Genomic DNA, 57,671 nt, shown 5'->3' with positions numbered 1-57,671 from the left:
CGCGGCATTGACCAAGGTTTGCGCGGCACTGTGCAGATCCGGTTGATCGCGCAGAATCCCGGCGATGGCGGTATCGCCGAGCGCTGCCCACACGCCATCACTGAGCAGCACGAAACATTCGCCGTCACGCAGTTCGCCATCGAGAAAGTCCAGCACCAGATGCTGATCCAGTCCCAATGCCCGCTTGAGCACATGCTGCATGCCCGGTTGATCCCAGACATGGTCTTCGGTGATCCGTTGCAAGGTCTCGGCGTGCCAGCGATAGACCCGGCAATCGCCTACGTGGGCCAAGGTAAATCGCCGGCCGCGCAGTACCAGCACACTGACCGTGGTGAGCAGCGGCTGACCGCCACCATTGGCCTGCAACCAGCGGTTTTGTGCGAGCAGCAGACGATCGAGGGCCTGGGCCACGCTCCAGGTTTCCGGGGTGGCGTAGTAGTCCAGTGCCAGCGCCTGCAAGGTCGAACGCGCGGCCAGCCCGCCATCGGCGCACTGGCTCACGCCGTCGGCGATGGCGAACAGAAACCCTTTGCTGGCCGCCAGCGCCGGAGCCGGCGTGACCAGGCGCAAGGCGTCCTGGTTTTCCGCGCGGGGGCCGGTGGCGCTGGCTTCGGCAAAGCTCAGTTGCAGAGCCATTCGGGCTTCAGACCCGGGCAGCGGTCACGGCCGCCGAACCCCAAGTGGTTCTCCAGCGACGTTTGACCCCGTGCAGGCCAAACCACGCCAGCACGCCAAGGCTGGCGAACAACCACAGCGCCAGTTGATAGCTGCCGGTGCTCTGTTTGATCGCGCCCATGCCTGCCGCCAGGGCAAAGCCGCCGATGCCGCCGGCCATCCCGATCAGCCCGGTCATCACGCCGATTTCGCGCCGAAAGCGCTGAGGCACCAATTGGAACACCGCGCCGTTACCGGCACCGAGACCAAGCATGGTGCAGACGAAAAGTGCCAGCGCCGCGTAGGAACTCGGCAGGTTGAAGCCGACCGCCGCGATGCAGACTACGGCCACTGTGTACATCGCCAGCAGGGTGCGAATCCCGCCGAACCGGTCCGCCAGCGCGCCACCCAGCGGACGCATCAGGCTGCCGCCGAACACGCAGGCGGCGGTGTAGTAACCGGCGGTCACCGGGCTCAGACCGTATTGATCGTTGAAGTAGCCGGGCAGGGCGCTGGCCAGACCGATGAAGCCGCCGAAGGTGACGCTGTAGAAAAACATGAACCACCAGCTGTCGCGATCGCCCAGGGCCTTGAAGTAGTCGGCCATGGATTTGGCTTTTGGTCGCTCCGGCGCGTTTTTCGCCAGCCAGGCAAACAGCACAAGGGTCAGGATCAGCGGAATCAGGGCGAACCCGAACACATTGCTCCAGCCAAACGCCGCCGCCAGCACCGGGGCGATCAGCGCGGCGAACACGGTCCCGGAATTGCCGGCCCCGGCGATGCCCATCGCCTTGCCCTGATGCTCCGGCGGATACCACTGCGAGGCCAGCGGCAGGGCGACGGCGAATGAGGCGCCGGCCATGCCGAGGAACAGGCCGAGCAGCAGAGCCTGTTCGTAACTGTGGATGCCGAGTTTCCAGGCACCGAACAATGCGCAGATCACGATCACCTGGCCGATCAGCCCGGCAGTCTTGGGTGACAGGCGATCGGCAAGCATGCCCATCGCAAAGCGCAGCACCGCGCCGGCCAGAATCGGCGTGGCCACCACGAGGCCGCGCTGTTGAGTGGTCAGGTGCAGGTCGCCAGCAATCTGCACCGCCAGCGGGCCGAGCAGGTACCAGACCATGAAGCTCAGGTCGAAATACAGGAAGGCTGCGAACAGGGTCGGGGTGTGGCCGGATTTCCAGAAGCTTTTATTCATCGCGCACCTCAGCTGTTAAGAATCTCGAGAAGGAGTCACAAGCCAGCAAGTGGAGCGCCGCCACGGCCGCACCACCGGCCCCGGGCTGTGGGGCCAAAACGCAAAAACGCCGCTACCCGGATCGCCGAAAGGGGCGAAAAGGGTGAGCGACGTCTTTGTCGTAGGTGGGGCAACCGCCGTTGGTTACCTGTAGGGATTGCTTAGCGAGATTTGTGCCAAGTCAAAATCAAAAGCCCCTCACCCTAACCCTCTCCCGGAGGGAGAGGGAACTGATCGGGGGATATTCGAGAGATACGCCGACGTGAGCGATCGGCTTTGAATCCATAATCGACTGGGTTTTTCAGGTCGATGTATGACGCAGGACACTGCGGTCGGTTCCCTCTCCCTCCGGGAGAGGGCTAGGGTGAGGGCGCTTTTGATTTTTCGCTGCAAAAGTAGCGCAGAATTTCAGCCAAGCAGCTCGCTCATGGCAATGATCTGCTCCGCCACCTGAATCAGTTTCTGCTGGCGGCTCATGGCCTGGCGGCGCATCAGGGTGTAGGCCTCATCTTCGTTGCAGTCCTTCATTTTCATCAGCAGTCCTTTGGCCAGTTCGATGCGCTTGCGCTCGGCCAGTTGCTGGTCGCGGGCCTGTAGCTGGGCGCGCAAGGCCTGATCGCTTTCGAAGCGGGCCATGGCCACGTCGAGAATCGGCTGCAGGCGTTGTGCGTGAATGCCCTCGACGATGTAGGCACTGACCCCGGACTTGATCGCCTGGCGCATCACGCCGGGGTCATGCTCGTCGGTGAACATCACGATCGGCCGGGGCTGGTCGCGGCTGACCAGCACCACTTGTTCCATCACATCGCGGCTCGGTGACTCGGTATCGATCAGGATCACGTCCGGACGCACCGTTTCGACGCGCGCCGGCAGGTCGATGGTCAGGCCCGACTCGTCGATCACTTCGAAACCGGCCTCGGTCAACGCGGCTTTCAGGCGCCCGACTTTTTTCGCGGTGTCATTGATCAGCAGAATGCGCAGCATGTTCGCGGTCTCCTGTCAGCGGCGGGCAAGAAGTGGCGCGCTGTCGCTCAGCGCGTGGAGCTTGAAGCTCCGGGCGAAGGCGGCCGGGTCGCTGCCGTCCCAGATTTTGCCGTCGATCAACTGGCTGCTGCGCATGTCCTTGCCCCAGGCCGCAACGCCCACAGCAGTCGCTGCGTCGCGATAGATCTCCAGTTGCTGCACCTGACGGGCGACGGCGAGGTAGTCCGGGTCATCGCGCAGCAAACCCCAACGGCGGAACTGAGTCATGAACCACATGCCGTCCGACAGGTACGGCAGGTTCACCGCGCCATCGCCGTGAAAGCGCAGGGCGTGAGGGTCTTGCCAGCGATTGCCGAGGCCATCGTCGTAGTCGCCGAGAAAGCGCGGTTCGATGCAGGAGACCGGGGCGTCGAGGTACTCGGCGGCGCTGAGAAGTTGCGCGGTGCTGCGGCGGTTTTCCGGGCTCTCTTCGATGAAACGGCTGGCCTCGAGGATCGCCATCACCAGCGCGCGCGCGGTGTTGGGGTATTGCTCGACGAAGGCGCGGGTGCAGCCGAGGACTTTTTCCGGGTGATCGGGCCAGATGGTCTGGCTGGTGGCCAGGGTGAAACCGAGATTTTGCTGCACGGCGCTGGCCGCCCACGGCTCGCCAACGCAGAGACCATCGATGCGTCCGGCCTGCAAGTGCGCGACCATTTGCGGCGGCGGCATCACCACGCTGTCGACATCCTGCAACGGATGAATGCCCTGGCTCGCCAGCCAGTAATAAAGCCACATGGCATGGGTGCCGGTCGGGAAGGTCTGGGCGAAGGTCAGTTTTGCGCGGGTTTGGTGCACATGATGGTGCAGCGCTTCAGGACCGGTCACGCCCAGGCCCTGCAAACCGTGGGACAGGTTGAGGCTCTGGCCGTTCTGGTTCAGGCCCATCAGCACCGCCATGTCGGTCGGCGCGACACCGCCGATGCCCAGATGCACCGCGTAGATCAGCCCGTAAAGGCTGTGGGCGGCATCGAGTTCGCCGCTGACCAGATTGTCCCGCAGGTTGGCCCAGGAACTCTGGCGCTTGAGGTTCAGGGTCAGGCCGTAAGGCTGGGCAAAGTCCTGAGTGGCGGCGACCACCAGCGAGGCGCAGTCGCTCAGGGCCATGAAGCCGAGGTTGATCGCGCTTTTTTCCGGGGCATCGCTGCCGTTGACCCAGGCCAGCGGCCCGGCGGAGGTTTGAGTCATGAAAGCTACCCTCAAAAAAAACGTCGTCCCAGGCTTTGCCCGCGCAAAACCGAGAGACGACGCCATTGTCTTTGCCTGCGCGCCACCATTGGCCTGCGGGCTGATGCCGAGGAGGGTGCAAGGCATATGCCATGCGCACCGATTTAACCGTGCGCCTCGCGCGGCGGGGGGATGCCCGGCTATAATCGCCGCCTCTTTTCGCCGCCCGAGTCATAGCCGCCCATGTACACCCTGGCCCGTCAGCTGTTGTTCAAACTTTCCCCGGAAACCTCCCACGATCTGTCGCTGGATCTGATCGGCGCGGGCGGGCGTTTGGGCCTCAACGGCTTGCTGTGCAAGGCTCCGGCGTCGCTGCCGGTGACTGTCATGGGCCTGACGTTCCCGAACCCTGTGGGTCTGGCGGCCGGTCTGGACAAGAACGGCGCGGCCATCGACGGCTTCGCCCAGCTGGGTTTCGGGTTTGTCGAAATCGGCACCGTGACCCCGCGTCCGCAGCCGGGCAACCCGAAACCACGAATTTTCCGCCTGCCGGAAGCCGAGGCGATCATCAACCGCATGGGTTTCAACAACCTCGGTGTGGATAACCTGCTGGCGCGGGTGGCAGCGGCCAAATACAAGGGCGTGCTGGGGATCAACATCGGCAAGAACTTCGACACCCCGGTCGAGCGTGCGGTGGATGACTACCTGATCTGCCTGGACAAGGTCTACGCCCACGCCAGCTACGTCACGGTCAACGTCAGTTCGCCGAACACCCCGGGCCTGCGCAGCCTGCAATTCGGCGACTCGCTCAAGCAATTGCTGGCGGATCTGGCCACGCGCCGCGCCGAACTGGCCCTGCGCCATGGCAAACATGTACCGCTGGCGATCAAGATCGCGCCGGACATGACCGACGAAGAAACCGCGCAAGTCGCCCAGGCATTGATCGAAACCGGGATGGACGCGGTGATTGCCACCAACACCACCCTCAGCCGCGTGGGCGTCGAGGGCATGGAGCACGGTGACGAGGCGGGCGGTCTGTCCGGCGCGCCGGTTCGCGAGAAGAGCACCCACACCGTGAAAGTGCTGGCGTCCGAGCTGGGCGGCAAGCTGCCGATCATTGCGGCTGGCGGCATCACCGAAGGCAAGCATGCGGCCGAGAAGATCGCGGCTGGCGCGAGCCTGGTGCAGATCTACTCCGGCTTCATCTATAAGGGCCCGGCGCTGATCCGCGAATCCGTGGACGCGATCGCCGCCAAGCGCTGATTGGCCGGCATAAAAAGGCAGGCATAAAAAAGGGCTCCTCGAAGGAGCCCCTGGGCCGTAGCCCGCCGTCCGGGAAGGACGTGCATGGTGATCAGGTCGTTACGAAATCAGATTGTCGTGTCGCAATAAGTGCCCTGTGTCAGCCGACGGCGTGAAGTTCGTTGAGTCTGTGGATTCCCGCAGTGCCGGTCATACCGTCCCAGTTGTCGCCGCGTCCTTCTCGCCAGCCGTTGATCCAGGCTTGACGTACCGACGGTAGAGTAAATGGGCAAAGCTCACGGGATTTGCCACCAACGCCATATTGATATCCGCGCAAAAATGCTCTTTCCAACGGATCACGCTTAAGTCTTCTCATAGGGTGTTTCCCTCACTTGTTGACTGTTTTTGTCGCGTCGACCTCAACTGAGGTCTGGCAGAAAAACTCTGCCGTTGGCGGCTCGCTGCCGGCGTGGCGAGCCAAGGTGTTGACGCCGTTGCGACGTCAACCTGTGTCCAGTTCTAACCAATGAGTCACATCGATGGAATGACCGTTTTGTCATAAGGACGTAACGAAAAAGATGCTATGGCCATAAGTAACCGCGTATTTATCCAGCGTTTGTTGGCCAAACCCCGGTATGATCGGCCCCGCGCTGGATGATGAGGTTAATCCTTTAGTGAGAATGACCCACGTTTGCGCTGGGGTACTATTCGACGAAGGGTTGCTTTGAGTCATTTTGTTGCTTCAACTTTTTTATCTGTCCCGGCATCTAAGCTCTTTTAACCCGAGCAGCGGGGATGGAACGGCACACCTTCGTGCCACGCGGGCGCTCTTGTAGAAAAGCGCCTGATTGAAAACCGGACCGGCAATGCGTTGCCGGTTCATCAGCCAAAGGCTCTGGAAAAACCATGTCCGACCGTTTCGAACTCTTCCTCACTTGCCCCAAAGGCCTTGAAGGCCTGCTCATCGAGGAAGCCGTCGGGCTTGGCCTTGAAGAGGCCCGCGAACACACCTCCGCCGTGCGTGGCATGGCGACCATGGAAACCGCTTATCGCCTGTGCCTCTGGTCGCGTCTGGCCAACCGGGTGCTGCTGGTGCTCAAGCGCTTCCCGATGAAAAACGCCGAAGACCTGTACCACGGCGTACTCGACGTCGACTGGCAGGACCACATGCTGGCCGACGGCACCCTGGCCGTGGAATTCAGCGGTCATGGCTCGGGCATCGACAACACTCACTTCGGCGCCCTGAAGGTCAAGGACGCCATCGTCGACAAACTGCGCACACCGCAGGGCGACCGTCCAAGCATCGACAAGCTCAACCCGGACCTGCGCATTCACCTGCGCCTGGATCGTGGCGAAGCGATTCTGTCCCTCGATCTCTCCGGCCACAGCCTGCACCAGCGCGGCTATCGCTTGCAGCAGGGCGCCGCGCCGCTGAAGGAAAACCTCGCAGCGGCCATCCTGATCCGTTCCGGCTGGCCGCGCATCGCCGCCGAAGGTGGCGCGCTGGCGGACCCGATGTGCGGTGTCGGCACGTTCCTGGTCGAAGCCGGCATGATCGCCGCCGACATGGCACCGAATCTGCGTCGCGAACAGTGGGGCTTCACCGCCTGGCTGGGCCACGTGCCGGCGCTGTGGAAAAAATTGCATGAAGAAGCGGTCGAGCGCGCCGCTGCCGGTCTGGCCAAGCCGCCGCTGTGGATTCGTGGTTATGAAGCCGACCCACGGCTGATCCAGCCGGGCCGCAACAACGTCGAGCGCGCCGGCCTGAGCGAGTGGATCAAGATCTATCAGGGTGAAGTCGCGACCTTCGAACCGCGTCCGGACCAGAACCAGAAAGGTCTGGTCATCTGCAACCCGCCGTACGGCGAGCGTCTGGGTGATGAAGCCAGTCTGTTGTACCTCTACCAGAACCTCGGCGAGCGTCTGCGTCAGGCCTGCCTGAACTGGGAAGCGGCGGTGTTCACCGGCGCGCCGGACCTGGGCAAGCGCATGGGCATCCGCAGCCATAAACAGTATTCGTTCTGGAACGGCGCGCTGCCGTGCAAGCTGCTGTTGATCAAGGTCCTGCCGGATCAGTTCGTCACCGGCGAGCGCCGCACCCCGGAGCAGCGTCAGGCCGAGCGCGAGCAAGCGGCTTACGACCAGACGCCGAACGAGCCGCAAGAGCGCAAGTTCAACAAGAACGGTAACCCGATCAAACCGACGCCGGCCCCGGCGCCAGTGATCGAGCAACCGCGCCTGAGCGAAGGCGGGCAGATGTTTGCCAACCGCCTGCAGAAGAACCTCAAGGCCATGAGCAAGTGGGTCAAGCGCGAAGGCATCGACTGCTACCGCGTCTACGATGCGGACATGCCGGAATACGCCATGGCCATCGACCTCTACCACGACTGGGTACACGTTCAGGAATATGCCGCGCCGAAGTCTATTGACCCGGAAAAAGCCTCGATCCGCATGTTCGACGCGCTGGCGGCCATCCCGCAGGCGCTGAACATCGACAAGAGCCGCGTGGTGGTCAAGCGCCGCGAGCGTCAGAGCGGCACCAAGCAGTACGAGCGTCAGGCTGCCCAAGGCAAGTTCAATGAAGTGACCGAAGGCGGCGTGAAGTTGCTGGTCAACCTCACCGATTACCTCGATACCGGGCTGTTCCTCGACCACCGGCCGATGCGCATGCGGATCCAGAAAGAGGCGGCCGGCAAGCGCTTCCTCAACCTGTTCTGCTACACCGCGACCGCCAGTGTGCACGCTGCCAAGGGTGGCGCGCGCAGCACCACCAGCGTCGACCTGTCGAAAACCTACCTCGACTGGGCGCGCCGCAACCTGTCGCTCAACGGGTTCTCGGACAAGAACCGTCTGGAGCAGGGCGATGTGATGGCGTGGCTGGAAAATTGCCGCGAAGAGTACGACCTGATCTTCATCGATCCGCCGACGTTCTCCAACTCCAAGCGCATGGAAGGCATCTTCGACGTGCAGCGAGATCAGGTGCAGTTGATCGACCTGGCCATGGCGCGTCTGGCCAGCGGCGGGGTGTTGTATTTCTCCAACAACTTCCGCAAGTTCCAGCTCGAAGACACCCTGGCCGAGCGTTACGCGGTCGAGGAAATCACCGCCAGCACCATCGACCCGGATTTCGCCCGTAACGGCAAGATCCACCGCGCCTGGAAAATCACGGCTCGTTGACACTCTGCAACATTGGATCCACAGAGCCTTGATTTTTAAAGGCTCTTGGATCCGTTCAGAACTAGCCAAATTAGTGGCTAATAGCTATAACTCACACACGGCCGATGGGGTTTTTCCCGCAGATGCTGACGTAGTGAGTGGCTTTTATGTCGTTGCACCCCGTGCGCCCGAAGATATTGGGTTTTATCAGCGAAGAAGTCTCGGCCTGGCTGGTCGCGGTGTTGGTATTGCTCGCCGGCGGGATTCTCACGGGGCTGCTCGCCTGGGGCACCCTCAATCAGTTTCATAGCCAGTTGCGCCAACGCTTTCAGCTACTGGCCAACGAGCGCTACAGCCGCATCGAAGAACGTTTTCAGGATCAGGAGCAACGCCTCGATGGCTTGCGCCGGTTCTTCGCCAACTCCGAATCGGTGTCCCGCGCCGAATTCGATGGTTACACCCAACCTTTATTACTGCGCACCCAGGCCTATTCGTTCGCCCTGCGGGTGAGCGGTGCCGAGCGTGCAGCGTTTGAACAGCGGGCGCGGGATGAAGGCCTGAGCACCTTCAGTGTGCGCGAACTCAATGCCCGCGGCGAGCTGCAACTGGCCGCGGCCCGTGATGAATACGTGGTGGTGTTGTACAGCCAGACCCAGAGCCGGCTTGACGCGCCGCTGGGTTACGACTTGCTGGCCCAGCCATTGCGCCGCTCGACCCTTGAACGCGCCGACCAGCTACGCGGTCTGGCGGTGTCGCAGCCGATGCATCTGGTCGGTATCGAGCCGGCTTACGCACGCGGCGTATTGTTGGTGGCACCGCTGCTGCGCGAAGGGGAGTCCAGATCATATGGCTATGTGATGGCTGTCATCAGCATGCGACAGCTGCTGGCAGACGGCTTGCCGGATGCACTTCATGACTATCTGTCGGTACGCATCCTCGATCTGTCCACCACCGATCAGCATGAAGTGTTGTTCGAGTCGACCAATGAGCCGGTGCCAAGCGATCTGTCGGCTACGCGGTTGGTGCGCATGGCCGATCACGACTACCAGGTGGATATTCTGCCCAGCGAAGCGTTCATGCAGGCCAACCATTCGGCGGTGGGCAGCGTGGTGGTGCTGGGCGGGTTGCTCAGTCTGCTGTTGAGTGCGCTGCTTTATGTGCTGGTCAGTCAGCGCCAGCGCGCGTTGCGCATGGTCGAGTTGCGTACTCAGGAGCTGCATGAACGCGAACAGGAACTGCGCGGCACCCACGGCCAGTTGCGCGGAGTGCTCAACGCGGCCACCCAAGTGGCAATCATCGCCACCGACCTGCGCGGTGTGATCAACACGTTCAACCCCGGCGCCGAGCAGATGCTCGGTTATCTCAGCAACGAAGTGGTCGGCCACATGACCCTGGAAAACCTGCACTTTCCCCGGGAACTGGTGGCCCGCGCGGCGGAGCTCAGCGCCCGCTATGGCAAGACCATTCCGACCTGCCAGGCGATGCTGGTGGAGGGTGGCGAAGTCGGCGGGCACGAGGCGCGCGAGTGGACGCTGGTGCGCAAGGACGGCAGCCACATTCCAGTGAACATGCTGGCCACGCCGGTGCTGGACGAGCAGGGGCTGTGGGTCGGGCACTTGGCGATCTGCATCGACATCACCGAACGCAAGCGCGTGCACGAAGCGCTGGCCGCGCGGGATGTGCTGTTGAAGAAGCTCAGCGCCCATGTTCCCGGCGGGATCTATCAATTCAAAATGGAGTTCGACGGACGCTTCAGCGTGATCTACGCCAGCGACGGTATCCGCGAAATCTACGAGCTCGAGCCGGATGTGCTGCTGCTCAACGCCGAAGCGATTTTCACCCGTATCCATCCGCAGGACGTCAGCCGCGTGCGCAAGTCGATCCGCGCTTCGGCGGACAATCTCAGCCCGTGGCGCGAGGAATACCGCGTGCAATTACCCGGGCGCGGCCTGCGCTGGGTTCGCGGCGAGGCGACGCCGGAGGAGCTGCCGGGCGGCGGCGTGCTGTGGCACGGCTATATTTCCGACATCTCCGACCTGAAACGGGTGGAAGAAGAATTGCGCGCGCTGTCGGTGACCGATTCCCTGACCGGCATTCACAACCGGCGCTATTTCCAGGAGCGCCTGACCACCGAGATGGCGCGGGTCGAGCGTGGCGGTGGCGAGTTGTCAGTGATCATGCTCGACATCGACCACTTCAAACGGATCAACGATCAGTACGGTCACGCGGTGGGCGACCGCGTGTTGCAGGCGGTCTGCGAGCGCATCGGTCACCGGCTGCGGCGTACCGACGTGTTCTGCTGGTTGGGCGGCGAAGAGTTCATGGTGCTGTGCCCGGACATCGACGGCGAACACGCCCACATGCTGGCCGAGGAGTTATGGCACAGCCTGCGCAGTGCGCCGATCGACGTGGTGGGGGTGGTGACGGCCAGTTTCGGGATTGCCAGCTGGCGACCGGGGGAGGGCGCGGATGCGCTGTTGTTGCGGGCGGATTCCGGGGTGTATGCGGCGAAGCAGGGCGGACGGGATCGGGTCGAGCGGCAGATGAACTGAGCCCCTCTGCCACCTGATCGTTCCCACGCTCTGCGTGGGAATGCCTCCGGGGACGCTCCGCATCCATTGACGCAGAGCGTCACGGGCTGTATTCCCACGCGGACGGTTCGACGCCTCGACGTGGGAACAATCATTTACGGGGATTACAGAACCGAAGCAGTCTGCGGCGTCCGCGGCTGTTTATAGAGATCCAGCAGCACCTGATCCAGCACCGACGACGCGCCGAACGGGGCCTTGTCGTTGAGGATCGCCACCACCGCCCAGGTGTTGCCGTTGACGTCGCGGCTGAAGCCGGCGATTGCCCGTACGGTGTTCAGGGTGCCGGTCTTGACGTGGGCTTCGCCGCGCATCGCGGTGGTCTTCAAGCGTTTGCGCATGGTGCCGTCCGTGCCGGCAATCGGCAGCGAGCTGATGTACTCGGCGGCGTAAGGGCTGTGCCAGGCCGCTTGCAGCATGTTGGCCATTTCCCGGGCGCTGACCCGCTCGGAACGCGACAGACCGGAACCGTTCTCCATCACCAGATGCGGCGCGGTGATGCCTTTCTTCGCCAGCCACTGACGCACCACGCGTTGCGCGGCCTTGGCGTCATCGCCGTCGGCGTCGTTGCGGAATTTCTGGCCCAGGCTCAGGAACAGCTGTTGAGCCATGGTGTTGTTACTGTACTTGTTGATGTCGCGGATGATTTCCGCCAGATCCGGCGAGAACGCGCGGGCCAGCACTTTGGCGCTGCTCGGCGTCGGGGCCAGACGATCCTTGCCCTGGATGCTGCCGCCCAGTTCCTTCCAGATCGCCCGCACGGCGCCGGCGGTGTAGGTCGCGTGGTCGAGCAGCGACAGATAAGTCTGCGAGCTGCAGCCTTCGCCCAACTGGCCGGCCACGGTTACGGTCACGCTGCCATCGGCCTGCGGCACCGGGTTGTAGCGCACGCCGCCGGTGCATTGTTTGGAGTTGAGCGCTTTGACGGTGTTTTCGATGTTGATGCTGGCAATCGGCGGCTCGACCGAGATCAATACCCGGCCGTTGTCATTGCGAGCCACGAAACGCAGGGCCTTGAGGTTGACCAGCAGCGAATCCGGCTTGACCAGGAACGGCTTGTTCTCGTCGTTGCCGTCATCGTTGAATTCCGGCAGTTGCGGCTGCACGAAGAAGCTGCGGTCCAGTACCAGATCACCGGTGACCTGGGTTACGCCGTTGGCACGCAGGTCGCGCATCAGCAGCCAGAGTTTTTCCATGTTCAGCTTCGGATCGCCACCACCCTTGAGGTAGAGGTTGCCGTTGAGGATCCCGCCGTTCAGGTCGCCGTCGGTGTAAAACTCGGTTTTCCACTGATGGTTGGGGCCGAGCATTTCCAGCGCCGCGTAAGTGGTGACCAGCTTCATGGTCGAGGCAGGGTTGACCGACACGTCGGCGTTGTACACGGTCGGCGTGCCCGGACCGTCCAGTGGCACCATCACCAGCGACAGGGCAGTGGGCTGCAGCTTGCTGGCCTTGAGGGCTTTTTCGACGTTGGGGGTCAGGGCGGTGTTGATGGTGGCAGCGGAGACGGGCAAGGCCAGCGGCAGAAGAAGACCGGCCAGGAGCAGAGGACGCAACGATTTGATCATATGAAATAAAACCCTACAGCCGAGGGGAAAAAAGACGAGGACATGGATGAAAAGGCCCTCAGTGGTCATGAAAGTGTCGGCATTATGCCCCAAGCTGTTACAGCTTGTGCCTTTCGCAAGGGCGCCAATTCGTTATTTTTTTACAGGCGGTCGCACGCACGTTCCAGAGAGTCGGGCAATCGCCGGCTTAAACTGGTAAAGTGCCGGCCGTTATTACTTAAGAGGATTGTTCCAATGGCGACTAACCGTTCCCAGCGTCTGCGCAAAAAACTGTGCGTCGATGAATTTCAAGAGCTGGGTTTCGAACTGAACCTGGGCTTCAAAGAAGACCTGTCCGAAGAAGCCATTGACGCTTTCCTCGAAGCATTCATCAAAGAAGCCATGGAAGCCAACGGTCTGGGCTATGTCGGCGGCGACGACTTCGGTCTGGTTTGCCTGCAGAAGCGCGGCTCGGTCACCGAAGAGCAGCGCGCTGCTGTTGAAGCCTGGTTGAAAACCCGCTCCGAGCTGACCAGCACTGAAATCAGCCCGCTGCTGGACGTCTGGTATCCGGAAAAGCCGATCAACGCGGCCAAGTGATACTGAAAAAAACGGCGACCCGAGGGTCGCCGTTTTTTTATGCCTGCTTTTTATTCAGGCCTCAAGCCTTGCGCCAGTTGAGGATCAGCAAGGTCAACACCCCCGCGACAATCCCCCAGAACGCTGAACCGATGGAAAACAACGTCAGCCCCGACGCCGTGACCATGAACGTGATCAGCGCTGCTTCCCGTTCCTTCACCTCGGTCATGGCGATGCTCAAGCCGTTGATGATCGAACCGAACAGCGCCAGCGCAGCGATCGACAGCACCAGTTCCTTGGGCAGCGCGGCGAACAGCGCCGCCAGCGTGGCGCCGAACACCCCGGCAATCCCGTAGAAAATCCCGCACCACACCGCTGCGGTGTAGCGTTTGTTGCGATCCTCATGGGCATGGGGCCCGGTGCAGATCGCCGCGCTGATGGCCGCCAGGTTGATGCCGTGGGAGCCGAACGGCGCCAGCAGCAAGGACGCGATGCCGGTGGCGGTGATCAGCGGCGAGGCCGGGACGTTGTAGCCGTCGGCCCGTAACACGGCGATGCCGGGCATGTTCTGCGAGGTCATCGCTACGACAAACAGCGGAATGCCGATGCTGATGGTCGCGGCCAGGGAAAAGTGCGGCGTGGTCCAGACCGGTGTCGCCACTTCCAGATGAAAGCCGCTGAAGTCCAGCAAACCCATGAAGCCCGACAGCGCGGTGCCGATCAGCAGCGCAGCGAGCACCGCATAACGCGGCGACAGGCGTTTGACGATGAGATACGTGAAGAACATCCCCAGCACCAGGCCGGTGCGGTGCTGTGCCGCGACGAAGATTTCACTGCCGATCTTGAACAGGATCCCCGCCAGCAGCGCGGCGGCGAGGGAGGCCGGGATCTTTTTCACCAGCCGTTCGAAGCTGCCGGTCAGGCCGCAGATCGTCACCAGCACGGCGCAGGTAATGTAGGCGCCAATCGCTTCGCCATACGTCACGCCGCCGAGGCTGGTGATCAACAGCGCCGCGCCGGGCGTTGACCACGCAATCGTGATCGGCGTGCGATAGCGCAACGACAGGCCGATCGAGCACACCGCCATGCCGATGGAAATCGCCCAGATCCACGACGAAATCTGCCCGCTGGTCAGGCCCGCCGCCTGTCCGGCCTGGAACATCAGCACCAGCGAGCTGGTGTAGCCGGTCATCATCGCGATGAACCCGGCGACAATGGCGGAGGGCGATGTGTCCGCCAGCGGGCGCAGTCGGGTGTGGGTAATTTCGTTCATGACAGCGGCGTTCCTTGTTCAAGCCACGGATTTCGGGTTTAAGCCTAAACTCAAACGTAACGGAGCGTTGCAATACAGCCGAAGTCGCAAACAGCCGTACAGTCGTGTTGCCACCTTCCATTGTGTACAATCGCGCTGTTTTTTACGCGATACTTGCCAGCGACCCACTGTGCCGTATTACAGTCACGGTCAATTCGCCGCCGTTCTTCCCGACTCGAGTGCCCATGAACGAACAGTTGCAACCCCTCAAGAAACAACCGCGAGCAGGCAAAGCCGGCCGCAGCGGAACCCAGGACGATATTGTCTATGCGCATATCTTCGAGGCCATCCTCGAACAGCGTCTGGCGCCCGGCACCAAGTTGAGCGAAGAAGCGCTGGGGGAAATTTTCGGGGTCAGCCGCACCATCATTCGCCGCGCGCTCTCGCGTCTGGCCCATGAAGGCGTGGTGCTGTTGCGGCCGAACCGTGGCGCAGTCGTCGCCAGCCCGAGCGTTGAAGAGGCGCGTCAGGTGTTCCTCGCCCGACGTCTGGTGGAACGCGCGATCACCGAGCTGGCGGTGCAACACGCCACCGCCGAGCAGATTGCCGAACTGCGCCAGATGGTCAACGACGAACGCGACAGCTTCTCCCGTGGCGATCGCGGCGCCGGCATCCGTCTCTCCGGCGAATTCCACCTGAAACTGGCCGAAGCGGCGAAGAACGCGCCGTTGATCAGCTTCCAGCGCAGTCTGGTTTCGCAGACGTCGCTGATCATTGCCCAGTATGAAAGCGGCAACCGCTCGCACTGTTCCTACGACGAGCACACCCAGTTGATTGACGCCATCGAAGCGCGCAACGGCGAGCTGGCGGTGGACCTGATGATGCATCACATGGATCACATCGACAGCAAGCTCAACCTCGACGAGGAAAGCGCTTCGGACGATCTGCATGCAGTGTTCTCGCACCTGTTGCAGACCAAGAAGCCGGGGCGGCCGGCGGTCAAGCTCTGAGGCGAATCGACAGGCAATAAAAATCCCCCGGACTGCAAAGTACCGGGGGATTTTTTTTGTCCGTCTGATCGTTCCCACGCTCTGCGTGGGAATGTCTCTGGGGACGCTCCGCGTCCAGTGACGCGGAGCGTCACGGGCTGCATTCCCACGCAGAGCGTGGGAACGATCGAGCAATCAGTTAGCGCTGGTGTACCAGCGCACCTGCTGCATAAGTCTGAGCCACAGTGCGGTCATCGCCCAGGGTCATCAGTACAAACAGCGTCTCGGCAATGTTGTTGGCCTGCTTCAAGCGGTAGCTCAGCAGCGGCGTAGCGTTGTAGTCCAGCACCAGGAAGTCGGCGTCGGAGCCCGGTTGCAGGTTGCCGATCCTGTCTTCCAGACGAAGTGCCCGCGCGCCGCCGAGGGTGGCGAGGTACAGCGACTTGAACGGGCTCAGGCGCGCACCTTGCAGCTGCATCACCTTGTAGGCTTCGTTCAGGGTTTGCAGCAGCGAGAAACTGGTGCCGCCGCCGACGTCAGTCCCGAGGCCGACGTTCAGTTTGTGCTTCTCGGCCATCGGCAGGTTGAACAGGCCGCTGCCGAGGAAGAAGTTCGAGGTCGGGCAGAACGCGACTGCCGAACCGGTCTGCGCCAGGCGCGCGCATTCGTCATCGCACAGGTGCACGCCATGGGCGAACACCGAACGCTCGCCGAGCAATTGATAGTGGTCGTAGACGTCCAGATAGCCCTTGCGCTCCGGGAACAGCTCCTTGACCCACTCGACTTCCTTGAGGTTTTCGCTGATGTGGGTCTGCATGTACAGATCCGGGTATTCGCTGAGCAACTGGCCGGCGAGGGTCAGCTGTTCCGGGGTGCTGGTCGGGGCGAAACGCGGGGTGACTGCATAGTGCAGACGACCCTTGCCGTGCCAGCGCTCGATCAGCGCCTTGCTGTCAACGTAGCTCGATTCCGGGGTGTCGGTCAGGTAGTCCGGCGCGTTGCGGTCCATCATCACCTTGCCGGCGATCATCCGCAGGTCCAGCTTCTCGGCCGCTTCGAAGAACGAGTTCACCGATTGCGGGTGCACGCTGCCGAACACCAGCGCGGTGGTGGTGCCGTTGCGCAACAGTTCCTTGATGAAAATGTCCGCCACTTCATCGGCGTGGGCCTTGTCGGCGAACTGGCTTTCGCAAGGGAAGGTGTAGGTGTTCAGCCAGTCCAGCAGTTGCTCGCCATAGGCGCCGACCATGCCGGTCTGCGGCAGGTGGATGTGGGTGTCGATGAAGCCCGGGGTGATCAGCGCATCCTTGTGATGGGTGATCTCGATGTCCGCCGGCAGGCTCGGCAGCAGTTCGCTGGCGTGGCCAAGGGCGCTGATCTTGCCGCCATCGACCACCAGCAGGCCGTCCTCGAAATACTCGTAGGAGGCTTCGATGCCGACCTCGGCGGGGTCGGCGATGCTGTGCAGGATGGCGGCGCGGTAGGCTTTGCGAGTCAGAGGCATGAGGGTTCTCTAATCAGTTTGAGGCTTTGAGTGTGGCGGCCTGACTGCGGCGCGAAACCGGCAGCAGTTTGGCAATCGGTTCGGCGCTGGCGGTGTGCTGGCCGAAATTGGCGTTATAGGTGGCGATGATTTCGCCGGCGATGGAGATGGCGATTTCCACAGGCAACTTGCCTTTGACTTCGCCGATGCCCATCGGGCAGCGCATGCGTTGCACGACGCTGGCGTCGAAACCACGATCACGCAGGCGGTGTTCGAACTTGGCCCGTTTGGTCTTCGAGCCGATCAGGCCGAACCAGGTGAAGTCGTTGCGCTTGAGGATCGCGGCGGTGAGTTCCAGATCCAGTTGATGGTTGTGGGTCATGACGATGCAGTAGCTGCCGGCGGGCAGGTCGTCGATTTCATCCACCGGTTCCTCGGCGACGATCTTGCGCACGCCGTGGGGAATCTGCTCGGGGAATTCCTCTTCCCGGGAATCGATCCAGCGTACCCGGCAGGGCAGGCTGGCGAGCAGCGGCACGAGCGCGCGGCCGACATGGCCGGCGCCGAACACGGCGATCTGTGCCTGCACCTGGCCCATCGGTTCGAACAGCAGCACCGTGGCGCCGCCGCAGCACTGGCCGAGGCTGGCACCGAGACTGAAGCGCTCCAGATGGGTGTCCTGCCTGCCGCTGGCGAGCATCTCGCGGGCGATCTGCATGGCTTTGTATTCCAGGTGCCCGCCACCGATAGTATCGAAAGTCTGGCGGGCGCTGACGACCATCTTCGAGCCGGCATTGCGCGGCGTCGAGCCGAGTTCTTCGATGATCGTCACCAGAACGCAGGGTTCGCCCTGGTTCTGCAGGTCGGCGAGGGCGTCGATCCAGTTGTACATATCTCACCTCTCAGATCGTTCCCACGTCGAGGCGTCGAACCGTCGCGTGGGAATGCATCACTGGACGCTCCGCGTCCGCTGTTCAGGATGCGACGCAGAGCGTCGCGGGCTGCATTCCCACGCAGAGCGTGGGAACGATCATCAAACAACCTCGGTTTCAGCTTCGACGGCTTTCACCGCCTTGAGCTGGCGCATCTGCTCGCAGCCCCACAACACCCGCTCCGGGGTCGCCGGCGCGTCGATCTTCGGCTGATGTTTGTAATCGCCAAGGCTGGCCACCGCATCCTTGATCGCACACCACGCGGCGATGCCGAGCATGAACGGCGGTTCACCCACAGCCTTGGAGTGGAACACCGTGTCTTCCGGGTTCTTGCGGTTTTCCACCAGCTTCACCCGCAGGTCCAGCGGCATGTCCGCCACGGCCGGGATCTTGTAACTGGCCGGGCCGTTGGTCATCAGCTTGCCCTTGTTGTTCCACACCAGTTCTTCCATGGTCAGCCAGCCCATGCCCTGAACGAAACCACCTTCGACCTGGCCGATGTCGATGGCCGGGTTCAGCGAGGCGCCGACGTCGTGGAGGATGTCGGTACGGAGCATCTTGTACTCGCCGGTCAGGGTGTCGACGATCACTTCGCAGCACGCCGCGCCGAAGGCGAAGTAGTAGAACGGCCGACCACGGGCCTGGCTGCGGTCGTAGTAGATTTTCGGGGTCTTGTAGAACCCGGTGCTCGACAGCGACACCTGATTGAAATACGCCAGCTGGATCAGCGCTTCGAAGGTCAGGATGTGGTCACGCACCCGTACGTGGCCGTTGTGGAATTCCACGTCTTCTTCGCTGACCTTGTAGTGCCGCGCGGCGAATTCGACCAGCCGCTGCTTGATTGTCTCGGCAGCGTTCTGCGCCGCTTTGCCGTTCAGGTCGGCGCCGCTGGAGGCCGCGGTCGGCGAGGTGTTCGGCACTTTGTCGGTGTTGGTCGCGGTAATCTGCACGCGGTCCATTTCCACCTGGAACACTTCGGCCACGACTTGCGCGACTTTGGTGTTCAGACCCTGGCCCATTTCCGTGCCGCCGTGGTTCAGGTGGATGCTGCCGTCGGTGTAGACGTGCACCAGCGCACCGGCCTGATTGAGGAAGCTGGCAGTGAAGGAAATACCGAATTTCACCGGGGTCAGCGCCAGGCCTTTTTTCAGGATCGGGCTGTTGGCGTTGTAGCGACGGATCGCTTCGCGGCGCTCGGCGTACTGGCTGCTTTCTTCCAGTTCGGCGGTCATCTCTTCGAGCATGTTGTGCTCGACGGTCTGGTAGTAATGGGTGACGTTGCGCTCGGTCTTGCCGTAATAGTTGGCCTTGCGCACGGCCAGCGGATCGAGGTTCAGGTGACGGGCAATGGCGTCCATCACTTCTTCGATCGCGACCATCCCTTGCGGCCCGCCGAAACCACGGTACGCGGTGTTCGACGCGGTGTTGGTCTTGCAGCGGTGACCGTTGATGGTCGCATCGCCCAGGTAATACGAGTTGTCCGAGTGGAACATCGCCCGGTCGACAATCGAGGCCGACAGATCAGGCGAGCAGCCGCAGTTACCGGCCAGATCCATCGCGATGCCGTGCAGGCGCCCGTTGCTGTCGAAACCGACGTCGTACTCGACGTAGAACGGGTGACGCTTGCCGGTCATCAGCATGTCTTCGACACGCGGCAGGCGCATCTTGGTCGGCTGGCCGGTGAGGTGCGCGATCACCGCGCACAGGCACGCCGGGCTCGCGGCCTGGGTTTCCTTGCCGCCGAAACCACCGCCCATGCGGCGCATGTCGACCACGATCTTGTTCATCGACACGTCGAGAACTTCGGCCACCAGCTTCTGCACTTCGGTGGGGTTCTGGGTCGAGCAGTAGACGATCATGCCGCCGTCTTCGGTCGGCATCACCGAGGAGATCTGGGTCTCCAGATAGAAGTGTTCCTGACCGCCGATGTGCAGCGTGCCTTGAATCCGGTGTTCAGCCGTGGCCAACGCATTGACTGAATCGCCGCGTTGATGGGTATGGCTGTCGAGCACGAAGTGGCGTTTGCGCAGGGCTTCGACCACGTCCAGCACCGGCTCCAGATCTTCGTATTCGATGATCGCGGCCATGGCGGCCTTGCGTGCGGTTTCCAGATCCTTGGCGGCCACGGCCAGCACTGGCTGACCGACGAACTGCACGTCATCGATGGCCAGCAGCGGATCGCCCGGCAGCAGCGGGCCGATGTCTTTCAGGCCCGGTACGTCTTCATGGGTGATGGCGATGCGCACGCCTTCAAAGGCGTAGCAGGGCTGGGTGTCGATGCTGATGATTTTCGCGTGGGCGCGATCCGACAGCCGCGCGTAAACGTGTAATTGGTTGGGGAATTCCAGGCGGTCATCGATGTATTGCGCTTCACCGGACACATGTTTGGCGGCGCTGTCGTGCTTGACGCTGCGGCCGACGCCGGTGGTCAGGTCTTTGGCGAACAGTTCAGCCAGTTCAGCTTGCGTTTTCTCTACGCCGTGATGGTTAGACATAAGCGGTCACCCGAGTCTCGATGTGCGGTGTTTGCAGTTCGATGAAGTATTTGCGCAGCAGGTTCTGCGCGCTGAGCAGGCGGTATTCCTTGCTGGCGCGGAAGTCAGAGAGCGGGGTGAAATCCTCGCCCAGCGCGGTGCAGGCGCGTTCGACCGTTGCGTTGTTGAACGGCTGGCCGAGCAGCACGGCTTCGCAATGAGCGGCGCGTTTCGGGATCGCGGCCATGCCGCCGAAGGCGACGCGGGCGTCGGTGATCACGCCGTTTTCGATGCGCAGATTGAACGCAGCGCAGACGGCAGAGATGTCGTCGTCCAGACGCTTGGAGACTTTGTAGGCGCGGAAGCGCTGCTCAGCCGTGGCGCGAGGGACGATGATCTTCTCGATGAACTCGCTTTCCTGACGCGCGGTGACCCGGTAATCGATGAAGTAATCCTCGAGGGCCAGCGTGCGGCGGGTCTCGCCCTTGCACAGCACGATCTGCGCGCCGAGGGCGATCAGCAGGGGCGGCGAGTCACCGATCGGCGAGGCGTTGCCGATGTTGCCGCCCAAAGTGCCCTGGTTGCGGATCTGCAGGGAGGCGAAGCGGTGCAGCAGCTCGCCGAAGTCCGGGTACTCGGCGTTCAACGCTTCGTAGCAGTCGGAGAGGGCGGTGGCGGCGCCGATTTCGATGCGATCCTCGAAGTGCTCGATGCGTTTCATTTCGGCGACGTTGCCGACGTAGATCATCACCGGCAACGTGCGGTGGAACTGAGTGACTTCCAGCGCCAGATCGGTGCCGCCAGCCAGCAGGCGGGCCTGTGGATAAGCGTCGTAGAGATCGGCCAGATCGGCCACGGTCAGCGGCACCAGGCAGCGTTTGTCGCCGCTGTTGAGTTCGCCGATCGACGTCGGGGCAATGGCTTTGAGGCGGGCGATGGTTTCCGCTTCACGGGCGTCGAACTGGTCCGGTTGCTTGGCGCAGCAGGATTGTTCGGCGGCGGCCAGGATCGGTCGGTAGCCGGTGCAGCGGCAAAGGTTGCCGGCCAGCGCTTCGTGGGCCTTGGCCTGATCCGGTGCATCGCTGTTCTTTTGCAGGGCGAACAGCGACATCACGAAACCGGGGGTGCAGAAACCGCACTGCGAACCGTGGCACTCGACCATGGCTTTCTGCACGCTGTGCAGTTCGCCCTTGTGCTTGAGGTCTTCGACGCTGATCAATTGTTTGCCGTGCAGCGACGACACGAATGTCAGGCACGAGTTGAGGCTGCGATAGCGAATGTGTTCGCGGCCATCGTCATCCGTCTGCAACTCGCCGACCACCACCGTACAGGCGCCGCAGTCACCGCTGGCGCAGCCTTCTTTGGTGCCGGATTTACCCACGTGTTCGCGCAGGTAGTTGAGCACAGTCAGGTTCGGGTCCAGGGCGTGCTCGCTACGGAGTTCCTGGTTAAGTAAAAACTGGATCACGGAAGGCCTCGCAGACTCATTATTGTTGTTGAGCGACTTGAGCCGAATTTAGCAGGTCTGACTTTTCGGTCAATGGTTTTCTGACTTAAAGGTCAGGAAAAACCGTTTTGTCGCTCAACCACGTGTCTCTTCAGTATTGACCCTCATTGGATCAAGCGCTTTTTTGCGGGAATCGTGCCAAAAACCGCTGTGCGGGCACTCCGCCATGACCGCGCATTGCGCTACACTGCGCCGCTTGTGCAGATCGAAGAGTTTGAAGGACAACCATGACGTTCAAGGCGCCGGACAGCCTCGCCGAGCAAATCGCTCACCACCTCGCCGAACGGATCATTCGCGGCGAAATGAAGCCGGGAGAGCGCATCCAGGAACAGAAGGTCACGCTGGCGCTGAACGTCAGCCGCGGCTCGGTCCGCGAAGCCTTGCTGATCCTCGAGCGCCGTCACCTGATCGCGATCCTGCCGCGCCGCGGCGCGCACGTCACTGAGCTGACGGCGCACAAGGTGCAGAGCCTGTGCACGCTGATGAGCGAGCTGTACATCCTGCTCGGCAACGCCGTGGCCAATGGCTGGCAGACCCAGGCCGACATGGCGCCGTTCGTGCAGATCCAGCAGCGCCTGACCGCCAGCTACGAGCGTCAGGACATCCGCACCTTCGTCGACGACAGCTTCAACGTCATGCGCGCCGCGTATCCCTTCGCCAACAACCCGTACCTGCAAGAAACCGTCGAGAACCTGCAACCGGCCATGAGCCGTGCGTACTTCCTCGCGCTGGAGCAGCGCAAGGCCGAGATGAGCGAGTTCCTCGACCTGTTCGAACGCCTGCTCGCCGCCGTCCTCGCCCGTGACCTGCCGCAGATTCGCATCGTGCTGACGGCTTACGCCCAGCGCAGCTGCGATCTGGTGGTGTCCGCCCTGACGGTTGCCTGACCTTGCGGCTCAAGTGCATCAAGCTGGCGGGGTTCAAATCCTTCGTCGACCCGACCACGGTGAACTTCCCCAGCAACATGGCGGCAGTCGTCGGGCCGAACGGTTGCGGCAAGTCGAACATCATCGACGCCGTGCGCTGGGTGATGGGCGAAAGCTCGGCCAAGAACCTGCGCGGCGAGTCGATGACCGACGTCATCTTCAATGGCTCGACCAGCCGCAAACCGGTGAGCCAGGCGAGCATCGAGCTGGTGTTCGACAACTCCGACGGCACGCTGCTGGGCGAGTGGGCGGCCTACGCGGAAATTTCGATCCGCCGCAAAGTGACCCGCGACAGCCAGACGACTTATTACCTCAACGGCGCCAAATGCCGTCGTCGCGACATCACCGACATTTTCCTCGGCACCGGCCTCGGCCCGCGCAGTTACTCGATCATCGAGCAGGGGATGATCTCCAAGCTGATCGAGTCCAAACCGGAAGACCTGCGTAACTTCATCGAAGAAGCCGCCGGCATCTCCAAGTACAAGGAGCGCCGGCGCGAGACCGAAAACCGCATCCGCCGCACCCACGAAAACCTTGCCCGTCTGACCGACCTGCGCGAAGAGCTCGAGCGCCAGCTCGAACGCCTGCACCGTCAGGCCGAGGCCGCCAAGAAGTATCAGGAATACAAGGCCGAAGAACGCCAGCTCAAGGCGCAATTGTCGGCCCTGCGCTGGCAGGATCTGAACGATCAGGTCAGCCAGCGTGAATCGATCATCGGCAACCAGGAAATCAGCTTCGAAGCGCTGGTCGCCGAGCAGCGCAACGCCGACGCGGCCATTGAACGCCTGCGCGACGGTCACCATGACCTGTCCGAGCGCTTCAATCTGGTGCAGGGGCGCTTCTATTCGGTCGGCGGCGACATCGCCCGGGTCGAGCAGAGCATCCAGCACGGCCAGCAGCGCTTGCGCCAATTGCAGGACGATTTGAAAGAAGCCGAGCGCGCACGCCTCGAAACCGAATCGCACCTGGGCCACGACCGCACCTTGCTGCTGACCCTCGGCGAAGAGCTCGATCAACTGACCCCCGAGCAGGAAATCACCAACGCCGCGGCCGAAGAAGCTGCCGCTGCGCTGGAAGATTCCGAAGCCGTCATGCACGGCTGGCAGGAGCAGTGGGACGCCTTCAATTTGACCGCCGCCGAACCCCGTCGTCAGGCCGAAGTGCAGCAGTCGCGCATCCAGCAGCTGGAAACCAGCATGGAGCGCCTGGCCGATCGGCAAAAGCGTCTGGGCGAAGAGCGCGCGCTGCTGTCGGCCGATCCGGAAGACGCGGCGATCATGGAACTCAGCGAACAGCTCGCCGAGTCCGAAGCCACCCTTGAAGATTTGCAGACCAGCGAAGAAGCCCAGGTCGAAAAACTTGAGCAACTGCGTCAGGAATTGCAGCAAGCGCTGACCGCGCAGCAACAGGCGCAGGGCGATTTGCAGCGCCTCAATGGTCGCCTTGCATCGCTGGAAGCCTTGCAGCAGGCCGCGCTCGATCCGGGCACCGGCACTGCCGAATGGCTGAAGGAACACAACCTCGCCGAGCGCCCGCGTCTCGCCGAAGGCCTGAAGGTCGAGGCCGGTTGGGAGCTGGCGGTGGAAACCGTGCTCGGCGCCGACCTGCAAGCGGTGCTGGTGGATGATTTCGACGGCTTCGATCTGTCTGGTTTTGCCCAGGGCGATCTGCGTTTGCTCAGCCCCGGCAACGACGGCGTGCGCGTGGCCGGCAGCCTGCTGGACAAGGTCGAGGCGCAGGTCGATCTGTCGCCCTGGCTCGCTCAGGTCAAGCCGGTCGACAGCCTTGAACAGGCGCTGGCTATGCGTGGCCAACTGGCTGCCGGCCAGAGCCTGATCAGTCGCGACGGTTACTGGGTCGGCCGGCATTTCCTGCGGGTGCGCCGCGCCAGTGAAGCCGAAAGCGGCATGCTTGCGCGCGGCCAGGAAATCGAATCGCTGCATGCGGAACGCGAAGAGCGTGAAGCCACGGTCGAGGCCATGGAAACCCGTCTGCAAACCCTGCGCGCGCAACAGCGTCAGCAGGAAAACGGTCGCGAACATTTGCGTCGACTGTTGCAGGACGAAGCCCGTCAGCAAGGCGAACTGAAAGCTCAGCTTTCCGCCGGTAAAGCCAAGGCCGAGCAGTTGAACCTGCGTCGCACCCGTCTCGACGAAGAACTGGTGGAGCTCGCCGAGCAGCGCGAGCTGGAACACGAAAACATCGGCGAAGCGCGGATCCAGTTGCAGGACGCTCTCGACGCGATGGCCCTCGACACCGAGCAGCGCGAATTGCTGCTGGCCCAGCGCGACAGCCTGCGCGAACGCCTGGATCGGGTGCGTCAGGAAGCGCGCCAGCACAAGGATCACGCCCATCAATTGGCCGTGCGCCTCGGCTCGCTGCGCGCACAACACGATTCGACCCGCCAGGCCCTTGAACGTCTGGAAATGCAGGCCGAGCGCCTCACCGAAAAACGTGAACAGCTCAGCCTGAATCTGGAGGAGGGCGAGGCGCCGCTGGAAGAGTTGCGCCTCAAACTCGAAGAGTTGCTCGACAAGCGCATGAGCGTCGACGACGAACTCAAGACCGCGCAGATCGCCCTGGAAGATGCCGATCGCGAACTGCGCGACGCGGAAAAACGCCGGACCCAGGCCGAGCAGCAATCGCAATTGATCCGTGGCCAGCTCGAACAGCAACGCATGGAATGGCAAGCCCTGACCGTGCGCCGCAAGGCCCTGCAGGATCAATTGCTGGAAGACGGCTACGATCTGCACGGCGTGCTCAACACCCTGACCGCCGAGGCCAGCGAGAAGGCTGCCGAAGAAGAACTTGAACGCATTGCCGCGCGCATTCAGCGCCTGGGCGCGATCAACCTCGCGGCGATCGACGAATACCAGCAACAATCCGAGCGTAAACGTTATCTGGATGCCCAGGACGCCGATCTGGTCGAAGCCCTGGAGACCCTGGAAAACGTCATCCGCAAGATCGACAAGGAAACCCGTAACCGTTTCAAAGATACCTTTGATCAGATCAATGGTGGTTTACAGGCGCTTTTCCCAAAAGTTTTCGGTGGCGGGCGGGCGTATTTGGAACTGACGGGCGAAGATCTACTCGATACAGGGGTGACGATCATGGCGCAACCGCCCGGGAAGAAGAACAGCACCATCCATTTGCTCTCCGGCGGCGAGAAAGCCCTGACCGCGCTGGCACTGGTTTTTGCGATCTTCAAATTGAATCCGGCGCCGTTCTGCATGCTCGATGAAGTTGACGCACCACTGGATGACGCTAACGTTGGACGCTACGCACGATTGGTCAAAGAGATGTCGCAGACCGTGCAGTTCATCTATATCACCCACAACAAGATCGCCATGGAAATGGCTGACCAGTTGATGGGGGTGACGATGCATGAGCCGGGTTGTTCGCGACTGGTAGCCGTGGATGTCGAGGAGGCGATGGCGATGGTGGACGCCTAGCGGCGCAGCTTCGAGCGATAAGCTGCGAGCTGTAAGAGAAGAGCTTGTAGCTCGCAACTTGCAGCTGAGCTGCGCAAAGCTGACGACAGGTGGGCTATTTGAATGAAAGTGGCAATTCGACACAATTTGCGCGGCGATTTCGACAGACGGTGTAAAGTTGTCTTTGGTCGTGCTAGTTTAATGTCAATTTTTCGTATACGTGGGCAAAACGCCTGTCAGAACATAGAGTTGGCGCCACGTTTTAAAGCGGTTTGCACAGTGTAAACCCCTTATTTTTCAGCATTTTTTATAGAGGCACGGGATTACATGGAAATCGGTCTGCGCGAGTGGCTGATCGTCATCGGCATCATTGTGATAGCCGGTATTCTTTTCGATGGCTGGCGCCGTATGCGCGGCGGCAAGGGAAAACTGAAATTCCGTCTTGACCGAAGTCTGTCCAACCTGCCCGACGAGGACACCAGCGCCGAGCTGTTGGGCCCGGCCCGCGTGCTGGATACCCATAAAGAGCCGCAACTGGACGAGCACGATCTGCCATCGGTGAGCATGCCGGCTCGCGAGCCTCGCGAATCCGGTTCCAAGCGCGGCAAGCGTGGCAGCAGCGGTCCGGCCCAGGGCGACCTGAATCTCGATCTGGACCTGGACGGCGGCCCGAGCATCAGCAGCCGCGACGATGATTTTGTCGAACCTGCCGCCAAGTCTTCGCCGGCAGTGGCCGACAAGGATCAGCCGCAGGCAGAAGAAGTGCTGGTGATCAGCGTGATCTGCCGCGACCCGGCCGGCTTCAAGGGCCCGGCACTGCTGCAGAACATTCTGGAAAGCGGTCTGCGTTTCGGCGAGATGGATATTTTCCACCGTCACGAAAGCATGGCCGGCAACGGCGAAGTGCTGTTCTCGATGGCCAACGCGGTCAAGCCGGGCATCTTCGATCTGGACGACATCGACCATTTCAGCACCCCGGCGGTGAGCTTCTTCCTCGGCCTGCCAGGCCCGCGTCATCCGAAGCAGGCCTTCGACGTGATGGTCGCGGCAGCCCGCAAGCTGTCCCAGGAACTGAACGGCGAATTGAAAGATGACCAGCGCAGCGTCCTGACCGCGCAGACCATCGAGCACTACCGTCAGCGCATCGTTGAATTCGAACGTCGCGCCCTGACCCAGAAGCGTTGATTGAAAAGGTTGCCTCGCAATAAAGGGGCAATCGGCAAAATAGATTGAGCAGCCTCGGCTGCTCTTTTGCTTTATGAGAGAACACCCATGACTGCCGCCAAAGACCGCATTCTAGAGCTGCGCGCTGAACTCGATCAGCACAACTACCGTTACCACGTCCTCGATGAGCCGAGCATTCCGGATGCCGAGTACGACCGGTTGTTCCACGAGCTCAAGGCGCTGGAAGCGGCCAACCCGGAACTGATCACCAGCGACTCGCCGACCCAGCGCGTTGGCAGCGTCGCGCTGACCGCGTTCACCCAGGTGCGTCACGAAGTGCCGATGCTCAGCCTCGGCAACGCCTTCGAAGAAACCGACATGCGCGAGTTCGACCGTCGGGTGACCGAAGGTCTGGACCTGCCGGCCGGTGACCTGTTCGGCGGTGGCGCGGCGGTGGAATACAGCTGCGAGCCGAAACTCGATGGCCTGGCGGTCAGTCTGCTGTATCAGGATGGCGTGCTGGTACGCGGTGCCACGCGCGGCGATGGCACCACCGGCGAAGACATCAGCGTCAACGTGCGCACGGTGCGCAACATCCCCCTGAAACTGCACGGCACGGGCTGGCCCGCGACCCTGGAAGTGCGCGGCGAAGTGTTCATGTCCAAGGCCGGTTTCGAACGCCTCAACGCCTCGCAACTGGAAGTCGGCGGCAAGACCTTCGCCAACCCGCGCAACGCCGCCGCCGGCAGCCTGCGTCAGCTGGATTCGAAGATCACCGCCAACCGCCCGCTGGAATTCTGCTGCTATGGCATCGGTCAGGTCTCTCACGATATTTCCGACACCCACATCGGCAACCTCAAGCAACTGCAAGCCTGGGGCATGCCGATCAGCCACGAATTGAAACTGGCCAAGGGCATTGGAGAATGTCTGGATTACTACCGCGATATCGGCGAACGCCGCAACTCGCTGGCCTATGAAATCGACGGTGTGGTGTTCAAGGTCAACAGCATTGCCGATCAGCGCGAACTGGGCTTCCGCGCCCGCGAACCACGTTGGGCCATCGCCCACAAATTCCCGGCCATGGAAGAACTCACCGAACTGCTCGACGTGGAATTCCAGGTCGGCCGCACCGGCGCCGTCACACCCGTGGCGCGCTTGAAGCCGGTCAAGGTGGCCGGCGTTACCGTGGCCAATGCCACGCTGCACAACATGGACGAAGTCGCCCGGTTGGGCCTGATGATCGGCGACACGGTGATCATTCGCCGCGCCGGTGACGTGATCCCGCAAGTGGTGCAGGTTGTCACCGAGCGTCGTCCCGAAGACGCGCGGCCGGTGCAGATTCCCGAGAGTTGCCCGGTTTGTGGTTCCCATGTCGAACGCACGCAACTGGTCAAACGCAGCAAGGGCAAGGAAACCATCAGCGAAGGCGCGGTGTATCGCTGCGTCGGCCGACTGGCCTGTGGTGCACAGCTCAAGCAGGCGATCATTCACTTCGTCTCCCGTCGCGCGATGGACATCGAAGGTCTTGGCGACAAGAGCGTCGAGCAGTTGGTGGACGAAGGTCTGGTCAGTTCGCCGGCCGATCTTTACGCCCTGAAGTTCGATGACATCGTCGACCTCGAAGGCTTTGCCGAAGTGTCGAGCAACAAGTTGCTGGCTGCGATTGAAGACAGCAAGAAACCGGGGCTGGCGCGGTTCATCTATGCGCTGGGCATTCCGGATGTCGGCGAGGAGACGGCCAAGGTGCTGGCGCGTTCGCTGGGGTCGCTGGAGCGCGTCCAGCAAGCCTTGCCGCAGGTGCTGACGTACCTGCCGGACATCGGTCTGGAAGTGGCGCACGAGATCCACAGCTTCTTCGAAGATGCGCACAACCAGCAGGTGATCACCGAGTTGCTGGGCCATGGTCTGGAGATTCAGGATCAGGGCGAGCTGGGCGCCGAGTTTGCCGCGAGCACCACGCTGGGTGGCTTCCTCGACAAGCTGCACATTCCTTCGGTGGGGCCGGGCGGGGCGCAGAAGCTGGCTGACAAGTTCGAAACGCTGGAAGGGGTGATGAACGCGGACTGGCTGGAAATGCGCCAGGCACTGCCGGAGAAGCAGGCCAACTCGGTTCGCGAGTTTTTTGCCTTGCCCGAGCATCGTCAACTGGCTGAAGCGGCCGAAAAGCAACTGCGCGATTTCGGCATGCACTGGCAGAGCGAAAAGAAAGTCGTCGAAGGCTTGCCGCTGGCTGGCGAAACCTGGGTGCTGACTGGCAAGGTCGAGCTGATGAGCCGCGATGTCGCCAAAGAACACCTGGAAAGCCTCGGCGCCAAGGTCGCCGGTTCCGTGTCAGCCAAGACTCACTGCGTGGTCGCTGGGCCGGGCGCCGGGTCGAAACTGACCAAGGCCAACGAGCTGGGTGTGAAGGTGATGGACGAAGAGGCCTTTATCGCGTTCCTGAAAGGGCACGGTATCAGCGCCTGATGATCGTTCCCACGCTCCGCGTGGGAATGCCGCCCCGGACGCTCCGCGTCCGCTGTGACGCAGAGCGTCACGGTATGCATTCCCACGCAGAGCGTGGGAACGATCTTTGGGCGGGAATGATCTAGTCTTGGCAAGCCCAAGGGAGAGATCGCCATGTACCGCTTTTTCGAGCAGCTCAGTTCCCGCATCGTCGCGCCGTTGATGGGCGAATCCTCGCGCAACAGCAAAGTCTGGCCGTGCCGTTGCGGCCAGTCGCTGTTCTTTCGCAACAGCCAGTGCCTGGCCTGCAACGCGGCGCTGGGTTATCAACCGGAACACAGCCGGCTGACCTCGCTGCAACCGGGGCCGCAAGAGGGCACCTGGACGCTGGACGTCGATCCCGACGCCGGGCTGTTCCGGCGCTGCGCCAACCTCGACACCCCGGCCGCCTGCAACTGGCTGCTGCCCGCCAACGATCACGACAGTCTGTGTGCGGCCTGCGCTCTGAATCGCACCATTCCCGATCTGTCCGTCCCGGAAAACCCCGAACGCTGGCGCAAGGTGGAAATCGCCAAGCGGCGACTGGTCGCGCAACTGATCAGCCTTGGACTGCCGGTCATCCCGAAAACGCTCGACGAAGCCACCGGCCTGGCCTTCGATTTCATCGGCGTCGATCTGCAAGGCAACGCGCCGATGACCGGCCACGCCAACGGCCTGATCACCCTCGACATCGCAGAAGCCGACGACGCCCACCGCGAGCGCGTCCGGGCGCAGATGCACGAACCTTATCGCACGCTGCTCGGGCACTTTCGCCATGAGGTCGGGCATTACTACTGGGATCGCCTGATCGACAACGGCCCGTGGCTCGGTTCCTTCCGCAGCCTGTTCGGCGACGAACGCGCCAGTTATGCCGAGGCGCTTGAACGGCATTATCAACAGGGCGCGCCGGCGGACTGGTCGCAGCATTACGTCAGCGCCTACGCCAGCATGCACCCGTGGGAAGACTGGGCGGAAACCTGGGCGCATTACCTGCACATGATGGACGCGGTGGACACGGCGCTGGGTTTCGGCATGAGCGCCCGGGAGATGGACCTCGACTACCAGCCATTTCCGTCGAGCACCCTGTACGACCCCGAACATCCCGGCGGCGCGGCGTTCCTGTCGTTCGTCAACGCGTGGATCGAACTGGCCGGCATGCTCAACGAACTGTCACGCAGCATGGGTCAGCCGGATTTCTATCCCTTCGTCCTGCCGCCGGCGGCAATCGCCAAGCTGCACTTCATTCATCTGGTGATCCAGCAAGAGGGCGGCCGGGCGGACGAGGTGCTTCAGGCGCAATAGCAAGTGCTTGAAGCCCTTCATATTTTTAATCTGCAACGAGCAGTTGTAACTTCGTCTCAGATAGGTACAATGGCGCGGCTCGCCGACAGGCGAGTGTCGTTATGGTGACCCTATCGGTCCCCCCGCAACGATTACCCGTGAACCTGGTCAGAGCCGGAAGGCAGCAGCCACAGCGGGAACATTGTGTGCCGGGGTGTGGCTGGTAGGGTTACCACCTTAACGAACATCGAACGAATCAACACCGAACTGCATGGGTTTCGCCCACTGCGGTTTTTTTATGCCTGCGATTTGGCGTTTCGTACCCGAACCCCTGCTCGCGAAGGTGTCGACGCCTCTTCAATCCCGCATACTCGCCACCACCGAAATAAATGAAGAGTCTGGCCAGGATCGACCTTTTAAGGTTTGCGCCCAGGCCGCGAGGTTTTATGCTCCCGGAACATTCCGATCTATCCAGCCCTGTGTTCTTGCCCGTCACGGATGAAACCTGCGCGAACCTGTTGCAGGCGGGTGGCGCAAAAGCGCTCGAAAGCCTGACCGATCCCGAATTGGCGGCAGTGCTGGTCATCCAGAATCTGGTGCAGACGAAAGAGCAGGATCTCGGCGCCGTGGCGGCAGAGAAAATTCTGGCCAAGCTCTTGTCCTGGGCTGCCGAAAACCGTCAGTCAACGACGGCGAGCCTGCTGTCTGAAGCCCAGCGGCTGTTCGACCCACGCAAACTGTATTTCGGCCTGAAGGTCCTGAATCCTCTGAACCTGCGTTTTCTGTTGGCCGAAGAAGTATCCGCACGCGACTACTTGTTGCCGGACGGCCAGTGGGACTTCGAATACAAGGTGCGGCGCCATCGCAGCCATGACCCGTTCAGCCAGCCGATCGTGACGCCCCGACAGCGCGAGCGCTGGTTGAGCCCGGCACAGGACAAACTGGTCAGAACCTTCCGCGCCAATCTGGACGAAGACCTGCATGTACAAGGCTACGCAGGGATCGGCAAAAGCCATCTGCTGGTGGCGTTGCTGGAGCATCTGCGCCCGGAAAAGACCCTGTTGCTGGCGCGCACCCCGGCCAAGCTCGAAGTCCTTCGCCAGCGCATGGTGGGGCCGAGCGAGAAGAAGGCCGGCAAGACCTTCCTGGTGTTTGCCCAATCGCTGATGCTCGGGCGCAGGCCTCAGGCTGAAGGGACGACTCGGATCCTCAGTCGCCAGGCGCTGGCGCAGGAACTGAATATCTTCGGTTTCCGCCACCACGACGGGCAGGCGACCCTTGAACTCTGCCTCAAAGTGATCGAACGCTACTGCCGCTTCCGCGATCACACCTTTTCGGCGAAGCATCTGCCGCATTTCAACCAGCCGCTCTCCAGCGTCGACGCTCAGGTGTTGCTGGAGTATTCGAGCCGGGTGTGGGGCTACCTCGAACTCAACCCGGCGTGGGGCAGCCAGACTGGCTTCGAAGCGCTGCTGATGATCAAGCGGGCCTGCATTGCTGGTTGCGTGGTGCCGGCGCGCTACACGCACGTGCTGATCGACGAGAGCCAGGACATTCCCGGGTCGCTGTTGCAGATCATCGAACGTGGCCGCCAGGTGTTGATCACCCTCGGCGACGAGTACCAGCAGGCCAGCGGCGTACCGGTCAAGCGCCACCGCGAGGTTCGCCAGAGCGATATCAGCTATTCGGTGCGTTCGGGCCGTAACGTCGAGCGGCTGGTCAACCCGCTGATCGCCCGGCACTCGCAGAAGGGCAAGATTCCGTTCGAAGGCGCCAGTGATGCTGACGTCCTGATCAAGGAATATCCGGAAGGTTTTGTGCCGCCCGAAGGCTGCGTGGTGCTGACGGCATCGCCGTGGGACACGATGATCTGGGCCATCCACCTGCACGATGCCAACTGCAAGTTCAGATTCCCGGACAAGCGCACCCAGGATGAACTCAAGCATTTCATGGCTACCGCCATCGAACTGTTCAAACCTGACTTTTACCGTTCCGAATTCAGCGAAAACGGCGTGCATCCGTACTTCAGCGACCTGCCCGACTGGCAGGCTGTGTGCGACGCCAACCAGTTCGACGAGTCGTTTCTGCGGGTCAAGGCCAAGCTGGAAGACGGTTTCATGATTGCCGACCTGACACGCCTGAACCGAATGATCGACAACGCCGGCAACGGCTGCCTGCTGATGCTGGCGGAAGAGGCGGGGGGCATGGAATTCGACAAGGTGCTGCTGACGCCGGGGCTGCTGACCAACGAGAAATTCAAGGACGCCTACGCGTTCGATCAGCGGATCTGCGCCGTGTACATCGCCATCTCCCGGGCCAGGCTGAAGCTTTACGTGCCGTACGATGTCGTGGCGTGGGTCGAGTATCACGAGTACCAGCAGTTTCGTGATGCGGCGGGGCATTGAGGGTCTGGCTTACGGCTCGCCGCCCGAACCACCGGTATACAACCGGATAATGTCATCAATCTCCCCCGACATTTTCATCCGCAGCAACGTCCTCAATATCTGCTGCACCGGCACGTTCGGATCATTGCGTACATAGCAGCCGACCTTCTGCTCCTGCAACACCGCCACCGCTTGCAGTTGTTGCCCCGGCAGCAGGCGCTGGTTGAACCAGTCCAGGGTCCATTGATTGCTCACGGCGTAGCGATAGCGGCCGGCCAGCAGTTTGTCGAGCACCTGCTCCTGATTGCGCGCGTCTTCGCGCCAGAGTCGGTCGGCGTCGAATATCGGTTGCAGCGTGGGGTAGCTGTAGCCGAGCACGGTGCCGATCGACTGGCGGGGCAGGTGGGCCGGATCTGCGCTGGTTGGTTGGTCCTGACGGCTGATCAGCAGGTCGCGCTGGAAGAACAGCGGGAGGCTCCAGATGTAATCGCCGGACAGGTTAGGCAACCAGGATTGTGCGGCATAGCAGCGCACGTCGACTTCGCCGTGTTCCATGGCGTTCTGCACCCGGGCGCGGGGCAGGACGTGAAATTGCGCCGGCACGCCGACCTGAGTCGCCAGGCTGAGCATCATGTCGTAGAGGATGCCCTGGGTCGGGCGGCCGCGTTCGATCTGCACCATCGGCATCGCCCAGCTGTCGGCAACGGCGAAGCGCAGTGGCGGTTGCGACGCCATCGCGCTCAGGCTGATTCCCAGTATTGCCCCCACGGCCCACCGCATAAACGCTCCGGTAATTCCCGATCCCGAACCGATAAAAGCCCCTGCCCATGCAGCTTAGCCAGAATAGACGAGCCCACCGGATGCAATTTTGCCCTTGCTCCGCTAGCATTAGCCGCTTCTGCTTCCTTTGCCGCGACGGTTTTCGATGAGTTATCAGGTTCTTGCACGTAAATGGCGTCCGCGCTCGTTCCGCGAAATGGTCGGCCAGACCCATGTGCTCAAGGCTCTGATCAATGCCTTGGACAGCCAGCGCCTGCACCACGCCTACCTCTTCACCGGTACGCGGGGCGTCGGCAAGACCACGATTGCGCGGATCATCGCCAAATGCCTGAACTGTGAAACAGGTATCACTTCCAGCCCGTGCGGCGAGTGTTCGGTGTGCCGCGAGATCGATGAAGGCCGTTTCGTCGACCTGATCGAGATCGACGCCGCGAGCCGGACCAAGGTCGAGGACACCCGCGAGCTGCTCGACAACGTGCAGTACGCCCCGAGCCGCGGGCGCTTCAAGGTCTACCTGATCGACGAAGTGCACATGCTCTCCAGCCATTCCTTCAATGCGCTGCTGAAAACACTCGAAGAGCCGCCGCCCTACGTCAAGTTCATCCTGGCGACCACCGACCCGCAGAAACTTCCGGCAACGATTTTGTCGCGATGCCTGCAGTTCTCCTTGAAGAACATGACGCCTGAGCGGGTGGTCGAGCATCTGACCCACGTTCTGGGCGCCGAAAACGTCCCGTTTGAAGACGACGCCCTGTGGCTGCTCGGCCGCGCGGCCGACGGTTCGATGCGTGACGCCATGAGCCTGACCGACCAGGCCATCGCCTTCGGTGAGGGCAAGGTGCTGGCCGCCGACGTGCGGGCTATGCTCGGTACGCTGGATCACGGCCAGGTCTACGATGTGCTGCACGCGCTGATCGAAGGCGACGCCAAGGCGTTGCTCGAAGCCGTGCGCCATCTGGCCGAACAGGGTCCGGACTGGAACGGCGTGCTCTCGGAAATTCTCAACGTGCTGCACCGCGTCGCCATCGCCCAGGCCTTGCCGGAAGGTGTCGACAACGGCCACGGCGACCGTGACCGGGTGTTGGCCCTGGCCCAGGCCTTGCCGGCCGAAGACGTGCAGTTCTATTACCAGATGGGCCTGATCGGTCGCCGCGACTTGCCGCTGGCGCCGGACCCGCGAGGCGGCTTCGAAATGGTCCTGCTGCGGATGCTGGCCTTCCGGCCGGCGGACACGGCGGACGCCCCGAGGCAACCGCTAAAGCCAGTGGGGATCAGCCAGGCCACAGTTGATTCCGCAAACTCAGTGGCTGCCGCGCCGAAACCTGCGCCGGTAGTTGCTGCGGCTGTTGCGCCCACACCCGCGCCAGCACCGGTGGTTGCGCCTGCTCCCGAGCCTGCACCGGTTGCCCAGGTGATTGTGCCGGAACCCGTTCCTGAGCCAGAGCCGGTTGCCGTTGAGGAAGTTGTCGATCTGCCGTGGAATGACCCGGTAGAACCGGCGCCTGTGCAGCAGCCAGCGGTGGAGCCCGTTCTGGAAACCACCGCCGAACAACCCGATTTGCCGCCAATGCCACTGCCGACCCCGGACAGCGTCGTGCCGGACGCCCCAGAGTGGGCCGCCGCGCCGATCCCCGAGCCGTCAGTAGCCGACGTCGATGCCGCCACACCGGGCATGGACATGGACGACGAGCCGCCGCTCGACGAGGACTACATCGAGCCGGACATGGATTCGGCCTACAGTTACCTCGACGATCTGGCCAGCGAACACGCCGCAGAACCGACTCCCGAACCCGAGCCGGAACCTGCCGCCGCGCCGGCCACCGGTCTGGCCCTGCAATGGCTGGAGCTGTTCCCGCAACTGCCGATTTCCGGCATGACCGGCAGCATCGCCGCCAACTGCACGCTGATCGCGGTCGATGGCGACAACTGGCTGATGCACCTGGACCCGGCCCACAGCGCCTTGTTCAACGCCACCCAGCAGCGTCGCCTGAACGATGCGCTGAACCAGTTCCACGGACGCACGCTGACCCTGACCATCGAGCTGATCAAGCCCGAACAGGAAACCCCGGCCCAGGCCGCGTCCCGGCGCCGTGCCAACCGTCAGCGCGAGGCTGAAGAATCGATCCACGGCGATCCGTTCATCCAGCAGATGGTCCAGCAGTTCGGCGCGGTCGTGCGACACGATACTATTGAACCTGTCGACGCCCTGGTCAGTCAGGGCTAATAACTGAGGGCGTCCGGCCTGTATGGCCGGGCGCTGTTTTGATCCAAGTACTTTTGAGGTGATTCCCATGATGAAAGGTGGCATGGCCGGCCTGATGAAGCAGGCGCAGCAGATGCAGGAAAAAATGGCCAAGATGCAGGAAGAACTGGCCAACGCCGAAGTCACCGGCAAGGCCGGTGGCGATCTGGTCACCGTGGTGATGACCGGTCGTCATGACGTGAAGAAAGTCAGCATCGACCCGAGCGTACTGCCGGGCCTGGACGAAGACGACCGTGAAGTGGTCGAGGATCTGGTGGCTGCAGCCGTCAACGCCGCCGTGCGTCAGATCGAAGCCAACAGCCAGGCCAAAATGGGCAGCATGACCGCTGGCATGAACCTGCCGGCCGGTATGAAACTGCCGTTCTGATTCGCCTTTGCGGGTTGGATGAGCTACAAAAAATGCCAGGCATCGCGCCTGGCATTTTTGTTTCCGGCTGACGAAACATCGAACGCGCAATAGCTGCAACGGTCTGCTCCCTATACCGCCGAATTCATCATTCAAAGGAGACGCTGACATGTCCGACCCTCTGACCCTCAATCAACGCTTCGTGCTTGCCTCGCGGCCGGTAGGTGCGCCAACGCCCGAGAACTTCCGTCTGGAGCGCGAGGCGCTGCCGGACCTTGAGGACGGCCAGGTGTTGCTCAAGACCCTGTACCTGTCGCTCGATCCCTACATGCGCGGACGCATGAGTGACGCGCCGTCCTACGCGGCACCAGTACAAATCGGCGAAGTGATGACCGGCGGTGCTGTCAGCCGGGTCGAGCAGTCGCGTCATCCGAAATTCCACCCCGGCGATCTGGTCGTCGGTGCCACCGGCTGGCAAAGCCACAGCATCAGCGATGGCCGCAACATCATCCCGATCCCGTCCGGCCTGCCGAGTCCGTCGATGGCGCTCGGCGTGCTGGGCATGCCCGGCATGACCGCGTACATGGGCCTGATGGACATCGGTCAGCCGAAAGAAGGGGAGACCCTGGTGGTCGCCGCCGCTTCCGGCGCAGTGGGCTCGGTGGTTGGCCAGGTGGCGAAGATAAAAGGCCTGCGCGCCGTCGGCGTGGCGGGTGGTGCCGAGAAGTGCAAATACGTGGTCGAGGAACTCGGCTTCGACGCCTGCATCGATCACAAGGCGCCGGATTTCGCCGAACAACTGGCCAAGGCCTGCCCCAATGGCATCGACATCTATTATGAAAACGTCGGCGGTCACGTCTTCGATGCCGTCGTGCCGCTCCTCAATCCCAAGGCGCGGGTCCCGTTGTGTGGCCTGATTGCTGGCTACAACGCTTCGGAAGCGCCGAAAGGCCCGGATCGCCTGCCCATGTTGCAACGCACCTTGCTGACCAAACGCGTACGGATTCAGGGTTTCATCGTGTTTGACGACTACGGTGACCGTCAGCCGGAATTCATCAGCGCCATGGTGCCGTGGGTACGCGATGGCAAGGTTAAGTTCCGCGAGGACGTGGTCGAGGGCCTGGAGCAGGCGCCTGAGGCGTTTATCGGGCTGCTGGAGGGGCGCAACTTCGGCAAACTGGTGGTGAAGGTCGCCCAGGACTGAGGATTTGACGCTGGCCGGAGGCGCGGGTATAAACCGCGTCTCGTTGTTTTGTCGGACTTTTTCCCCATGAGCTTCAGCCCTTTGATTCGCCAACTGATCGACGCCCTGCGAACCTTGCCGGGCGTGGGTCAGAAAACTGCCCAGCGTATGGCGTTGCAGTTGCTCGAACGTGACCGCAGCGGCGGTACGCGCCTGGCCCAGGCCTTGAGCCAGGCCATGGAAGGGGTCGGACACTGCCGCCAGTGCCGCACGCTGACCGAAGACGATCTGTGCCCACAATGTGCCGACACCCGTCGCGACGACACGCTGCTGTGCGTGGTGGAAGGGCCGATGGACGTCTACGCGGTCGAGCAGACCGGATTTCGCGGGCGCTATTTCGTGCTCAAGGGGCACCTGTCGCCGCTGGACGGCCTGGGCCCGGAAGCCATCGGCATTCCGCAATTGATGGCGCGGATCGAAGAGGCGGGCACCTTCACCGAAGTCATCCTCGCCACCAATCCGACCGTGGAAGGCGAGGCGACGGCACACTACATCGCCCAGTTGCTGCAGAACAAAGGCCTGATCGCCTCGCGCATCGCTCACGGCGTACCGCTGGGCGGCGAACTGGAGCTGGTGGACGGCGGCACGCTGGCCCACTCGTTTGCCGGGCGCAAGCCGATTTCCCTCTGAGTCACACAATCCTGTTGAAAACCAAGCAAGCGCTCGGTTAAGTTCGGCGAACCCTTCCATGGAGTTCGCCGATGCCCGCCTTCCAGGAATACTTCGACCCCAGCCACCAAATGGTCCGCGACAGCGTCAGACGTTTCGTCGAGCGCGAGATCCTGCCGGACATCGATGCATGGGAAGAAGCCGAGAGCTTTCCCCGTGAGCTGTACCTGAAGGCCGGTGCGGCCGGCATTCTCGGCATCGGTTACCCCGAAGCGCTCGGCGGCAGTCACGAAGGTGATCTGTTTGCCAAGATCGCCGCCAGCGAAGAACTGATGCGTTGCGGCTCCGGCGGGCTGGTCGCCGGGCTCGGTTCGCTCGATATCGGGTTGCCGCCGATCGTCAAATGGGCTCGGCCCGAAGTGCGTAACCGCGTCGTCCCCCAAGTACTCAGCGGCGAGAAAATCAGCGCGCTGGCCGTCACCGAGCCGGGCGGCGGCTCCGATGTCGCCAACCTGCAGACCCGCGCCGTACGCGATGGCGACCACTATCGAGTCAGCGGCAGCAAAACTTTCATAACCAGTGGAGTGCGCGCCGACTACTACACCGTCGCAGTGCGTACCGGCGCGCCCGGTTTTGGCGGCATCAGCCTGCTGCTGATCGAGAAGGGCACGCCGGGTTTCACCGTCGGCCGGCCGCTGAAGAAAATGGGCTGGTGGGCGTCGGACACGGCTGAATTGTTCTTCGATGATTGCCGGGTGCCCGTAGGAAACCTGATTGGCGCGGAGAACATGGGGTTCGCCTGCATCATGGGCAACTTTCAGAGCGAACGTCTGGCGCTGGCGCTGATGGCCAACATGACCGCGCAACTGGCGCTGGAAGAAAGCCTGAAGTGGGCGAAGGAGCGTGAAGCGTTCGGCAAACCCATCGGCAAGTTCCAGGTGATCAAGCATCGCCTCGCGGAAATGGCCACGGCGCTGGAAGTCTCGCGGGAGTTCACCTATCGGCAGGCGGCGAAGATGGCGGCAGGGCAGAGCGTGATCAAGGAGATTTCCATGGCCAAGAACTTTGCCACGGACACTTCGGACCGGATTACCAATGAGGCGGTGCAGATTCTTGGCGGGCTGGGTTATATGCGCGAAAGTCTGGTGGAGCGGCTGTATCGGGATAACCGGATTCTGTCGATTGGCGGCGGGACGCGGGAAGTGATGAACGAGATCATCAGCAAACAGATGGGACTCTGACTGATCGTCTCCACACGGAGGACTGATCGTTCCCACGCTCTGCGTGGGAATGCCTCAACGGACGCTCCGCGTTCGGCTTTGGAAGGGACGCGGAGCGTCCCGGGCTGCATTCCCACGCAGAGCGTGGGAACGATCAGGCGCGGGGTTTTATTTGTCAGTCAACGCAAACTGCGTCAGGCAAAACGTAGGAATCCCCATGTCCTCCAGACGCTGCGAACCACCCAGTTCCGGCAGATCAATGATCGCCGCCGCTTCATGAACGCGGGCGCCCATGCGGCGGATCAGGTTGGCCGCTGCGATCAGCGTGCCGCCGGTGGCGATCAGGTCATCGAACATCACCACCGAGTCGCCCTCGCACAGGCTGTCGGCGTGCACTTCGAGGAACGCTTCGCCGTACTCGGTCGCGTAACCTTCGGCCAGCACGTCCGCCGGCAGCTTGCCCTGCTTGCGGAACAACACCAGCGGCTTGTTCAACTGATAGGCCAGTACCGAACCGATCAGGAAACCACGCGCATCCATCGCACCGATGTGGGTGAAGTCGGCTTCGACATAGCGGTGGGCGAAGCTGTCCATCACCAGGCGCAGGGCCTTGGGCGACTGGAACAGCGGGGTGATGTCGCGAAAGATCACACCCGGTTTCGGGAAGTCGATCACGGGGCGGATCAGGGATTTGATGTCGAAGGAGTCGAAGACCATCGTCGAGGTGTCCTGGCAGGGCTGCAAACGGCGCAGTATACCCGCGGCTGAAACGATTCGCTCGGCCGCGAGTCGAGATCAGACTTCGAGCGAGCCGCCGGCCAGGGCGCAGAGCTGGATCGGGTCGAGGATGTGGATTTCCTTGCCCTCGGCGGCGATCAGTTCGTTCTGCTGGAAGCGGGTGAAGACCCGGGACACGGTTTCCACCGCCAGCCCCAGATAGTTGCCGATTTCATTGCGCGACATGCTCAGGCGGAACTGATTGGCCGAGAAGCCGCGAGCGCGGAAACGCGCCGACAGGTTGACCAGGAAGGTGGCGATGCGCTCGTCGGCGGTTTTCTTCGACAGCAGCAACATCATCTGTTGGTCGTCGCGGATTTCCCGGCTCATCACGCGCATCAGCTGACGGCGTAGCTGCGGCAGTTGCAGGGCCAGCTCATCAAGGCGTTCGAACGGAATTTCGCAGACCGAGGTGGTTTCAAGGGCCTGGGCGGAAACCGGGTGTTTCTCGGTGTCCATGCCGGACAGCCCGACCAGCTCGCTCGGCAGGTGGAAGCCGGTCAGTTGTTCTTCGCCGGTATCGCTCAGGCTGAAGGTCTTCAGAGCGCCGGAGCGTACTGCATAAACGGAATCGAAGGTGTCGCCCTGGCGGAACAGGAACTCACCCTTTTTCAACGGGCGACCCCGTTTAACGATTTCGTCCAGCGCTTCCATGTCTTCCAGATTCAGCGAAAGTGGCAGGCAGAGAGGGGCCAGGCTGCAATCCTTGCAATTAGCCTGGTTGTGAGCGCGCAGTTTAACTGGCTCGGACATTTCTTAAATCCTTGTGGGAAAACACACATAAGGCGTAAGGGTAACCCAGCGGAGGACATTCAGGCCAGCCTGTGGCGAGATTGCCCGGCCGGCAAAACGCCGCAGGGATGACGGCCGATAAACGTGTCTCGGACGGCGTGCAAGGCACCGTTTCGATGACCGCTATGGATACGCAGCCCCCTGCGTTGTTGATGAAAAGTCAGATCACCCGGGAAAAGCGTTGGCGATTCTGCTGTTCCAGATACGCATCGAACACCATGCACACCGAACGCACCAGCAGTCGTCCGGCCGGCAGCACGGTGATGCGTTCGCGATCCAGTTCGATCAACCCGTCCTGCGCCATGCCCTGCAATTGTGGCCAGAGCGCGCCGAAGTAGCCCTGAAAATCGATGTTGAAGCTGCGCTCGATCTCGGCGAAGTCCAGGCTGAAATTGCAGATCAGTTGCTGAATCACCGCGCGGCGCAGGCGGTCGTCAGCGTTGCACACCAGGCCTCTGCTGGTGGCGAGTTGCGCGCCGGCGAGGGTGTTCTGGTAGTGATTGAGGTCGCTGCTGTTCTGGCAGTACAGATCGCCGATCTGGCTGATGGCCGACACGCCCAGGCCGATCAGGTCGCAGTGACCGTGGGTGGTGTAGCCCTGGAAATTGCGTTGCAGGGTCGATTCTTCCTGAGCAATCGCCAGTTCATCGTCGGGCAGGGCGAAGTGGTCCATGCCGATGTAGCGGTAACCGGCGGTGGTCAGTTGTTCGATGGTGCGTTGCAGCATTTCCAGTTTCTGCGCCGGGCTCGGCAGTTCGTTGCCGTTGATCCGCCGCTGCGGCATGAAGCGTTCCGGCAGGTGTGCGTAGTTGAATACCGAGAGCCGGTCCGGTTGCAGGCTGATGACTTCCTCGACGGTGCGGGCGAAATTATCTGGAGTCTGCTTGGGCAGGCCATAAATCAGGTCGATGTTGATCGAGCGAAATTGCAGGGTGCGCGCTGCGTCGATCACCGCGCGGGTTTCCTCCAGACTTTGCAGGCGATTGACCGCCCGTTGTACCGCCGGGTCGAGATCCTGCAGGCCGATGCTGACCCGGTTGAAGCCCAATTCGCGCAGCAGGCCCATGGTCGACCAGTCGGCTTCGCGCGGGTCGATCTCGATGCCGTAATCACCGGAGTCATCGTCCAGCAGATTGAAATGCTTGCGCAGGTGCGCCATCAGTTGCCGCAATTCATCGTGGCTGAGAAAGGTCGGCGTGCCGCCGCCGAAGTGCAGTTGCTCGACTTTCTGCGTCGGATCGAGGTGGCAGGCGATCAGCTGGATTTCCTGCTCGAGCCGTTGCAGATAGGGCAGCGCGCGGCCGCGATCCTTGGTGATGACCTTGTTGCAGGCGCAGTAGTAGCAGATGTTCGCGCAGAACGGCACGTGCACGTACAGCGACAGCGGGCGCAGAGCCTTGCGGCTGTCGCGCAGGGCGTGGAACAGGTCGAAGGTGCCGACCTGGCTGTGAAATTGCACGGCCGTCGGGTACGAGGTGTAGCGCGGCCCCGCCAGGTCGTAGCGGCGGATCAAATCGGTGTCCCAACGAATGGCGTCGAGCATGCGGGCATTCCCCCGGATAGGCTGGCAGTGTGCCGAGTCTAGGGGAGGGCGCGAAAAGGCATCTTGATTTGCATCAACGGGATCAGTGGCCCATCAGCCAGTGCTGGTGCGGCCCCGGCAGGGTCCAGATACCGAACAGGATCACCAGCAGACCGCCGGCCATGCGCACGCTGCGTTTGCGCAACAGCGCCGTGACCCGCTCGGCCGCGAGGCCGGTGGCCAGCAACACCGGCCAGGTGCCGAGCCCGAAGGCGAGCATCAGCAATGCACTGTCCAACGCATTGCCCTGACTGGCCGACCACAGCAACGTGCTGTAAACCAGCCCGCACGGCAGCCATCCCCACAGCGCGCCGAGCAGCAAGGCCCGGGGCAGGCTCGACACCGGCAGCAAGCGGTTGGCGACGGGTTGAATGTAACGCCACAGTCCTCGGCCAAGGCTTTCGATGCGGGTCAGACCGCTCCACCAGCCCGCCAGATACAGGCCCATGGCGATCAGCAGCAACCCGGCCAAAACCCGCATGAACAGCGCGGCGGGACTGTTGGCCACCGCCCAACCGGCCAGCCCGATCAGCAGACCGGCCGTGGCATAGCTGAGGATTCGCCCGAGGTTATAGGCCAGCAACAATCGAAAGCGTCGGCTGCGTTGTTCCTTGGGAATCGCCAGGGTCAGTGCGCCCATCAAGCCTCCGCACATGCCCAGGCAATGGCCGCCGCCGAGCAGGCCAAGGATCAACGCAGACACCAGCAGCGGCGCCAGTTCAAGCATGGGGTGGCGCCTTGTCGTCCGGTTTGGCGGGGTTGGCTTCGTCCACAGCGGCAGTGTGGTTCGGGTCCTGGTCGTCGAACAGGATGCTGTGGGCCGGACCGTCGAGGTCGTCGTACTGGCCGCTGTCCACCGCCCAGAAGAAGATGTAGACGGCGATGGCCACGATCAGCAGCGCGGCCGGAATCATCACGTAGAGAGCTGGCATCTGTACTCCATGCCCGCGCGGCTCAGGCCGGCAGCGGGCGGGTTTCTGACGAGGCGCTGACGGCCGGCGCGCTCGGCAGGCGCGTCAGGCGCAGGGCGTTGAGCACCACGGTCAGCGAACTGATCGACATGCCGACGGCGGCCCACACCGGAGTGATCCAGCCGAGGGCGGCGAACGGCAACATGAGGCCATTGTACAGCGCGGCCCACAACAGGTTCTCGATGATCACCCGACGGGTGCGGCGGGCCAGCGTGAAGGCTTGTACCAAGGCGTCGAGGCGGTTGGACAGCAACACCGCATCGGCACTGGTTTTCGCCAGATCAGTGGCCGAGCCCATGGCCACGCTGATGTCCGCAGCGGCCAGCACCGGCACGTCGTTGACCCCGTCGCCGAGCATCAATACCTTGCGGCCGTCCTTGTGCAGTTGTTGCAGCACTTGCAGCTTGTCGTCCGGACGCAGACCGCCCCGGGCCTCGTCGATGCCCAGTTCGGCGGCAACACTGGCGACCATCGGCGAACTGTCGCCCGACAGCAGCAGCGTGCGCCAGCCGCGCGCCTTGCACGCGGCGAGCAGGGCCGGGGCGTCGTCGCGCAGACGGTCGTCGAGGGCGAACCAGGCCAGCGGTCCGTTACTGTCACCGAGCAGCAACCATTGCCCCGGTTCCTTCGGCATCGAGGGCACAGGCACGCCGCTGAGATCACAGACAAAATCCGCCTGGCCGATGCGCAAGCGTTGTTCGCCAACCAACCCTTCAAGCCCCAGGCCCGGCGTGCTGTGGACCTCTTCGGCAGCCAGCGGTGCGCGACCGAAGGCGCGGGCGATCGGGTGTTCGGAACGGTTTTCCAGGGCGGCGGCCAGGCTCAGGCATTGATCGTTGTCGAGGGCCCCGAGCGGGCGGATCGAACGCAGTACCAGTCGGCCTTCGGTGAGGGTGCCGGTCTTGTCGAAGATCACCGTGTCGATCTGATTCAAGCCTTCCAGCACATGGCCGCGCGTCAGCAGCAGGCCGAGTTTGTGCAGGGTGCCGGTGGCGGCGGTGAGGGCGGTCGGCGTCGCCAGAGACAGCGCGCACGGGCAGGTTGCAACCAGCATCGCGAGGACGATCCAGAACGCCCGTGACGAATCCAGTTCCCACCACAGCAGGCCGATGGCGGCCGCCGCGATCAACGACAGCAGCAGGAACCATTGCGCAGCACGGTCGGCGATTTCCGCCAGTCGTGGTTTTTCCGCCTGGGCGCGATCCAGCAGGCGGACGATGGCCGACAGCCGCGTGTCCTGGCCGAGTGCCTGCACCTCGACGGTCAGCGCACCTTCCACGTTCAGCGTGCCGGCGGTGACCGCATCGCCCTTGGTACGCGGTTGCGGCAGGTATTCGCCGGTCAGCACCGATTCGTCGATGCTCGACTGGCCATCAAGGATCTTGCCGTCCGCCGGCAGCACCGAACCGGGCTGCACCAGCACCCGGTCACCGAGGCGCAGTTCGCTGAGCAGGATCCGCTCGCTCTGGCCGGCGTCGTCGAGGCGCAGGCACGAGGCGGGCAACAGATTGACCAGTTGTGCGGTGGCAGCGGCGGTTCGCTCGCGGGCGCGACGTTCTAGGTAGCGCCCGGCGAGCAGGAACAGCGCGAACATGCCTACCGCGTCGAAGTACAGCTCGCCGACCCCGGTAATAGAGGTCCAGATCCCGGCGACGTAAGCCGCGCCGATCGCCAGCGACACCGAGACGTCCATGGTCAGATGACGGGTGCGCAAGTCGCGCATGGCGCCTTTGAAAAACGGCGCGCAGCTGTAGAACACGATCGGCGTGGTCAGGAACAGCGCGACCCAGCGCAGGATCGTATGCAGCTCCGGGCTGAGGTCGATGTTGAATTCCGGCCAGGTCGCCATGGTCGCCATCATCGCCTGGAACCACAACAGCCCGGCGACCCCGAGCTGGCGCAGGGCCAGGCGGTTTTCACTGGCCAGTTGTTCGCTGGCGCGGTCGGCCTGATACGGGTGTGCGGCGTAACCGATGTGGCGCAGTTCGCCGAGGATCTGGCTCAGCGGCAATTGCCCGTCAGCCCAGCGCACATGCAGGCGATGGTTGGACAGGTTCAGCCGCGCCTCGGCCACGGCGGGCAGGTTGCGCAGGTGTTTCTCGATCAGCCAGCCGCAGGCGGCGCAACTGATGCCTTCCATCAGCAACGTGGTCTCGGCCAGCTCACCTTCGTGGCGCACGAAGGGTTGCTGCACGTCGGCGCGGTCGTACAGCTCAAGCTCATCGACCAGTTGCACCGGCAGCGCTTCGGGGTTGGCCGAGGCTTCGCTGCGATGCTGGTAATAACTTTCCAGCCCTCCGGCGACGATGGCTTCGGCCACGGCCTGACAGCCGGGGCAGCAGAACTCGCGGGACTCCCCGAGCACGACGGCGGTGAAGCGACTGCCGGACGGGACGGGCAGGGCGCAGTGGTAGCAGGGGATTGGAATGGTCATGAGGCGTTCCGATGATCGTTCCCACGCTCCGCGTGGGAATGCCTCCCCGGACGCTCCGCGTCCGCTTCGGCTGGGACGCGGAGCGTCCCTGGCGGCGTGCCCACGCAGAGCGCGGGAACGATCAGAGTAAGGCTTATTTCTTCAGGTCTTCTGCACCCTGCAACGGCTCATCACCCAGCAACAGATCCTTGTCATGGTTGACCAGTTCTTCCTCGAACATCCGCCACACGTGATCGTCCTGAGTACCCAGCAACTCCACAAAACGCCGGCCTTCGATCTTGTCGCTCAACTGGCCGATGTAGCGGCCCTGTTCAGTCTCGCTGCGGGCGAGGACGATCTTGCGATCCTTCTCCGGCTGGGTCGGCGAGATCAGGTTCAGTTCCAGGGTTTTCGGCTGGCTGTCGCCGCTCAGGCGCAGGTCGACTTCGCCGGTGACATCATCCAGGTGCACAGCGGCGCGCATCTTCAGGGTCTGAGCCAGCAATTCACGGTCCAGCGAACGATTGATGCCCTTGCCGGCCTCGTAGTAGTTGTCGTTGACCAGGTTGTCCGGGTTGTTCACCGCGATGGTCACCATGGACAGCGTCAGGGTCACCGAACAGGCCAGAATCGCGATGATGATCCATGGCCAAAGGTGCTTGTACCAGGGACTTGCGGCGTTTGCTGCGGGCATGTTCAGTTCTCTCAACGATTTTGTGGGCCGATGAACCGGCTCTTGGCTTCTACGTGGACGCTGTCGTCATCGGCATCCCTGAGGATGAATTTCACCTCGTTGGTGCTCGAAGGCAATTGTTCAGGCGCGCTCGACAGCTCGACCGGCATGCTGAAGATTTCCCCGGCCGGCACCTTGATCTCGCGTTTGCCTTGCAGGCGCAGATCCGGCAAACCGGCGGCTTCCAGCACGTAGGTGTGGTCGCGCTGATCCTTGTTCATGATCTTCAGGCTGTAGACGTTTTCGATCCGGCCTTCGGCGTTTTCTCGGTACAGCACGCGGTCCTTGCTGACGTCGAAACCCACCAGCGAACGCATGAAGAAGGCCGTCACCAGCAGGCTGATCATCGCCAGCAGCACCACGGCATAACCGATCAGGCGTGGCCGCAGTTTATGGGTTTTCTGCCCGGACAAGTTGTGTTCGGTGGTGTAGCTGATCAGCCCGCGCGGGTAATCCATCTTGTCCATGATGCTGTCGCAGGCGTCGATGCACGCGGCGCAGCCGATGCATTCGATCTGCAGGCCGTCGCGGATGTCGATGCCGGTCGGGCAGACCTGGACGCACATGGTGCAGTCGATGCAGTCGCCCAGGCCCTGAGCCTTGTAGTCGATGCCTTTCTTGCGCGGACCACGGCTTTCACCGCGACGCGGGTCGTAGGAAACGATCAGCGTGTCCTTGTCGAACATCACGCTCTGGAAGCGTGCATACGGACACATGTAGATGCACACCTGCTCACGCAGCCAGCCGGCATTGCCGTAGGTGGCGAGGGTGAAGAAACCGACCCAGAAATACGACCAGCCATCGGCTTGCCCGGTGAAGAATTCGATTACCAGTTCGCGGATCGGCGAAAAGTAGCCGACGAAGGTCATGCCGGTGACGAAGCCGATCAGCAGCCACAGCGCGTGCTTGGCGAATTTGCGCAGGAACTTGTTGGCGCTCATTGGCGCCTTGTCGAGCTTGATGCGCTGGTTGCGGTCGCCTTCGGTGACCTTTTCGCACCACATGAAAATCCACGTCCATACGCTTTGGGGACAGGTGTAACCACACCAGACCCGGCCGGCATACACGGTGATGAAGAACAGACCGAAGGCGGCAATGATCAACAGCCCGGAAAGCAGAATGAAATCCTGCGGCCAGAAGGTGGCGCCGAAAATGAAGAACTTGCGCTCCGGCAGGTTCCACCACACGGCCTGGTGGCCGCCCCAGTTCAACCACACCGTACCGAAATACAGCAGGAACAGCGCCGCGCCGCCCATCATCCGCAGATTGCGGAACAGGCCGGTGAAAGCACGGGTGTAGATTTTTTCTCGAGAGGCGTAAAGGTCGACGCTGTTGTTTGCGTTCTTACTGGGTGGCGTGACGTCGTGTACCGGAATCTGGTTGCTCATCATTGCATCCCACGGCAGTGGAAAAATGCCTCGGTCGATACGTGCCGGCCGGGGTCAAAAAGGGGTGTTGCGGTGGCGCAATGATACGCCTGTACTACCGACGAACGGGTGCGACCTTTGGTCGCGTTGGGGAAAAATCATGAATGGTGTAGCGAATGTAACAAAGCATGATGCAGATCAATTGACTATAGACGATGGGTGCTGCTGACATCGCGACGGCTCAGTCACCCAAACCCGGAAATTGCCGCCGCTTTCATCAATCGGTCAAAGCAACCGGCCGCCGCCAAGGCTGTCCATCCCGCCGGTACTGCGCTTTCTGTCGGCAGTGGCTTCGTTCACGATGGATCGTGTTTGTCGTCTCAGGCTGTCGCTGTTGGCTTCGTCAATTTGTGGCGTCTGTTCACCCATTTGAATCGGCTGATCAGTTTCCTGATTCGGATGTTGTTCGTTCATCGGATAGCTTCCTTGCAAGATGAGTTGTGAGGTAGGCAGCCCATCGGCTGCAGCAGGACGTTATCGCTTGCCAGCCAATGTGCCCATCGAATTTCAGTTGCGAGATGTGAAGTTGAGATGCGGGTCTTTCATTCCCACGGATTGATCAGCGCAACGCCGCTGGATTCAAAGTCGGCGACATTGCGGGTGACCACCGTCAGCCCATGAACCAGTGCCGTCGCGGCAATCAGCGCATCGCTTTCATTGGCCTGATCCGGCACATGAATGCGCGCGCAGCGCAGGGCGACAGCTGCATCGACCGGCAGGATTCGCGCATCGAAGGCCGGCATTACGTGGCGCTTGAGCCAGGTGCGCAGAATCTTTCCCTGAGCCGGATCACGGCGCTCCATGCGTAGGACGCCGGTCTCCAGTTCCTTCAGCGTAATGGCCGAGATAAACATGCGAGGGGCAATGATCGTTCTGGCCCAGGCGACAACGTTCTTGTCGGCCTGGGGTTTGCGCAATTCGGAAATTACATTGGTGTCTAGCAAATACATTCAGGACAGGTCCACAGGGCGGTGAGTGATCACGGCACGCTCGGTTTCGAACTCGATGTCTGCCGCTTCAGGCATGACCAGCAGATCGACGATGCTCGCGTTGAGGCCGGTTAGTTTTTCGTACTCCTCAATGCTTAGCAGTACGTGGGCGGGCTTGCCACGATCCGTGATGATCACCGGCCCATTGCGTGCGGCTTTTTTGGCACTGCTTGTGTCCTGATTGAATTCGCGGCTGGAAATGGTGGTGATGGCCATCATTGCGACCTCTCCTGAAAAAGATATGTAGCAACGTTACTACCTCATGCCTCGTCTCACAACCGGGAAGGCCTGACGAGCCTGACCGCTGGTCGGGCATTCAAAAAGGCAGAAACAAAACGGCCCCGCCAATTCTCATTGGCGGGGCCGTTTTTTTGCTTCAAGCGTTGGCCTTACTGGGCCTCGGCTTCCGCTGGTTTTTCACCGTGGGACAGGCTGTAAACGTAAGCCGCCAGCAGGTGAACCTTGTCGTTGCCTTGCAGTTGTTCCTGGGCAGGCATCTGGCCCTGACGGCCGTAACGGATGGTCTGCTGCAGTTGGGCGAAGCTCGAACCGTAGATGAACGCGGCCGGGTGGGTCAGATCGGGTGCGCCCATGGCTGGCGTACCTTTACCCGCCGGGCCGTGGCAGGCCACGCAGTTGGCGGCGAACAGTTTCTGGCCATTGGCCGGATCTGCCTTGGTGCCTTCCGGCAGCTTGCGGCCATCCAGATTGGTCAGTACGAACGCAGCCACATCGGCCACGCCTTGCTCACCGATCACTTCAGCCCAGGCCGGCATCACCGCGTGACGACCGCCCATGATGGTGGTCTTGATGGTTTCCGGCTCGCCACCCCAGCGCCAGTCGGCGTCGGTCAGGTTGGGAAAGCCATAAGCGCCCTTGGCGTCGGAGCCGTGGCAGACCGAGCAGTTGGAGGCGAACAGGCGGCCACCCATTTTCAGGGCTTGTGGATCCTTGGCGACTTCTTCGATCGGCATGGCGGCGAACTTGGCGAAGATCGGACCGAACTTGGCATCCGAACGCGCCATTTCCTTTTCCCACTCGTGAACGCCGGTCCAGCCGGTCTGGCCGTTGGCGAACGCGGTCTGCTTCTCGGTATCGAGGTAGTTGTAGCCCGGCAGCAGGCCTTTCCAGTTGCCCAGGCCCGGGTACAGCACCAGATAACCCAGAGCGAACACGATGGTGCCCACGAACAGCATGAACCACCATTTCGGCAGCGGGTTGTCGTACTCCTCGATCCCGTCGAAGGAGTGGCCGACCGTCTCGTCCGTCTGCTCGCTGCGCTGGCCCTTGCGGGTCGACAGCAGCAGCCAGGTCAGGGAAAAGATCGTACCGAGACTGAGGACTGTGACGTACAGACTCCAGAATGTAGTCATTCTTTGTTACTCCTAGAAGCTTGCTCGACGTGCTTGATGGCTTCGGGATCATCCGCGAAGGGCAGCAAGGTCGCGTCTTCAAACTCCGACTTGCGCTTGGGGCTGAACACCCACAACGCCAGGCCGATGAAGGCAACCATCACGACAACGGTGCCCAGGCCTCGAATCATCCCGATATCCATCAGAATCACCGTTTGCTTTTGATGATGGTGCCCAGGCCTTGCAGATAGGCCACCAGCGCGTCCATTTCGGTTTTGCCCTTCACGGCATCTCTTGCACCGGCGATGTCTTCGTCGGTGTAAGGGACGCCGAGCGTGCGCAACACTTCCATTTTCTTGGCCGTGTCTTTGCCATCGAGCTTGTTTTCTACGAGGAACGGGTAGGCCGGCATTTTCGACTCGGGGACGACGTTGCGCGGGTTGTACAAGTGCGCACGCTGCCAGTCATCGGAGTAACGACCGCCGACGCGGGCCAGGTCCGGGCCGGTACGTTTGGAACCCCACAGGAACGGGTGATCCCAGACGCTTTCACCGGCGACCGAGTAGTGGCCATAGCGTTCGGTTTCGGCACGGAACGGACGGATCATCTGCGAGTGGCAGCCGACACAGCCGTTGGCGATGTAAACGTCGCGGCCTTCCAGTTCAAGGGCGGTGCGCGGCTTCATGCCTTCGACCGGCTTGTTGGTGACGTCCTGGAAAAACAGCGGAACGATTTGGGTCAGGCCACCGACGCTGACGGCGATGACCATGAAGAAGGCCAGCAGACCAATATTCTTCTCGACAGCTTCATGCTTCATCAGTGAGCTCCAACTACGGCGATCTTGGCGGCGGCTTCGGCTTCAGCCGGGTTCGAGGCGCGCACGGTGCGCCATACGTTGTAAGCCATCAGCAGCATGCCGCTGGCGAAGAACGCACCGCCCAGGGCACGGACGATGAAGCCGGGGTGGCTGGCCTGCAGCGCTTCGACGAACGAGTAGGTGAGGGTGCCGTCGTCGTTGATTGCACGCCACATCAGGCCTTGAGTGATGCCGTTGACCCACATCGAAGCGATGTACAGCACGGTACCGATGGTCGCGAGCCAGAAGTGCGCGTTGATCAGGCCGGTGCTGTGCATCTGCGCGCGGCCGAACAGTTTCGGGATCATGTGGTAGATCGCGCCGATCGAGATCATCGCTACCCAGCCGAGTGCACCGGCGTGTACGTGGCCGATGGTCCAGTCGGTGTAGTGCGAAAGCGAGTTGACGGTCTTGATCGCCATCATCGGACCTTCGAAGGTCGACATGCCGTAGAACGCCAGCGATACCACCAGGAAGCGCAGGATCGGGTCGGTGCGCAGCTTATGCCAGGCGCCCGACAGGGTCATCATGCCGTTGATCATGCCGCCCCAGCTCGGTGCCAGCAGGATGATCGACATCGCCATGCCCAGCGATTGTGCCCAGTCCGGCAGTGCGGTGTAGTGCAGGTGGTGCGGGCCGGCCCAGATGTACAGGGTGATCAGCGCCCAGAAGTGCACGATCGACAGACGATAGGAGTAGATCGGACGTTCGGCCTGTTTCGGCACGAAGTAGTACATCATCCCCAGGAAGCCGGTGGTCAGGAAGAAGCCCACGGCGTTGTGGCCGTACCACCACTGGATCATCGCGTCGGTGGCGCCCGAGTAGGCCGAGTAGGACTTGAACAGGCTGACCGGCAGCGACATGTGGTTGACGATGTGCAGCATCGCGGTCACCACGATGAACGCACCGTAGAACCAGTTACCGACATAGATGTGCTTGGTCTTGCGCTTGGTGATGGTGCCGAAGAACACCAGTCCGTAGGAAATCCAGACAATGGCCAGCAAAATGGCGATCGGCCATTCCAGTTCCGCGTATTCCTTGGTGGTGGTGTAACCCAGCGGCAAGGTAATGATCGCGCCGACGATCACCGCTTGCCATCCCCAGAAGGTGAAGGCCGCGAGGCTGTCGGAAATCAGTCGCGTCTGGCAGGTTCGCTGCACGACATAGTAGGAAGTGGCAAACAGTGCACAACCACCGAAGGCGAAAATCACCAGGTTTGTGTGCAACGGGCGCAGGCGTCCAAAGCTCGTCCACGGCAGACCGAAGTTCAACTCCGGCCAGACCAGTTGCGAGGCGATGAAGACACCGAGCCCCATGCCAAGGATCCCCCAGACCACCGTCATGATGGCGAACTGGCGGACTACCTTATAGTTATAAGCAGTCGGACTGATTGCTGTGCTCATTCTAAGGTTCCACGGTTTGGGTGTTTTATTAGGATTAAAATCGGCCGCAAGTATGTAGAAAGCAGGGGGTCAATGCAACGCGCCATGACCTGGGTCAATGCTTTCCAACGCTGATTCTGCGGCCTTTCCATGCGCCGCGTAAGGACAAAATTGCCCTCGGACAAAATGTCGCAGCGGACGAAAAAAGCGAGGGGTCCCGGTCGGATGTAACGGGGTGTGTTCGAACGCTCGGTTCGGGTGACGGACGGTAATGGGCACGACAACCGGTATCTACCGGCCTTTGCGGCCATGTCAGTCAGCCGATTCGTTCAATTCCTCGCTCGGGGTCGACCTGGAACCGGCACGGGCCAGTCCGCATCGAGCAAGCGTAGACCCGAATCCGGGTAACCGAAAGGAGAGGGGGTGAAGGGGTGCGACAAAAGGAAGCAGCTGCAAGCGACAAGACGAATCATGTCGCCTGCAGGATTGTATACATTGCTTGTGATTTTACTTGGAGCTTTCAGCTTGAAGCTTGTCGCTCAACTGCTCAGTATTTTTTGACAGACTGTATACGTAAGCGGCGAGCAGTTGCACTTTATCGTTGCCCAGCAGCTCGTTCTGAGCGGGCATGTGGCCTTGACGGCCATGGCGGATGGTTTGCTCGAGCTGGGTCAGGCTGGTGCCATAGATGAAACCGGCCGGATGCGTCAGGTTCGGCGCGCCCATGGCTTCGGTGCCCTGGCCGTTTGCCCCGTGACAGGCAGTGCAGGTTGTGCTGAACGCCTGCTGACCCGCTTGGAGATCAGCCTTGTTGTCCGCCGGCAGTGGCAGCCCCGCCAGTTCATGACGCACATAGGCGGCGACGTTTTTCACGCCAGTCTCACCCAGCACTTCACCCCACGCCGGCATTGCCGCCATCCGGCCACCCATGATGGTGGTCTTGATGGTTTCGGCGCTGCCGCCCCAACGCCAGTCCTTGTCGGCGAGGTTAGGGAAACCGAACGCGCCCTTGGCGTCCGAGCCGTGGCACACCGAGCAATTGGAGGCGAACAGACGGCCACCCATTTTCAGCGCCTGCGGGTCCTTCGCCACTTCCTCCACCGGCATCGCGGCGAACTTGGCGAAGATCGGCCCGAATTTGGCGTCGGCCTTGCTCATTTCCTTTTCCCACTCGTGGACGCCGGTCCAGCCATCCTCGTAGCCAGGCAGGATGCCTTTCCAGTTGCCCAGGCCCGGATAAAGAATCAGATAGCCCACGGAAAACACCAGCGTGCCGGCGAACAGCATGAACCACCACTGCGGCAGCGGGTTGTCGTACTCCTCGATGCCGTCGAAGCTGTGGCCCATGGTCTGGTCGACGCTGCCCTTGGTTTCGCCCCGACGGGTGCCGACCAGCAGCCAAGTCAGGCCGATCAGGCTGCCGATGGTCAGTACGCAGATCCACGTACTCCAGAAGGTGGTCATGGCCGGGTACTCCTTGTTTCATTAGCTTGGGTAGTGTCGGGTTGTGGCTCGTCGGCAAACGGCAGCAGGCGCGCTTCGGCGAACTCCGGCGTGCGCTTGCGGTTGAACACCCAAAGGGTCAGGCCGACGAAGGCCACGAACACCACGACCGTGCCGAGGCCGCGAATCAGCCCCGCGCTCAATTCAAAGACCATGGCTCACCTCTTGCTCTTGATCGCAGTGCCGAGCACTTGCAGGTAGGAGACGAGGGCGTCCATTTCGGTCTTGCCCTTGAGGCTGGCCACCGCGCCGCTGATGTCGTCATCGTTGTACGGCACGCCGAGGGTGCGCATGGTCTTGAGCTTGGTTTCGGTGTGGCTGCTGTCGACCGGTTGGGTGACCAGCCATGGGTAGGCCGGCATTTTCGATTCCGGTACAACGTTGCGCGGGTTGTACAAGTGCGCGCGGTGCCAGTCATCCGAGTAGCGCGCGCCAACCCGGGCCAGGTCCGGACCGGTGCGCTTGGAACCCCACAGGAACGGGTGATCCCACACGCTTTCACCGGCCACCGAGTAGTGCCCGTAGCGTTCGGTTTCGGCGCGGAACGGACGGATCATCTGCGAGTGGCAACCGACGCAGCCTTCGCGGATGTAGATGTCGCGACCTTCCAGCTGCAGCGCGGTGTAGGGCTTCATGCCTTCCACCGGTTTGTTGGTCACGTCCTGGAAGAACAGCGGGACGATCTGGGTCAGGCCGCCGATGCTCACGGCGAACACCATCAGCAGCATCAGCAGGCCGACGTTCTTTTCAATCGTTTCGTGTTTCATGGCGGACTCCTCAGGCCATCTGCGCGGCAGCAACGACGTCAGCAGGCTGCGAGGCCCGCACGGTGCGCCAGGTGTTGTAAGCCATCAGGAACATGCCGCTGAGGAAGATCGCCCCGCCAATCAGCCGCACGACGAAGCCTGGGTGGCTGGCCACCAGGGTTTCGACGAAGGAGTAGGTCAGCGTGCCGTCCTCGTTCACCGCACGCCACATCAGGCCCTGGGCGATGCCGTTTACCCACATCGACGCGATGTACAAAACGGTGCCGATGGTCGCGAGCCAGAAGTGCGCGTTGATCAGGCCGATGCTGTGCATCTGCTCTTTGCCGAAGACTTTCGGAATCATGTGGTACAGCGCGCCGATGGAAATCATCGCCACCCAGCCGAGCGCGCCGGCGTGTACGTGGCCAATGGTCCAGTCGGTGTAGTGGGAGAGGGCGTTGACAGTCTTGATCGCCATCATCGGACCTTCGAAGGTCGACATGCCGTAGAACGCCAGCGATACCACGAGGAAGCGCAGGATCGGGTCGCTGCGCAACTTATGCCAGGCGCCGGAGAGGGTCATCATGCCGTTGATCATGCCGCCCCAGCTCGGTGCCAGCAGAATCAGCGACATCACCATGCCCAGCGACTGCGCCCAGTCCGGCAGCGCGGTGTAGTGCAAGTGGTGCGGGCCGGCCCAGATGTACAGGGTGATCAGCGCCCAGAAGTGCACGATCGACAGACGATACGAATACACCGGACGTTCGGCCTGTTTCGGCACGAAGTAGTACATCATCCCGAGGAAACCGGCGGTGAGGAAAAAGCCTACGGCGTTGTGGCCGTACCACCATTGCACCATCGCATCGGTTGCACCGGCGTACACCGAGTAGGACTTGGTAAAGCTCACCGGCAACTCAAGATTGTTGACGATGTGCAGGATCGCCACGGTGATGATGAACGCGCCGAAGAACCAGTTGCCCACATAAATGTGCTTGGTCTTGCGCTGCATGATCGTGCCGAAGAACACGATGGCGTAGGCGACCCAGACGATGGTGATCAGGATGTCGATCGGCCATTCCAGCTCGGCGTATTCCTTGGAACTGGTGTAACCCAGTGGCAGGCTGATGGCCGCCAATAGAATCACAAGCTGCCAGCCCCAGAAGCAGAACGCGGCGATTTTCGGCGCAAACAGCTGGGTCTGGCAGGTGCGCTGCACCGAGTAGAACGAACTGGCGAACAAGGCACAGCCGCCGAACGCGAAGATCACCGCGTTGGTGTGCAGCGGGCGCAGGCGTCCGAAGCTGGTCCACGGCAGGTTGAAGTTGAGTTCGGGCCAGACCAATTGAGCCGCGAGAAAAACCCCGAGCCCCATGCCGACGATGCCCCACACCACCGTCATAATGGCGAATTGGCGGACCACCTTGTAGTTGTAGGCGGTACTGATAGAAGTGTTCATGGTTCCCCATCCACGGTTCAGCCGAAGTGAGCGCCAACAGCGCGTCCTTCGCCTGGAGTTATAGGCAGACTAAAAGCGAGGCAAGCATGGACAAACAGCACAAGGCCAGTATTGACGGGGATCAATGGGCGCAGTGCCTGCGGGATCGTGGGTGGCTTTGGGATGCGGCTGTTGGCGAGGCTTCGGCGACGCTCATCCTCGCCCATGGTGCGGGGGCGCCGATGGACAGTGAGTGGATGACGGATGTGGCTGGACGCCTTGCTGGGCTGGGTATCAACGTGTTGCGGTTTGAGTTTCCTTATATGGCGCAGCGGCGGGTTGATGGGGTTAAGCGACCGCCGAATCCTGCGGGGAAATTGCAGGAGTGCTGGCGTGAGGTTTTCGCTGAAGTGCGACGTCATGTCGCTGGGGTTTTGGCGGTTGGCGGGAAGTCGATGGGGGGGCGGATGGCGAGTTTGCTTGCCGATGAGCTTGGCGCTGATGCGTTGGTTTGCCTTGGTTATCCGTTTTATGCGGTGGGGAAACCGGAGAAGCCTCGGGTTGAGCATTTGGCTTCTTTGCAGACTCGGACGTTGATCGTTCAGGGGGAGCGGGATGCTCTGGGGAATCGGGACGCTGTCGAGGCTTACGATCTATCGCCGAGTGTTGAGGTGTTTTGGCTGGCCTCTGGGGATCATGATTTGAAGCCGCTCAAGGTTTCCGGGTTTACGCATGAGCAGCATTTGGCT

48 protein-coding genes and 1 other RNA gene (2 of these 49 cut by a window edge) are annotated in these 57,671 nt (G+C 61.9%); 18 read left to right on the top strand and 31 right to left on the bottom strand.

The annotated features are described in order from the left end of the window. From AC07Y2_RS10825 to AC07Y2_RS10810, 4 genes are all read right to left on the bottom strand, one after another. Positions 1-636, bottom strand: partial view of a bifunctional protein-serine/threonine kinase/phosphatase gene (locus AC07Y2_RS10825; protein WP_103386410.1) — the 5' portion only. Its footprint begins 1,026 nt before the window's first position; only the first 636 of its 1,662 coding nucleotides appear in the window; it begins with the start codon at positions 634-636; the stop codon falls past the left edge of the window. A 7-nt stretch (positions 637-643) separates the two neighbouring features. Continuing rightward, entirely contained in the window at positions 644-1,855 is a 1,212-nt protein-coding gene (locus AC07Y2_RS10820) for a nitrate/nitrite transporter (RefSeq protein ID WP_039770001.1), read from the bottom strand. Between the two features lie 447 nt (positions 1,856-2,302). Then, entirely contained in the window at positions 2,303-2,878 is a 576-nt protein-coding gene (locus tag AC07Y2_RS10815; protein WP_103386409.1) for an ANTAR domain-containing response regulator, read from the bottom strand. A gap of 15 nt (positions 2,879-2,893) precedes the next feature. Beyond that, positions 2,894-4,105: a CmpA/NrtA family ABC transporter substrate-binding protein gene (locus AC07Y2_RS10810; RefSeq protein ID WP_103386408.1), complete on the bottom strand. Its 1,212-nt coding sequence runs from the start codon at positions 4,103-4,105 to the stop codon at positions 2,894-2,896. A gap of 222 nt (positions 4,106-4,327) precedes the next feature. Here AC07Y2_RS10810 and AC07Y2_RS10805 point away from each other — a divergent pair, with 222 nt between their 5' ends. After that, positions 4,328-5,347: a quinone-dependent dihydroorotate dehydrogenase gene (locus AC07Y2_RS10805; RefSeq protein WP_085649404.1), complete on the top strand. Its 1,020-nt coding sequence runs from the start codon at positions 4,328-4,330 to the stop codon at positions 5,345-5,347. A gap of 139 nt (positions 5,348-5,486) precedes the next feature. Here AC07Y2_RS10805 and rmf read toward each other — a convergent pair whose 3' ends face one another. Continuing rightward, entirely contained in the window at positions 5,487-5,702 is a 216-nt protein-coding gene (rmf, locus tag AC07Y2_RS10800; protein WP_003223300.1) for a ribosome modulation factor, read from the bottom strand. A 530-nt stretch (positions 5,703-6,232) separates the two neighbouring features. Between rmf and rlmKL the strand changes: the two genes are divergently transcribed. Further along, positions 6,233-8,503 carry a bifunctional 23S rRNA (guanine(2069)-N(7))-methyltransferase RlmK/23S rRNA (guanine(2445)-N(2))-methyltransferase RlmL gene (gene rlmKL / locus AC07Y2_RS10795; RefSeq protein WP_039770007.1) on the top strand — a complete coding sequence of 757 codons (2,271 nt, stop codon included), beginning with the start codon at positions 6,233-6,235 and terminating at the stop codon, positions 8,501-8,503. 146 nt (positions 8,504-8,649) lie between these two features. Then, positions 8,650-11,034, top strand: a complete 2,385-nt coding sequence (locus AC07Y2_RS10790; protein ID WP_103386407.1) for a sensor domain-containing diguanylate cyclase — start codon at positions 8,650-8,652, stop codon at positions 11,032-11,034. A gap of 143 nt (positions 11,035-11,177) precedes the next feature. Here the strand turns inward: AC07Y2_RS10790 and dacB are convergent, their stop codons facing one another. Beyond that, positions 11,178-12,638, bottom strand: a complete 1,461-nt coding sequence (gene dacB, locus AC07Y2_RS10785) for a D-alanyl-D-alanine carboxypeptidase/D-alanyl-D-alanine endopeptidase (protein ID WP_039770010.1) — start codon at positions 12,636-12,638, stop codon at positions 11,178-11,180. A 234-nt stretch (positions 12,639-12,872) separates the two neighbouring features. Here dacB and AC07Y2_RS10780 point away from each other — a divergent pair, with 234 nt between their 5' ends. Further along, on the top strand, positions 12,873-13,217 hold the full coding sequence (locus tag AC07Y2_RS10780; RefSeq protein WP_039770011.1) for a YggL family protein: 345 nt from the start codon (positions 12,873-12,875) through the stop codon (positions 13,215-13,217). Positions 13,218-13,278: 61 nt separating this feature from the next. Here AC07Y2_RS10780 and AC07Y2_RS10775 read toward each other — a convergent pair whose 3' ends face one another. Then, positions 13,279-14,469 (bottom strand): benzoate/H(+) symporter BenE family transporter, encoded by a 1,191-nt coding sequence (locus AC07Y2_RS10775; protein WP_039770013.1) that lies wholly within the window; start codon positions 14,467-14,469, stop codon positions 13,279-13,281. A 224-nt stretch (positions 14,470-14,693) separates the two neighbouring features. Here AC07Y2_RS10775 and AC07Y2_RS10770 point away from each other — a divergent pair, with 224 nt between their 5' ends. Further along, positions 14,694-15,458 carry a GntR family transcriptional regulator gene (locus tag AC07Y2_RS10770; protein WP_007952027.1) on the top strand — a complete coding sequence of 255 codons (765 nt, stop codon included), beginning with the start codon at positions 14,694-14,696 and terminating at the stop codon, positions 15,456-15,458. A 178-nt stretch (positions 15,459-15,636) separates the two neighbouring features. Here AC07Y2_RS10770 and guaD read toward each other — a convergent pair whose 3' ends face one another. The 4 genes from guaD to xdhA all read right to left on the bottom strand — a co-directional run bounded on the left by guaD (position 15,637) and on the right by xdhA (position 21,794). Further along, a complete protein-coding gene (gene guaD, locus AC07Y2_RS10765; protein ID WP_039770015.1) occupies positions 15,637-16,941 on the bottom strand; it encodes a guanine deaminase in 1,305 nt (434 codons plus the stop codon). Positions 16,942-16,954: 13 nt separating this feature from the next. Further along, positions 16,955-17,812: a xanthine dehydrogenase accessory protein XdhC gene (gene xdhC / locus AC07Y2_RS10760; protein ID WP_039770016.1), complete on the bottom strand. Its 858-nt coding sequence runs from the start codon at positions 17,810-17,812 to the stop codon at positions 16,955-16,957. Between the two features lie 141 nt (positions 17,813-17,953). Continuing rightward, positions 17,954-20,347, bottom strand: a complete 2,394-nt coding sequence (gene xdhB, locus AC07Y2_RS10755) for a xanthine dehydrogenase molybdopterin binding subunit (protein ID WP_103386406.1) — start codon at positions 20,345-20,347, stop codon at positions 17,954-17,956. Then, the gene (gene xdhA / locus AC07Y2_RS10750; RefSeq protein WP_103386405.1) at positions 20,340-21,794 is read right to left on the bottom strand and encodes a xanthine dehydrogenase small subunit; all 1,455 of its coding nucleotides are present in this window, start codon (positions 21,792-21,794) and stop codon (positions 20,340-20,342) included. Before xdhA ends, xdhB begins: the two co-directional genes overlap by 8 nt. Positions 21,795-22,060: 266 nt before the next feature. Here xdhA and AC07Y2_RS10745 point away from each other — a divergent pair, with 266 nt between their 5' ends. The 7 genes from AC07Y2_RS10745 (at position 22,061) to AC07Y2_RS10715 (ending at position 33,524) form a co-directional block, all read left to right on the top strand. Continuing rightward, a complete protein-coding gene (locus AC07Y2_RS10745) occupies positions 22,061-22,720 on the top strand; it encodes a GntR family transcriptional regulator (RefSeq protein WP_039770022.1) in 660 nt (219 codons plus the stop codon). Between the two features lie 2 nt (positions 22,721-22,722). Further along, positions 22,723-26,211 carry a chromosome segregation protein SMC gene (gene smc / locus AC07Y2_RS10740; protein WP_103386404.1) on the top strand — a complete coding sequence of 1,163 codons (3,489 nt, stop codon included), beginning with the start codon at positions 22,723-22,725 and terminating at the stop codon, positions 26,209-26,211. A gap of 306 nt (positions 26,212-26,517) precedes the next feature. Further along, entirely contained in the window at positions 26,518-27,375 is an 858-nt protein-coding gene (gene zipA / locus AC07Y2_RS10735) for a cell division protein ZipA (protein WP_074687633.1), read from the top strand. An 87-nt stretch (positions 27,376-27,462) separates the two neighbouring features. Further along, positions 27,463-29,820: an NAD-dependent DNA ligase LigA gene (gene ligA / locus AC07Y2_RS10730; protein WP_103386403.1), complete on the top strand. Its 2,358-nt coding sequence runs from the start codon at positions 27,463-27,465 to the stop codon at positions 29,818-29,820. A 153-nt stretch (positions 29,821-29,973) separates the two neighbouring features. Continuing rightward, entirely contained in the window at positions 29,974-31,140 is a 1,167-nt protein-coding gene (locus AC07Y2_RS10725) for a zinc-binding metallopeptidase family protein (RefSeq protein ID WP_103386402.1), read from the top strand. Between the two features lie 111 nt (positions 31,141-31,251). Further along, an RNA gene (gene ffs / locus AC07Y2_RS10720) (signal recognition particle sRNA small type) lies at positions 31,252-31,348 on the top strand. Between the two features lie 217 nt (positions 31,349-31,565). Beyond that, positions 31,566-33,524, top strand: coding sequence for a hypothetical protein (locus tag AC07Y2_RS10715; RefSeq protein ID WP_103386401.1), 1,959 nt, complete (start codon positions 31,566-31,568; stop codon positions 33,522-33,524). A gap of 9 nt (positions 33,525-33,533) precedes the next feature. On the opposite strand, the gene AC07Y2_RS10710 is transcribed toward AC07Y2_RS10715, so the two are convergent. Continuing rightward, entirely contained in the window at positions 33,534-34,283 is a 750-nt protein-coding gene (locus AC07Y2_RS10710) for a substrate-binding periplasmic protein (RefSeq protein WP_039770030.1), read from the bottom strand. A gap of 145 nt (positions 34,284-34,428) precedes the next feature. On the opposite strand from AC07Y2_RS10710, the gene dnaX reads away from it, so the two are divergent. The 5 genes from dnaX (at position 34,429) to AC07Y2_RS10685 (ending at position 39,985) form a co-directional block, all read left to right on the top strand. Next, positions 34,429-36,507, top strand: coding sequence for a DNA polymerase III subunit gamma/tau (gene dnaX, locus AC07Y2_RS10705; protein WP_103386400.1), 2,079 nt, complete (start codon positions 34,429-34,431; stop codon positions 36,505-36,507). Between the two features lie 67 nt (positions 36,508-36,574). Further along, positions 36,575-36,913, top strand: a complete 339-nt coding sequence (locus AC07Y2_RS10700) for a YbaB/EbfC family nucleoid-associated protein (RefSeq protein ID WP_007951650.1) — start codon at positions 36,575-36,577, stop codon at positions 36,911-36,913. A 148-nt stretch (positions 36,914-37,061) separates the two neighbouring features. Next, complete coding sequence (curA, locus tag AC07Y2_RS10695; protein WP_074687639.1) at positions 37,062-38,096, top strand: NADPH-dependent curcumin/dihydrocurcumin reductase; 1,035 nt, start codon at positions 37,062-37,064, stop codon at positions 38,094-38,096. A gap of 66 nt (positions 38,097-38,162) precedes the next feature. After that, positions 38,163-38,765, top strand: a complete 603-nt coding sequence (recR, locus tag AC07Y2_RS10690; RefSeq protein ID WP_007951652.1) for a recombination mediator RecR — start codon at positions 38,163-38,165, stop codon at positions 38,763-38,765. Positions 38,766-38,836: 71 nt separating this feature from the next. Then, positions 38,837-39,985 carry an acyl-CoA dehydrogenase family protein gene (locus AC07Y2_RS10685; protein WP_103386399.1) on the top strand — a complete coding sequence of 383 codons (1,149 nt, stop codon included), beginning with the start codon at positions 38,837-38,839 and terminating at the stop codon, positions 39,983-39,985. A gap of 147 nt (positions 39,986-40,132) precedes the next feature. On the opposite strand, the gene AC07Y2_RS10680 is transcribed toward AC07Y2_RS10685, so the two are convergent. The 19 genes from AC07Y2_RS10680 to ccoN (AC07Y2_RS10590) all read right to left on the bottom strand — a co-directional run bounded on the left by AC07Y2_RS10680 (position 40,133) and on the right by ccoN (AC07Y2_RS10590) (position 56,943). Continuing rightward, entirely contained in the window at positions 40,133-40,681 is a 549-nt protein-coding gene (locus AC07Y2_RS10680; protein ID WP_003223345.1) for an adenine phosphoribosyltransferase, read from the bottom strand. Positions 40,682-40,759: 78 nt separating this feature from the next. Continuing rightward, complete coding sequence (gene fnr, locus AC07Y2_RS10675; protein ID WP_039770035.1) at positions 40,760-41,494, bottom strand: fumarate/nitrate reduction transcriptional regulator Fnr; 735 nt, start codon at positions 41,492-41,494, stop codon at positions 40,760-40,762. Positions 41,495-41,693: 199 nt separating this feature from the next. Then, the gene (hemN, locus tag AC07Y2_RS10670; RefSeq protein WP_103386398.1) at positions 41,694-43,076 is read right to left on the bottom strand and encodes an oxygen-independent coproporphyrinogen III oxidase; all 1,383 of its coding nucleotides are present in this window, start codon (positions 43,074-43,076) and stop codon (positions 41,694-41,696) included. A gap of 82 nt (positions 43,077-43,158) precedes the next feature. Then, a complete protein-coding gene (locus AC07Y2_RS10665) occupies positions 43,159-43,842 on the bottom strand; it encodes a sulfite exporter TauE/SafE family protein (RefSeq protein WP_039770036.1) in 684 nt (227 codons plus the stop codon). Continuing rightward, positions 43,835-44,047 carry a cbb3-type cytochrome oxidase assembly protein CcoS gene (ccoS, locus tag AC07Y2_RS10660; RefSeq protein ID WP_007951659.1) on the bottom strand — a complete coding sequence of 71 codons (213 nt, stop codon included), beginning with the start codon at positions 44,045-44,047 and terminating at the stop codon, positions 43,835-43,837. The genes AC07Y2_RS10665 and ccoS overlap by 8 nt, the downstream gene beginning before the upstream one ends. 22 nt (positions 44,048-44,069) lie before the next feature. Then, positions 44,070-46,520, bottom strand: coding sequence for a heavy metal translocating P-type ATPase (locus AC07Y2_RS10655; RefSeq protein ID WP_103386397.1), 2,451 nt, complete (start codon positions 46,518-46,520; stop codon positions 44,070-44,072). Between the two features lie 133 nt (positions 46,521-46,653). Further along, positions 46,654-47,193, bottom strand: coding sequence for a FixH family protein (locus tag AC07Y2_RS10650; RefSeq protein WP_074687644.1), 540 nt, complete (start codon positions 47,191-47,193; stop codon positions 46,654-46,656). A gap of 11 nt (positions 47,194-47,204) precedes the next feature. Further along, positions 47,205-48,620, bottom strand: coding sequence for a cytochrome c oxidase accessory protein CcoG (ccoG, locus tag AC07Y2_RS10645; protein WP_085649031.1), 1,416 nt, complete (start codon positions 48,618-48,620; stop codon positions 47,205-47,207). A 264-nt stretch (positions 48,621-48,884) separates the two neighbouring features. Then, positions 48,885-49,073, bottom strand: coding sequence for a hypothetical protein (locus AC07Y2_RS10640; RefSeq protein ID WP_039770042.1), 189 nt, complete (start codon positions 49,071-49,073; stop codon positions 48,885-48,887). A gap of 128 nt (positions 49,074-49,201) precedes the next feature. After that, a complete protein-coding gene (locus tag AC07Y2_RS10635) occupies positions 49,202-49,609 on the bottom strand; it encodes a type II toxin-antitoxin system VapC family toxin (protein ID WP_039770044.1) in 408 nt (135 codons plus the stop codon). After that, positions 49,610-49,864, bottom strand: a complete 255-nt coding sequence (locus AC07Y2_RS10630) for a type II toxin-antitoxin system Phd/YefM family antitoxin (RefSeq protein WP_039770179.1) — start codon at positions 49,862-49,864, stop codon at positions 49,610-49,612. Between the two features lie 173 nt (positions 49,865-50,037). After that, the gene (ccoP, locus tag AC07Y2_RS10625) at positions 50,038-51,021 is read right to left on the bottom strand and encodes a cytochrome-c oxidase, cbb3-type subunit III (protein ID WP_039770046.1); all 984 of its coding nucleotides are present in this window, start codon (positions 51,019-51,021) and stop codon (positions 50,038-50,040) included. After that, entirely contained in the window at positions 51,018-51,203 is a 186-nt protein-coding gene (locus tag AC07Y2_RS10620; protein WP_003175465.1) for a CcoQ/FixQ family Cbb3-type cytochrome c oxidase assembly chaperone, read from the bottom strand. Before AC07Y2_RS10620 ends, ccoP (AC07Y2_RS10625) begins: the two co-directional genes overlap by 4 nt. Positions 51,204-51,208: 5 nt before the next feature. Further along, on the bottom strand, positions 51,209-51,817 hold the full coding sequence (ccoO, locus tag AC07Y2_RS10615) for a cytochrome-c oxidase, cbb3-type subunit II (protein WP_011333287.1): 609 nt from the start codon (positions 51,815-51,817) through the stop codon (positions 51,209-51,211). After that, positions 51,817-53,259: a cytochrome-c oxidase, cbb3-type subunit I gene (ccoN, locus tag AC07Y2_RS10610; protein WP_039770049.1), complete on the bottom strand. Its 1,443-nt coding sequence runs from the start codon at positions 53,257-53,259 to the stop codon at positions 51,817-51,819. The genes ccoO (AC07Y2_RS10615) and ccoN (AC07Y2_RS10610) overlap by 1 nt, the downstream gene beginning before the upstream one ends. 486 nt (positions 53,260-53,745) lie before the next feature. Continuing rightward, a complete protein-coding gene (gene ccoP / locus AC07Y2_RS10605) occupies positions 53,746-54,702 on the bottom strand; it encodes a cytochrome-c oxidase, cbb3-type subunit III (protein ID WP_103386396.1) in 957 nt (318 codons plus the stop codon). Beyond that, positions 54,699-54,896, bottom strand: a complete 198-nt coding sequence (locus AC07Y2_RS10600; protein WP_085667900.1) for a cbb3-type cytochrome oxidase subunit 3 — start codon at positions 54,894-54,896, stop codon at positions 54,699-54,701. The genes ccoP (AC07Y2_RS10605) and AC07Y2_RS10600 overlap by 4 nt, the downstream gene beginning before the upstream one ends. Positions 54,897-54,899: 3 nt before the next feature. Then, positions 54,900-55,508 carry a cytochrome-c oxidase, cbb3-type subunit II gene (ccoO, locus tag AC07Y2_RS10595; RefSeq protein WP_103386395.1) on the bottom strand — a complete coding sequence of 203 codons (609 nt, stop codon included), beginning with the start codon at positions 55,506-55,508 and terminating at the stop codon, positions 54,900-54,902. Positions 55,509-55,518: 10 nt separating this feature from the next. Next, complete coding sequence (gene ccoN / locus AC07Y2_RS10590; protein ID WP_007969190.1) at positions 55,519-56,943, bottom strand: cytochrome-c oxidase, cbb3-type subunit I; 1,425 nt, start codon at positions 56,941-56,943, stop codon at positions 55,519-55,521. 86 nt (positions 56,944-57,029) lie between these two features. Between ccoN (AC07Y2_RS10590) and AC07Y2_RS10585 the strand changes: the two genes are divergently transcribed. After that, positions 57,030-57,671 carry the 5' portion of an alpha/beta family hydrolase gene (locus AC07Y2_RS10585; protein ID WP_103386394.1) on the top strand. 36 nt of this gene lie beyond the right edge of the window, so only the first 642 of its 678 coding nucleotides appear in the window; its start codon is at positions 57,030-57,032; the stop codon falls past the right edge of the window.

The sequence above is a fragment of the Pseudomonas sp. GW456-12-1-14-TSB6 genome (genome assembly GCF_059424205.1).
This window is presented reverse-complemented; position numbering and strand designations above follow the sequence as displayed.

Excerpts from the sequence above, each read along its gene's own strand:
- AC07Y2_RS10820 (WP_039770001.1), bottom strand. The coding sequence starts at position 1,855 with ATGAATAAAAGCTTCTGGAAATCCGGCCACACCCCGACCCTGTTCGCA.
- AC07Y2_RS10815 (WP_103386409.1), bottom strand. The coding sequence starts at position 2,878 with ATGCTGCGCATTCTGCTGATCAATGACACCGCGAAAAAAGTCGGGCGC.
- AC07Y2_RS10810 (WP_103386408.1), bottom strand. The coding sequence starts at position 4,105 with ATGACTCAAACCTCCGCCGGGCCGCTGGCCTGGGTCAACGGCAGCGAT.
- AC07Y2_RS10805 (WP_085649404.1), top strand. The coding sequence starts at position 4,328 with ATGTACACCCTGGCCCGTCAGCTGTTGTTCAAACTTTCCCCGGAAACC.
- rmf (WP_003223300.1), bottom strand. The coding sequence starts at position 5,702 with ATGAGAAGACTTAAGCGTGATCCGTTGGAAAGAGCATTTTTGCGCGGA.
- rlmKL (WP_039770007.1), top strand. The coding sequence starts at position 6,233 with ATGTCCGACCGTTTCGAACTCTTCCTCACTTGCCCCAAAGGCCTTGAA.
- AC07Y2_RS10790 (WP_103386407.1), top strand. The coding sequence starts at position 8,650 with ATGTCGTTGCACCCCGTGCGCCCGAAGATATTGGGTTTTATCAGCGAA.
- dacB (WP_039770010.1), bottom strand. The coding sequence starts at position 12,638 with ATGATCAAATCGTTGCGTCCTCTGCTCCTGGCCGGTCTTCTTCTGCCG.
- AC07Y2_RS10780 (WP_039770011.1), top strand. The coding sequence starts at position 12,873 with ATGGCGACTAACCGTTCCCAGCGTCTGCGCAAAAAACTGTGCGTCGAT.
- AC07Y2_RS10775 (WP_039770013.1), bottom strand. The coding sequence starts at position 14,469 with ATGAACGAAATTACCCACACCCGACTGCGCCCGCTGGCGGACACATCG.
- AC07Y2_RS10770 (WP_007952027.1), top strand. The coding sequence starts at position 14,694 with ATGAACGAACAGTTGCAACCCCTCAAGAAACAACCGCGAGCAGGCAAA.
- guaD (WP_039770015.1), bottom strand. The coding sequence starts at position 16,941 with ATGCCTCTGACTCGCAAAGCCTACCGCGCCGCCATCCTGCACAGCATC.
- xdhC (WP_039770016.1), bottom strand. The coding sequence starts at position 17,812 with ATGTACAACTGGATCGACGCCCTCGCCGACCTGCAGAACCAGGGCGAA.
- xdhB (WP_103386406.1), bottom strand. The coding sequence starts at position 20,347 with ATGTCTAACCATCACGGCGTAGAGAAAACGCAAGCTGAACTGGCTGAA.
- AC07Y2_RS10745 (WP_039770022.1), top strand. The coding sequence starts at position 22,061 with ATGACGTTCAAGGCGCCGGACAGCCTCGCCGAGCAAATCGCTCACCAC.
- zipA (WP_074687633.1), top strand. The coding sequence starts at position 26,518 with ATGGAAATCGGTCTGCGCGAGTGGCTGATCGTCATCGGCATCATTGTG.
- ligA (WP_103386403.1), top strand. The coding sequence starts at position 27,463 with ATGACTGCCGCCAAAGACCGCATTCTAGAGCTGCGCGCTGAACTCGAT.
- AC07Y2_RS10725 (WP_103386402.1), top strand. The coding sequence starts at position 29,974 with ATGTACCGCTTTTTCGAGCAGCTCAGTTCCCGCATCGTCGCGCCGTTG.
- AC07Y2_RS10715 (WP_103386401.1), top strand. The coding sequence starts at position 31,566 with ATGCTCCCGGAACATTCCGATCTATCCAGCCCTGTGTTCTTGCCCGTC.
- AC07Y2_RS10710 (WP_039770030.1), bottom strand. The coding sequence starts at position 34,283 with ATGCGGTGGGCCGTGGGGGCAATACTGGGAATCAGCCTGAGCGCGATG.
- dnaX (WP_103386400.1), top strand. The coding sequence starts at position 34,429 with ATGAGTTATCAGGTTCTTGCACGTAAATGGCGTCCGCGCTCGTTCCGC.
- AC07Y2_RS10700 (WP_007951650.1), top strand. The coding sequence starts at position 36,575 with ATGATGAAAGGTGGCATGGCCGGCCTGATGAAGCAGGCGCAGCAGATG.
- curA (WP_074687639.1), top strand. The coding sequence starts at position 37,062 with ATGTCCGACCCTCTGACCCTCAATCAACGCTTCGTGCTTGCCTCGCGG.
- recR (WP_007951652.1), top strand. The coding sequence starts at position 38,163 with ATGAGCTTCAGCCCTTTGATTCGCCAACTGATCGACGCCCTGCGAACC.
- AC07Y2_RS10685 (WP_103386399.1), top strand. The coding sequence starts at position 38,837 with ATGCCCGCCTTCCAGGAATACTTCGACCCCAGCCACCAAATGGTCCGC.
- AC07Y2_RS10680 (WP_003223345.1), bottom strand. The coding sequence starts at position 40,681 with ATGGTCTTCGACTCCTTCGACATCAAATCCCTGATCCGCCCCGTGATC.
- fnr (WP_039770035.1), bottom strand. The coding sequence starts at position 41,494 with ATGTCCGAGCCAGTTAAACTGCGCGCTCACAACCAGGCTAATTGCAAG.
- hemN (WP_103386398.1), bottom strand. The coding sequence starts at position 43,076 with ATGCTCGACGCCATTCGTTGGGACACCGATTTGATCCGCCGCTACGAC.
- AC07Y2_RS10665 (WP_039770036.1), bottom strand. The coding sequence starts at position 43,842 with ATGCTTGAACTGGCGCCGCTGCTGGTGTCTGCGTTGATCCTTGGCCTG.
- ccoS (WP_007951659.1), bottom strand. The coding sequence starts at position 44,047 with ATGCCAGCTCTCTACGTGATGATTCCGGCCGCGCTGCTGATCGTGGCC.
- AC07Y2_RS10655 (WP_103386397.1), bottom strand. The coding sequence starts at position 46,520 with ATGACCATTCCAATCCCCTGCTACCACTGCGCCCTGCCCGTCCCGTCC.
- AC07Y2_RS10650 (WP_074687644.1), bottom strand. The coding sequence starts at position 47,193 with ATGCCCGCAGCAAACGCCGCAAGTCCCTGGTACAAGCACCTTTGGCCA.
- ccoG (WP_085649031.1), bottom strand. The coding sequence starts at position 48,620 with ATGAGCAACCAGATTCCGGTACACGACGTCACGCCACCCAGTAAGAAC.
- AC07Y2_RS10640 (WP_039770042.1), bottom strand. The coding sequence starts at position 49,073 with ATGAACGAACAACATCCGAATCAGGAAACTGATCAGCCGATTCAAATG.
- AC07Y2_RS10635 (WP_039770044.1), bottom strand. The coding sequence starts at position 49,609 with ATGTATTTGCTAGACACCAATGTAATTTCCGAATTGCGCAAACCCCAG.
- AC07Y2_RS10630 (WP_039770179.1), bottom strand. The coding sequence starts at position 49,864 with ATGGCCATCACCACCATTTCCAGCCGCGAATTCAATCAGGACACAAGC.
- ccoP (WP_039770046.1), bottom strand. The coding sequence starts at position 51,021 with ATGACTACATTCTGGAGTCTGTACGTCACAGTCCTCAGTCTCGGTACG.
- AC07Y2_RS10620 (WP_003175465.1), bottom strand. The coding sequence starts at position 51,203 with ATGGATATCGGGATGATTCGAGGCCTGGGCACCGTTGTCGTGATGGTT.
- ccoO (WP_011333287.1), bottom strand. The coding sequence starts at position 51,817 with ATGAAGCATGAAGCTGTCGAGAAGAATATTGGTCTGCTGGCCTTCTTC.
- ccoN (WP_039770049.1), bottom strand. The coding sequence starts at position 53,259 with ATGAGCACAGCAATCAGTCCGACTGCTTATAACTATAAGGTAGTCCGC.
- ccoP (WP_103386396.1), bottom strand. The coding sequence starts at position 54,702 with ATGACCACCTTCTGGAGTACGTGGATCTGCGTACTGACCATCGGCAGC.
- AC07Y2_RS10600 (WP_085667900.1), bottom strand. The coding sequence starts at position 54,896 with ATGGTCTTTGAATTGAGCGCGGGGCTGATTCGCGGCCTCGGCACGGTC.
- ccoO (WP_103386395.1), bottom strand. The coding sequence starts at position 55,508 with ATGAAACACGAAACGATTGAAAAGAACGTCGGCCTGCTGATGCTGCTG.
- ccoN (WP_007969190.1), bottom strand. The coding sequence starts at position 56,943 with ATGAACACTTCTATCAGTACCGCCTACAACTACAAGGTGGTCCGCCAA.